General features: G+C 61.5%; 44 protein-coding genes, 2 pseudogenes and 1 riboswitch (1 of these 47 running past the window's edge). Of the genes and pseudogenes, 33 read left to right on the top strand and 13 right to left on the bottom strand.

Features of this window, described 5'->3' with window-relative positions; genetic code table 11:
- From xylA to PQR40_RS28175, 10 genes are all read left to right on the top strand, one after another.
- On the top strand, nt 1-281 hold the 3' end of the coding sequence (xylA, locus tag PQR40_RS28220) for a xylose isomerase (protein WP_408510308.1). Its footprint begins 1042 nt before the window's first position; the window shows 281 of its 1323 coding nt (coding positions 1043-1323); the start codon falls outside the window, past its left edge; the stop codon is at nt 279-281.
- A 175-nt stretch (nt 282-456) separates the two neighbouring features.
- On the top strand, nt 457-1485 hold the full coding sequence (gene xylF, locus PQR40_RS28215) for a D-xylose ABC transporter substrate-binding protein (protein ID WP_408510307.1): 1029 nt from the start codon (nt 457-459) through the stop codon (nt 1483-1485).
- An 88-nt stretch (nt 1486-1573) separates the two neighbouring features.
- Nucleotides 1574-3133, top strand: a complete 1560-nt coding sequence (gene xylG, locus PQR40_RS28210; RefSeq protein WP_408510306.1) for a D-xylose ABC transporter ATP-binding protein — start codon at nt 1574-1576, stop codon at nt 3131-3133.
- Nucleotides 3130-4329, top strand: coding sequence for a sugar ABC transporter permease (locus PQR40_RS28205; RefSeq protein WP_408238617.1), 1200 nt, complete (start codon nt 3130-3132; stop codon nt 4327-4329). Before xylG ends, PQR40_RS28205 begins: the two co-directional genes overlap by 4 nt.
- 386 nt (nt 4330-4715) lie before the next feature.
- Nucleotides 4716-6986: a xanthine dehydrogenase family protein molybdopterin-binding subunit gene (locus PQR40_RS28200; RefSeq protein ID WP_408510305.1), complete on the top strand. Its 2271-nt coding sequence runs from the start codon at nt 4716-4718 to the stop codon at nt 6984-6986.
- A 26-nt stretch (nt 6987-7012) separates the two neighbouring features.
- Nucleotides 7013-7474, top strand: a complete 462-nt coding sequence (locus tag PQR40_RS28195; protein WP_408393186.1) for a (2Fe-2S)-binding protein — start codon at nt 7013-7015, stop codon at nt 7472-7474.
- A gap of 416 nt (nt 7475-7890) precedes the next feature.
- Nucleotides 7891-8730: a transporter substrate-binding domain-containing protein gene (locus PQR40_RS28190; protein WP_408238608.1), complete on the top strand. Its 840-nt coding sequence runs from the start codon at nt 7891-7893 to the stop codon at nt 8728-8730.
- Between the two features lie 68 nt (nt 8731-8798).
- Nucleotides 8799-10082, top strand: coding sequence for an NAD(P)/FAD-dependent oxidoreductase (locus PQR40_RS28185; protein ID WP_408510304.1), 1284 nt, complete (start codon nt 8799-8801; stop codon nt 10080-10082).
- A 29-nt stretch (nt 10083-10111) separates the two neighbouring features.
- Complete coding sequence (locus tag PQR40_RS28180; protein ID WP_408510303.1) at nt 10112-11080, top strand: amino acid ABC transporter permease; 969 nt, start codon at nt 10112-10114, stop codon at nt 11078-11080.
- Between the two features lie 32 nt (nt 11081-11112).
- A complete protein-coding gene (locus PQR40_RS28175) occupies nt 11113-11895 on the top strand; it encodes an amino acid ABC transporter ATP-binding protein (RefSeq protein ID WP_408510328.1) in 783 nt (260 codons plus the stop codon).
- Here the strand turns inward: PQR40_RS28175 and PQR40_RS28170 are convergent.
- From PQR40_RS28170 to PQR40_RS28145, 6 genes are all read right to left on the bottom strand, one after another.
- Nucleotides 11892-13385 (bottom strand): efflux transporter outer membrane subunit, encoded by a 1494-nt coding sequence (locus PQR40_RS28170; protein WP_408510302.1) that lies wholly within the window; start codon nt 13383-13385, stop codon nt 11892-11894. The genes PQR40_RS28175 and PQR40_RS28170 overlap by 4 nt on opposite strands.
- Nucleotides 13382-14413, bottom strand: coding sequence for an efflux RND transporter periplasmic adaptor subunit (locus tag PQR40_RS28165; protein ID WP_408238596.1), 1032 nt, complete (start codon nt 14411-14413; stop codon nt 13382-13384). Before PQR40_RS28165 ends, PQR40_RS28170 begins: the two co-directional genes overlap by 4 nt.
- Nucleotides 14410-14619, bottom strand: coding sequence for a DUF1656 domain-containing protein (locus PQR40_RS28160; RefSeq protein ID WP_007176114.1), 210 nt, complete (start codon nt 14617-14619; stop codon nt 14410-14412). The genes PQR40_RS28165 and PQR40_RS28160 overlap by 4 nt, the downstream gene beginning before the upstream one ends.
- Nucleotides 14620-14664: 45 nt before the next feature.
- On the bottom strand, nt 14665-16764 hold the full coding sequence (locus PQR40_RS28155) for an FUSC family protein (protein WP_408510301.1): 2100 nt from the start codon (nt 16762-16764) through the stop codon (nt 14665-14667).
- Nucleotides 16765-16770: 6 nt separating this feature from the next.
- Entirely contained in the window at nt 16771-17229 is a 459-nt protein-coding gene (locus PQR40_RS28150) for a MarR family winged helix-turn-helix transcriptional regulator (RefSeq protein ID WP_408510300.1), read from the bottom strand.
- Between the two features lie 101 nt (nt 17230-17330).
- Complete coding sequence (locus PQR40_RS28145) at nt 17331-18239, bottom strand: LysR family transcriptional regulator (protein ID WP_408339811.1); 909 nt, start codon at nt 18237-18239, stop codon at nt 17331-17333.
- A gap of 201 nt (nt 18240-18440) precedes the next feature.
- Between PQR40_RS28145 and PQR40_RS28140 the strand changes: the two genes are divergently transcribed.
- The 5 genes from PQR40_RS28140 (at nt 18441) to PQR40_RS28120 (ending at nt 23651) form a co-directional block, all read left to right on the top strand.
- Entirely contained in the window at nt 18441-19496 is a 1056-nt protein-coding gene (locus tag PQR40_RS28140) for a porin (RefSeq protein ID WP_408510299.1), read from the top strand.
- Between the two features lie 76 nt (nt 19497-19572).
- Nucleotides 19573-20649: an alpha/beta hydrolase gene (locus tag PQR40_RS28135; RefSeq protein ID WP_408393180.1), complete on the top strand. Its 1077-nt coding sequence runs from the start codon at nt 19573-19575 to the stop codon at nt 20647-20649.
- On the top strand, nt 20646-22004 hold the full coding sequence (locus PQR40_RS28130) for an MFS transporter (RefSeq protein WP_408393178.1): 1359 nt from the start codon (nt 20646-20648) through the stop codon (nt 22002-22004). The genes PQR40_RS28135 and PQR40_RS28130 overlap by 4 nt, the downstream gene beginning before the upstream one ends.
- A 42-nt stretch (nt 22005-22046) precedes the next feature.
- Nucleotides 22047-23057, top strand: coding sequence for an alpha/beta fold hydrolase (locus PQR40_RS28125; protein WP_408510298.1), 1011 nt, complete (start codon nt 22047-22049; stop codon nt 23055-23057).
- A 153-nt stretch (nt 23058-23210) separates the two neighbouring features.
- Complete coding sequence (locus PQR40_RS28120; protein WP_408238572.1) at nt 23211-23651, top strand: hypothetical protein; 441 nt, start codon at nt 23211-23213, stop codon at nt 23649-23651.
- A gap of 56 nt (nt 23652-23707) precedes the next feature.
- On the opposite strand, the gene PQR40_RS28115 is transcribed toward PQR40_RS28120, so the two are convergent.
- The gene (locus PQR40_RS28115; protein WP_408510297.1) at nt 23708-24295 is read right to left on the bottom strand and encodes a histidine phosphatase family protein; all 588 of its coding nucleotides are present in this window, start codon (nt 24293-24295) and stop codon (nt 23708-23710) included.
- Nucleotides 24296-24391: 96 nt separating this feature from the next.
- A riboswitch (adenosylcobalamin (AdoCbl) riboswitch) is annotated at nt 24392-24479 on the top strand.
- Between the two features lie 52 nt (nt 24480-24531).
- On the opposite strand from PQR40_RS28115, the gene PQR40_RS28110 reads away from it, so the two are divergent.
- From PQR40_RS28110 to PQR40_RS28095, 4 genes are all read left to right on the top strand, one after another.
- Nucleotides 24532-24753 carry a CbtB domain-containing protein gene (locus PQR40_RS28110; RefSeq protein ID WP_408339803.1) on the top strand — a complete coding sequence of 74 codons (222 nt, stop codon included), beginning with the start codon at nt 24532-24534 and terminating at the stop codon, nt 24751-24753.
- A gap of 11 nt (nt 24754-24764) precedes the next feature.
- Nucleotides 24765-25511: a CbtA family protein gene (locus PQR40_RS28105; protein WP_408510296.1), complete on the top strand. Its 747-nt coding sequence runs from the start codon at nt 24765-24767 to the stop codon at nt 25509-25511.
- 228 nt (nt 25512-25739) lie between these two features.
- Complete coding sequence (locus tag PQR40_RS28100) at nt 25740-26927, top strand: ABC transporter substrate-binding protein (RefSeq protein WP_408510295.1); 1188 nt, start codon at nt 25740-25742, stop codon at nt 26925-26927.
- A 48-nt stretch (nt 26928-26975) separates the two neighbouring features.
- Nucleotides 26976-27791 carry a VOC family protein gene (locus tag PQR40_RS28095; RefSeq protein ID WP_408510294.1) on the top strand — a complete coding sequence of 272 codons (816 nt, stop codon included), beginning with the start codon at nt 26976-26978 and terminating at the stop codon, nt 27789-27791.
- Nucleotides 27792-27958: 167 nt separating this feature from the next.
- On the opposite strand, the gene PQR40_RS28090 is transcribed toward PQR40_RS28095, so the two are convergent.
- Nucleotides 27959-29878 carry an FUSC family protein gene (locus PQR40_RS28090; RefSeq protein WP_408510293.1) on the bottom strand — a complete coding sequence of 640 codons (1920 nt, stop codon included), beginning with the start codon at nt 29876-29878 and terminating at the stop codon, nt 27959-27961.
- A 415-nt stretch (nt 29879-30293) separates the two neighbouring features.
- Nucleotides 30294-31118, bottom strand: a complete 825-nt coding sequence (locus PQR40_RS28085) for a 2OG-Fe(II) oxygenase (RefSeq protein WP_408510292.1) — start codon at nt 31116-31118, stop codon at nt 30294-30296.
- A 252-nt stretch (nt 31119-31370) separates the two neighbouring features.
- Between PQR40_RS28085 and PQR40_RS28080 the strand changes: the two genes are divergently transcribed.
- Nucleotides 31371-32213 (top strand): HTD2 family dehydratase, encoded by an 843-nt coding sequence (locus PQR40_RS28080; RefSeq protein WP_408510291.1) that lies wholly within the window; start codon nt 31371-31373, stop codon nt 32211-32213.
- A 20-nt stretch (nt 32214-32233) separates the two neighbouring features.
- Complete coding sequence (locus PQR40_RS28075; protein ID WP_408510290.1) at nt 32234-32398, top strand: hypothetical protein; 165 nt, start codon at nt 32234-32236, stop codon at nt 32396-32398.
- On the opposite strand, the gene tssJ is transcribed toward PQR40_RS28075, so the two are convergent.
- The 3 genes and pseudogenes from tssJ to tssF all read right to left on the bottom strand — a co-directional run.
- Nucleotides 32395-33006 carry a type VI secretion system lipoprotein TssJ gene (gene tssJ, locus PQR40_RS28070; protein ID WP_408510327.1) on the bottom strand — a complete coding sequence of 204 codons (612 nt, stop codon included), beginning with the start codon at nt 33004-33006 and terminating at the stop codon, nt 32395-32397. The two genes, PQR40_RS28075 and tssJ, sit on opposite strands and share 4 nt — an antisense overlap.
- Before the next feature lie 44 nt (nt 33007-33050).
- Nucleotides 33051-34055: a type VI secretion system baseplate subunit TssG gene (tssG, locus tag PQR40_RS28065; RefSeq protein WP_408510326.1), complete on the bottom strand. Its 1005-nt coding sequence runs from the start codon at nt 34053-34055 to the stop codon at nt 33051-33053.
- A 101-nt stretch (nt 34056-34156) separates the two neighbouring features.
- Nucleotides 34157-35206: pseudogene (tssF, locus tag PQR40_RS28060) on the bottom strand (type VI secretion system baseplate subunit TssF); the annotation flags it as partial.
- On the opposite strand from tssF, the pseudogene tssD reads away from it, so the two are divergent.
- From tssD to PQR40_RS28000, 12 genes and pseudogenes are all read left to right on the top strand, one after another.
- Nucleotides 35193-35480: pseudogene (gene tssD, locus PQR40_RS28055) on the top strand (type VI secretion system tube protein TssD); the annotation flags it as partial. The pseudogenes tssF and tssD sit on opposite strands and share 14 nt — an antisense overlap.
- Before the next feature lie 118 nt (nt 35481-35598).
- Nucleotides 35599-38367, top strand: coding sequence for a type VI secretion system ATPase TssH (gene tssH, locus PQR40_RS28050; RefSeq protein ID WP_408510289.1), 2769 nt, complete (start codon nt 35599-35601; stop codon nt 38365-38367).
- On the top strand, nt 38364-38798 hold the full coding sequence (tssE, locus tag PQR40_RS28045; RefSeq protein ID WP_408238543.1) for a type VI secretion system baseplate subunit TssE: 435 nt from the start codon (nt 38364-38366) through the stop codon (nt 38796-38798). Before tssH ends, tssE begins: the two co-directional genes overlap by 4 nt.
- A 298-nt stretch (nt 38799-39096) precedes the next feature.
- Nucleotides 39097-40596, top strand: a complete 1500-nt coding sequence (gene amaB, locus PQR40_RS28040) for an L-piperidine-6-carboxylate dehydrogenase (protein ID WP_408238540.1) — start codon at nt 39097-39099, stop codon at nt 40594-40596.
- Nucleotides 40597-40751: 155 nt separating this feature from the next.
- Nucleotides 40752-41924 (top strand): NAD(P)/FAD-dependent oxidoreductase, encoded by a 1173-nt coding sequence (locus tag PQR40_RS28035; RefSeq protein ID WP_408238537.1) that lies wholly within the window; start codon nt 40752-40754, stop codon nt 41922-41924.
- Between the two features lie 123 nt (nt 41925-42047).
- Nucleotides 42048-43244, top strand: coding sequence for an aminotransferase-like domain-containing protein (locus tag PQR40_RS28030; RefSeq protein ID WP_408393142.1), 1197 nt, complete (start codon nt 42048-42050; stop codon nt 43242-43244).
- 490 nt (nt 43245-43734) lie between these two features.
- The gene (locus tag PQR40_RS28025; protein WP_408393139.1) at nt 43735-45525 is read left to right on the top strand and encodes a DUF2138 domain-containing protein; all 1791 of its coding nucleotides are present in this window, start codon (nt 43735-43737) and stop codon (nt 45523-45525) included.
- The gene (locus tag PQR40_RS28020; protein WP_408339783.1) at nt 45526-46245 is read left to right on the top strand and encodes a DUF1175 domain-containing protein; all 720 of its coding nucleotides are present in this window, start codon (nt 45526-45528) and stop codon (nt 46243-46245) included.
- Entirely contained in the window at nt 46242-51035 is a 4794-nt protein-coding gene (locus PQR40_RS28015) for an alpha-2-macroglobulin family protein (RefSeq protein WP_408510288.1), read from the top strand. Before PQR40_RS28020 ends, PQR40_RS28015 begins: the two co-directional genes overlap by 4 nt.
- An 11-nt stretch (nt 51036-51046) precedes the next feature.
- Nucleotides 51047-52903: a DUF2300 domain-containing protein gene (locus PQR40_RS28010; RefSeq protein ID WP_408510287.1), complete on the top strand. Its 1857-nt coding sequence runs from the start codon at nt 51047-51049 to the stop codon at nt 52901-52903.
- A gap of 197 nt (nt 52904-53100) precedes the next feature.
- On the top strand, nt 53101-53886 hold the full coding sequence (locus PQR40_RS28005) for a YfaP family protein (protein ID WP_408238704.1): 786 nt from the start codon (nt 53101-53103) through the stop codon (nt 53884-53886).
- A 22-nt stretch (nt 53887-53908) separates the two neighbouring features.
- The gene (locus PQR40_RS28000) at nt 53909-54706 is read left to right on the top strand and encodes a YfaP family protein (RefSeq protein WP_408238519.1); all 798 of its coding nucleotides are present in this window, start codon (nt 53909-53911) and stop codon (nt 54704-54706) included.
- Nucleotides 54707-55168: 462 nt separating this feature from the next.
- Here the strand turns inward: PQR40_RS28000 and rpoD are convergent, their stop codons facing one another.
- A complete protein-coding gene (gene rpoD, locus PQR40_RS27995; protein WP_408339777.1) occupies nt 55169-57172 on the bottom strand; it encodes an RNA polymerase sigma factor RpoD in 2004 nt (667 codons plus the stop codon).
- Nucleotides 57173-57671 lie beyond the last annotated feature (499 nt).

The following is a 57671-nucleotide window of genomic DNA, read 5'->3' as shown; positions in this document are numbered from 1 at the left end:
CGGACGATCTGTTTTTCGGCCACATCGGTGCAATTGATAACCTCGCGCTCGCTGTCGAACGTGCAGCGACGCTGATCGAAAATGACCGGCTCGAACAGTTCAAACGTCAGCGTTACGCGGGCTGGGAGTCGGAGTTCGGCCGCAAGATTCTGACAGGCGACTATTCGCTCTCAACGCTGGCCACGGATGCATTGACGCGCGGCCTGAATCCACAGCATGCGAGCGGCCGGCAGGAGCAACTTGAAAACGTCGTGAATCAGGCGATTTATAGCAGGCGCTAAAAGAGCACCGCGAAGTAAAACCCGCAGAAAAGCGGGCAGCAATACATAAAAAATCGCGCGGCCACGCTGACCGCGCGAATCAGAAAAAGCTTTGGGTTGTCGCTTGTCCGGTTCTGTGGCTCGCAGCGCAGACCGTCCAATCCGGTATTCCGGCTATCAGAACAAGGAGTGAGACATGAAATTTGCAACGCGTCGTACTGTGCTGAGTTCGTTCGTGTGTGGAGCGGTGCTCGCCAGCCTGTCACTTGTGGCGCCGCTCGCGCACGCAAGCAAGGACCACCCGGAAATCGGGTTCTGTATCGACGATCTGCGTGTCGAACGCTGGTCGCGCGATCGTGACTATTTCGTCGCAGCAGCAGAAAAGCTCGGCGCCAAGGTATCGGTGCAATCCGCCGATGCGAGTGAAGAGCGACAGATCGCACAAATCGAAAACCTGATCTCGCGTGGCGTGGACGTGATCGTGATCGTACCGTTCAATTCGAAGACACTCGGCAACGTGGTTGCCGAAGCCAAGAAGGCGGGCATCAAGGTCGTCTCGTATGACCGGCTGATTCTCGACGCCGATGTCGATGCCTATATCTCGTTCGACAACGAGAAGGTCGGAGAACTTCAGGCGCAAGGTGTCTACAACGCTCAACCGAAGGGCAACTATTTCCTCCTCGGTGGTGCGCCAACCGACAACAACGCGAAGATGCTGCGCGAAGGCCAGCTAAAAGTGTTGAAGCCGGCAATGGACAAGGGCGATATCAAGGTCGTCGGTCAGCAGTGGGTGCCGGAGTGGAGCGCATCGACGGCGCTGCGCATCGTTGAAGATACACTCACGGCGAACAACAACAAGATCGACGCAATCGTTGCCTCGAACGATGGCACCGCGGGTGGCGCGATCCAGGCGCTCGCCGCACAACACATGGCTGGCAAAGTACCGGTGTCGGGGCAAGATGCCGATCTGGCGGCAGTGAAACGCGTGATCGCCGGCACGCAGACAATGACCGTGTACAAACCGCTGAAACTGATCGCAGGCGAAGCGGCGAAACTCTCTGTTGCGCTTGCGAGAGGCGAGAGGCCGGCCTTTAATGCGCAATACGACAACGGCAAGAAGAAGGTCGACACGGTGCTCCTGCAACCCACGTTGCTCACCAAGAGCAACGTCGACGTGGTCGTCAAGGACGGTTTCTATACCCAGGCCCAGCTCGCGAGCCAATGAGCGTAACGTGTGTGCGGTAAAAGCCGACGTGCCTGATATGCATCAGGCACGTCGGCTTCACTTCGCACCTTGCAGCGAGGCATAGCGAATGACGCAACCATTACTGACGATGCGCGGCATCGTCAAAGCGTTTTCCGGCGTGAAGGCGCTCGACGGCATCGACCTGACGGTGGCGCCCGGCGAGTGCGTGGGCTTGTGCGGCGAGAACGGCGCGGGCAAATCGACGCTGATGAAAGTACTGTCCGGCGTCTATCCTCACGGCACCTGGGACGGCGAAATCATCTGGGAAGGCGAACCACTGAAAGCGGCGAGCATTAGGGACACCGAACGCGCCGGCATCATCATCATCCACCAGGAGCTGATGCTGGTGCCGGAACTCTCGGTTGCGGAGAATATCTTTCTCGGCAACGAAATCACGTTGCCCGGCGGCCGGATGAACTACGCCGCCATGTACCAGCGCGCGGATGAACTGCTGCGCGAACTCGGCATAAGCGGAATCAATTCGGCGCAACCGGTGATGAACTACGGGGGCGGCCACCAGCAGCTGATCGAGATCGCGAAAGCCCTGAATAAGCGCGCGAAACTGTTGATCCTCGATGAACCGTCGTCGTCGCTGACCGCAACCGAGATACATATTCTGCTGGACATTGTGCGCGATCTGAAGCGGCGGGGTGTCGCCTGTGTGTACATCTCGCACAAACTCGACGAAGTAGCGGCCGTGTGCGACACGATCAGCGTGATTCGCGACGGCCGCCACGTCGCGACCGAGCCCATGCGCGCGCTGACCACCGACCGCATCATCTCCCTGATGGTGGGCCGCGAGATCAAGAACCTGTTTCCGAGGGCGTCGCATCCGATCGGCGACGTGATCTTCGAAGCGCGTCACGTGACCTGTTTCGATGTCACCAATCCGCGCCGCAAGCGGGTGAACGACGTGTCGTTTGCATTGCGACGCGGTGAGATTCTCGGCGTTGCCGGTTTGGTCGGCGCTGGGCGTACGGAGCTGATGCAGGCGATTTTCGGCGCGTATCCCGGTGTGAGCGAGGCAACCGTGGTGATGGAAGGCAAGCCGTTGAAAATTCGCGCGCCAGTCGATGCGATTCGCGCCGGTATCGGCATGGTGCCGGAAGACCGCAAGCGCCACGGCATCGTGCCAGGTCTGAGCGTCGGTCACAACATCACGCTCGCTGTACTGCAACGCTTCGCGAAGGGTGGCCGGATCGATTCCGCTGCAGAACTCGACGCGATTCACACGGAGATGAAACGCCTTTCAGTGCGCGCTGCGCATCCGATGCTCTCGATTGCGAGCCTGTCGGGCGGCAATCAGCAGAAGGCCGTGCTGACGCGTATGCTGTTGACCGACCCGAAGGTGCTGATCCTCGACGAACCGACTCGAGGGGTGGACGTCGGTGCGAAATACGAAATCTACAAACTGATTTTTCAACTGGCACAGCGTGGCATGTCGATCGTGATGGTGTCGTCCGAATTGCCCGAAGTGCTTGGCATCAGCGATCGCGTGCTGGTAATCGGCGAGGGAGAATTGCGAGGCGATTTCGTCAACGACGGCCTCACACAGGAGGATATTCTCAGCGCTGCAATCCGTCCCGTGCAACGATCCCAGAACCCAACCGCAGCGAGTGCCGCATGACTCCCGACGTCACTTCCCAACCCGCCGAAGGTGCTGCGCCACGCGGCGCATTCGGTGGCCCGCAGCGTATTCAGCAATTGTTCGCGCGCTACAAGATTCTAGCGTTGCTGATCGCCGTGGCCGCGATCTGGATTTTCTTTTCCTTTCTGACGCACGGTGCGTTTGTGACACCGCGCAATCTGTCGAATCTGCTGCGGCAGATGTCGATTACCGGCATGCTCGCGTGCGGTATGGTGTTTGTGATCATTGCGGGTGAGATCGATCTGTCGGTCGGATCGTTGCTTGGCTTGCTCGGTGGCGTGGCGGCGATTCTCGACGTAAACCGGCATTGGCCGATCGGCGTCACCGTGCCCGTGGTGATGCTGCTCGGCATACTCGTCGGTATGTTCAACGGATGGTGGTCGACGTACCGGCGTGTGCCTTCGTTCATTGTCGGCCTCGGCGGTATGCTCGCGTATCGCGGCATTCTGCTCGGTGTCACTGGTGGATCGACGATTGCGCCGGTGTCCGACAGTTTCGTGTTTGTCGGCCAAGGGTATCTGCCACGCCTCGCGGGCGATACGCTTGCTGTGGTGTTGTTTGTCGTGCTGGCCTTCCTGACTGTGCGACAACGAAGCAATCGCGAGCGTTATAAGTTGAGAGTGGTGCCGATCTGGCAGGACGTCGTGAAGGTGGTCGGGGCGGGCGCAATTCTGGCCGCGTTTGTCGCGACACTTGATCGTTATGGCGGGATTCCGGTGCCGGTTCTGCTGCTGCTCGCGCTGCTGGGCATTTTCACGTGGATCGCGACACAGACCGTTTTCGGGCGGCGAATCTATGCAGTGGGTTCCAACCTGGAAGCGACGCGGCTCTCCGGTGTGAATACCAACCGTGTGAAGCTGGCTATCTTCGCGCTGATGGGACTGATGTGCGCGTTCGCCGGGATCGTCAATACGGCGCGGCTCGCAGCCGGCTCACCGTCGGCAGGATCGATGGGGGAACTCGACGCGATTGCCGCGTGCTTTATCGGTGGGACTTCGATGCGCGGTGGTTCTGGCACGGTGTACGGGGCGCTGATCGGCGCACTGGTGATGGCGAGCCTGGATAACGGTATGTCGATGCTCGACGTCGACGCGTACTGGCAGATGATCGTGAAGGGCAGCATTCTTGTGCTGGCTGTGTGGATCGATGTCGTGTCGGGGTCGAACCGGCGGTGATGAAGCAAAGGTGGGTCAAGCGAATGCTGACGTACCGCCTGTGGCACGCGCGGCTATACGTGGCGATCAATCGTCCCGCTCGTGAATAGCTGCGCCCAGGGCCTCCATTAGCAAAAATCCGCCACCTCCGCCATTTTTCCGCCGTTCAAGCCAGTTGCACTGCAGCGTGCCGCCACGCGCCGAATAACATTTAATAAACTGACACACAGCACGTGGTTGTCCTTTCCGCCAAGGGCCTCCGCTAGCGCCGCGCGTAGTGGCTGAACCCCTGGCTTTCAGTCCCCCACCCACTCTTCCGTCTTACTACTGTCCGACGAAACAAATCTCAGCGCTCGCCCGCGCTTTTACAGCTTCCCCGCCACTGTGCAAGCTGATCGAGTCAAACGATGTTAAAGCGCAGAACCTTCCTGCTAGGTGGCGCCGGCGCGCTCGGTGTGTTGCTGGTCGGCTGGTCGGTGTTGCCGCCGGGTCAGCGCCTGACCGCCTCCACGCCGCTGCCGGCTGAAGGCAGTCAGGTCGCGCTCAACGGTTGGGTCAAAATCGCCGCCGACAACAGCGTCACGATCATGATGTGCAAAGCGGAAATGGGACAGGGTATCCACACCGGTCTCGCCATGCTGCTGGCCGAAGAACTCGACGCCGACTGGTCGCAGGTTCGCGTCGAAAACTCGCCGATCGACAAGATCTACAACAGCGTGCAGAACATCGTGGACGATTTGCCGTTTCGTCCGGACGACGACAGTGCGGTCAAGCGCGCCACAGTCTGGATGACCCGCAAGCTGGTGCGCGACGCGGGCACGATGATGACAGGCGGTTCATCGAGCATGAACGATCTATGGACGCCAATGCGTGAAGCCGGCGCCTCGGCGCGCGCGATGTTGATCGGCGCGGCGGCCGGGCAATGGAAGGTGCCACCGGGCGAATGTCGTACGGAAGGCGGCCACGTACTGCACGCTTCAGGCCATAAAGCGAGCTTCGGCGAACTCTCTACGATGGCCGCACAGCAACCGTTGCCGCGCAAGGTCATGCTGAAAGATCCTGCGGACTTCAAACTGATCGGCAAACCGATGCGACGCATCGAAGCCGCATCGAAAATCAACGGTACGGCGCGCTTCGGCATTGATGCGCTACCCGACGGTCTCATCTACGCGAGCGTGGTGATGTGCCCCACGTTAGGCGGTACCGTGGCGCATTTCGACGCCTCGCCTGCTGCAAACATGCCGGGGTTCATCAAGGCCTTCGCGTTGGCGCCATACGCCGGTGGCAGCGGTGCCGTCGCAGTCATCGCGGACAACCCCTTCCGCGCGATGAACGCGGTCAGTGCTATCAATGTGGTCTGGAATGACGGCGCCGCAGCCACGCTGTCGAGCGCGAGCGTGGACGCCAACCTCGCGAAAGCACTGGACGACAGCGACGGCCACGCCTATTACCATCGCGGCGATGTCGATGCTGCATTGAGCGGCGCGACGCGAACCCTCACTGCCGAATACCATGCGCCGTACCTCGCGCATGGCGCGGTCGAGCCGGTGAATTGCACGGTGCAGGTCGCGGACGGCGCGGCCACCGTTTGGGTCTCAACGCAAATGCCCGCCCTGGCGCGGCAGCACGTCGCGAAAGTGCTGGATATCGATGCCGACAAAGTCGACGTGCAGGCACAACTGCTTGGCGGTGCTTTCGGGCGCCGTCTCGAACTCGATTTCATTGCACAAGCCGCGGCGATTGCGCACGAGGGCGGCGGCCGTCCGGTGCAAACAATCTGGTCGCGTGCGCAGGACTTCACCCACGATTTCTACCGTCCGGCGTGCGTGTCGCGACTGCAGGCCGGTTTCGACAAAGACAATAAGCTGGTCGCGTGGCATGCCACTTCAGCGAGTCAGGCGATCGTGCCGGAATCGCTCGTGCGCTACTACGGCATGCCGCGCATTCCCATCGACAAGACCACCTGCGAGGGCGCATTCGATCAGCCCTACGAATGGCCCACTGCGCGGGTGGCACACAAGATCGTCGAATTGCCGGTGCCGGTTGGATTCTGGCGATCGGTCGGCCATTCACATCAGGCGTTTTTCACGGAGGGTTTTACAGACGAACTCGCCGTAGCTATCACTCAGGATCCGATTACGTTTCGCGCGGCGCTGCTCGTACAGCATCCGCGTCATCTGGCGGTGTTGAGGCGCGTTGCGGCGTTATCGGATTGGGGGCATCCCATAGCGCGTGCCGCAGACGGCACCAAGCGGGCACGTGGCGTCGCGCTGCACGAGGCGTTCGGCAGTGTCGTCGCGCAGGTGGTGGAGGTATCGGTCGGTCCCAACAAACAGATCCGCGTGCATCGCGTGGTCTGCGTGATCGACTGTGGATTGCCGGTGAATCCAAACCTGATTCGTCAGCAGATGGAGAGCGGCATCGTCTTTGGCCTCTCGACAGCATTGCAGGACGAAATCACCATCAACGGCGGACAGGTGACGCAGAAGAACTTCGTCGATTTCCCCGTCGTGCGGATGAACGATTGTCCGGTGATCGAAACCGACATCATGCCGAGCCAGATGCACCCGCAGGGCGTCGGCGAACTGGGCGTGCCGCCGGTCGCGCCGGCGGTGGCCAACGCAGTGTTCGCGCTGACCGGCCAGCGCTTGCGCGCGTTGCCGTTGAGGCTCGCATGAAACGCGTCGGACTGACGGAGAAAAGTATGGGATCGCTGAACATCAACGGCCGGGCGGTGGCCGTGCAAGCCGAACCGGATATGCCGCTCCTGTGGGTGCTGCGCTGCGATCTCGGCATGACCGGCACCAAGTTCGGCTGCGGCGTGGGCATTTGCGGCGCGTGCACGATCCATCTGGACGGCAAGGCGGGCCTAGCCTGCCAGACACCTATGTCGAGCTTGCACTCGCAGAAGATCACGACGATAGAAGGCGTGCAGGGCGCCGAAGCGCAGGCGCTAAAGGCCGCGTGGATCGATCTTGACGTGGTGCAGTGCGGCTATTGCCAGAGCGCGCAGCTAATGGCGGCCTGCGCATTGCTCAAGCAGAAACCCAATCCCACCGATGCCGACATCGACTCGGCGATGTCCAACATCGTGTGCCGTTGCGGCACGTATCCAAGGGTGCGGGCCGCGATTCACCAGGCGGCCGCGAAACGGCGGCCCGCGTAGGGACGCTTAAGGCCGTCGCCGCACGTGTATAAGCCGCGCTCAGTTCGCCAGCATCTCCACGACTGCGACCACTACTGTGAAAACGCCGATGCAGCCGCCCAACGTGGCTGCGCCTTGCATGAAGTTCGACATACGTGCTCCCTAGCGTGTAGTTGAAGGCTCGTATTTAACCCGAATTGAAAGGTAAAAGAAAGCTTTTCAAAAATAACTTTGAGCGCAGTGGGCGTCGTACCCCTGCCCAGGATCTGTTGACATTCAATCTAGCCGGACTTGATGCGATTGCGGAACGACCTGATGCTTTTATATTGGTAGCTAGTCTTCTTTGCGCGCCGTAGAGTTCGCGCCAGCATGGACGGAACGACCAGGGGTCTTTCAGGCTACCCGTGCGGCAGAACAATAAACAGGAGACATGCAGCATGGTTAAGACAATTCTAAGCAGACTGCTAGGGTTAACGATCGGCGCGACCGTTGCCCTTACCGCGATCAATGCCCAGGCAGGCGCGACACTGGACCGGGTCATGAAGAACGGCAACATGGTGGTGGCGACGAGCGGCAAATGGCCTCCGCAGGCGTTCCTGAACGACAAACACGAATTCGACGGCTTCGATATCGACGTCGCGAAGGAAATCGCCCGCCGCCTTGGGGTCAAGGTGTCGTTCGATACGCCGCAGTTCAGTCTGATGACCGGCGGACATTGGCACGGCCGCTGGGACCTCTCAGTGCTTTCCGTGACGCCGACCAAACCGCGCGCCCAACTGCTTGATTTTCCCGCTGTCTATTACTACAGCCCCTACGTGTTCGTTGTAAATAAAGACTCGAAAGCCACGACACGTGCGGATCTGAACAACAAGATCATCGGCGTGGAAGCGGGTACCACTTCGGAAGACTACGTGCAGGGTCACCTTGAAATTGCAGGTCCCGATGTGCCCGCGTTCAAGTACATGTCGCAGAAACCGAAGGAAATAAAGACGTACACGGACTCGATGCTCCCTTATGACGACCTGCGTCTCGGCGACGGCAAGCGTCTGGATGCCATCATCACGCCGGAGCAGACCGCGCTCGCGGCGATCAAGAGCGGCTATCCCGTGAAGATCGTTCCGGGTGACTACGCGTATCGTGAGCCCCTCGCCATCGTTGCCGACAAGGGCGACGCGGAATGGGACAAGAAGGTCGGCGACGTGGTCCATCAGATGAAACAGGACGGCACGTTGACGAAAATAAGCATGAAGTGGTTCGGTCGCGATTACACACAATGAACGGTAGCGGCGGCTTGCGCCGCCGCACCGCCTGACCGACAGGAACAACAACGGGTGCGGCTCACAAGATGGCTTCTTATCTGGACACGTATTACACGCGAACCCTTCGAACCTTTGAGTCAAGACCGCCGCTAAGCGGAGCTAAAGAGGCCGGCGTCTGCATCGTTGGCGCCGGTCTGGCAGGCATTACCGCTGCATTGGAATTGCTCCGGCGTGGCCGCTCGGTCATTCTGCTGGAGGCGCAACGCGTATCGTGGGGAGCGTCGGGGCGCAACGGTGGCGTCGTCAGCCCCGGGTATTCAACGAGCTTTGCTCGAATCGCCCAGCGCGCGGGCATCGACGATGCCAAATCCATCTACCGCATGTCGATAGAGGGCGTCGACATCGTGGCAAGCAATATTGCGCAACTCGATATCCGCGACGCACAGCAGGTTCACGGTGTGCTACGCGTGTCCCGTCATGAGAACGCCGCTGAAATGCGCGCCCATCAATCGTGGATGGCGCAAGAGTTTCAGTACGACCTTGCGTTCAAATCACATGAAGAAGTGCGCGAATCGCTCGTGTCGAGCAAATACCGTCAGGCGCTATACGACGGGCGCGCTTTCCACTTTCATCCGCTGAACTACGCGCGTGCGCTGGTTGCGGAGATCGATCGCCTGGGTGGGCAGGTATTCGAAGACTCGGAAGTCGTATCGTTCGACTCCACTTCAACCATCAAACGGCTGAAGACCGCAGGCGGCACCGTTAGCGCCCGTGACGTCGTCTTTACCTGCGGCGGCTATACCGGTGGCCTGGTTCCTGAACTGGCTCGCAGTTATCTGCCCATCTCGACCTATATGCTTTTGACCGAGCCGGCCAAAGAACAGATCGCCACAGCGATTCGCACGACGGCATCCGTGGGGGATAGCCGTCGAGCCAGCGATTATTACCGACTGGTGGACGGCGGCGAGCGCATTCTGTGGGGCGGCATGATCACAACGCGCACGTCGGAGCCGGATCGTCTGGCCGAAATCCTGCGCAAGCGAATGGCCGACACCTATCCACAGTTGAGCGATCTGAACGTGGCGATCGCATGGTCCGGACGGATGTCGTATGCAAGACATCTGATGCCGCTTATCGGCCAATTACAAACGGGCGTGTGGTACTGCATGGGCTTCGGCGGCCACGGGATGAATACGACGGCAATTGGTGGGCGGCTGATAGCGCAAGGCATTACGGGTGAGACAGATCGATACAGGATGTTCGCGCCTTTTGGCTTGCAATGGAACGGTGGCCCAGCCGGCACCGCAGCCGTTCAGCTTACATACTGGTATTACCAGCTAATGGATTTCATGCGAGAACGCGCAACATAAAAAGTGCGTCAGCTTCTCTGGAGACAGACATGTTTGCGGAAGACGTTGCAGGAGTCCCCAAGCGAAATTCGGGTGTCGTTCTCGCCTTGCTTGGCTTGTTACTGATCGTTGGCTATTACGCGGTGCACGTCGCGCCGGACTGGATTGCCGGTGCGACGCGCGGCTTTCCAGCGGTCGGCATGGATGCAGATCTGCTCAGGAAGGTGATAGGCGGCGCCATGGCTGTTGCGGCGTTTGTCGCGAATTGTTATTTGCTGTTGCGTCTGTCGGTGCGGCTGCAGATCATCGTCGTGTGGATTGAACTGGCGCTGCTGGTGGTGCTGTTTTTCTCCACATTCAACCTGAGCTTCGAGTTCATCGAGCGAAAAATCGGCTATCTGCTGATGCAGGGCGCGACGACGACGCTATACATCTCCGCAATCTCGATTGCGATTGCGTTTGTGCTGGCATTGATCGGTGCGCTTGCCAAACTGTCGTCGAATGGCATCGCGATTGGCATTGCGACGTTCTATACGTCGTTGTTTCGCGGCTTGCCCTTGCTGATGCAGATCTTCATTTTGTATCTGGGCTTGCCGCAGTTGGGTTACATCGTCAACCCGATACCCGCCGGCGTTGCTGCGTTGTCGCTCTGCTACGGCGCTTACATGACCGAGATTTTCCGGGCCGGCATTCAAAGCATTCCGAAAGGGCAATGGGACGCAGCCCGTGCGCTCGGCCTGAGTCACGGCATGATGATGCGGCTGGTCATTCTGCCTCAGGCCTTGCGGATCATCATCCCGCCGACCGGGAATCAGTTTATCGCGATGCTTAAGGACAGTTCGCTGGTTTCTGTCGTCGGCGTATGGGAGTTGACGTACGTGGCGACTACCGAGGGGCAGCGTGAATTCCGACATATGGAAATGCTGATTACCGCAGCGCTGGTGTACTGGTTGCTGTCCATGATGCTGGAGGTGATCCAGTCCCGTATTGAACGCAGATACAGGAAATCTACGCGATGACGCTCGCTGCCGATCTTTCTCAAGGAAGCGGAATGGACGTTGCCCTGCACATCGAAAAGCCGGAATTCGTGCCTGGGTCACCGACGATTGAACTAGACCAGGTGAACAAATGGTATGGCGCGATGCATGTGCTGCGCGATGTCAGCATGACCGTGGCGGAGGGCGAGCGTGTCGTTATCTGCGGCCCCTCGGGGTCGGGCAAGTCGACGTTGATTCGTTGCATAAACCGTTTGGAGCGGCATCAGCAAGGCCGAATACTTGTCGACAAGGTTGAGCTTACGGATGACGTGCGCACGCTTGGCGGGATCCGCCGCAAGGTCGGGATGGTGTTTCAGTCATTCAACCTGTTTCCGCATCTGACTGTGCTTGAGAACTGCGCTTTGGCGTCAATCCATGTCAAAAGGATGCCCAAAGCCGATGCTGAAGCTCTGGCGATGCATTATCTCGAGCGGGTGAGGATACCCGAGCAGGCTCGCAAGTATCCTGGGCAGTTATCCGGCGGTCAGCAGCAGCGTGTGGCCATTGCGCGGGCGCTTTGCATGGAGCCGAAGATTATGTTGTTTGATGAGCCTACGTCGGCCCTTGATCCGGAAATGATAAAAGAGGTTCTTGAAACCATGATTGGTTTGGCGGGTTCCGGCATGACTATGGTTTGCGTTACCCACGAGATGGGGTTCGCACGGCAAGTTGCCGATCGGGTTGTCTTCATGGACCACGGAGAGATAATCGAAAGCGGCAGCCCACAGGAAGTTTTTGACCATCCTCGCACGGAGAGGTTGAAGCAGTTTCTTTGCCAGGTGTTGCGGACCGACTAGGGGCTGTTGGCATTCAAAACGTTGCCGCTCGCGGGCACCGCAGCCCCCGGCGCCGTCTGTGCATCCGTCTCCCATCCACCGCCAAGTGCGAGGAACAGGTTGACCTGATCGATCGCCACCTGGCCCTCCGCAGCCGCTACTTGAGACTTCGTTGAAGTCAGCGTGCGGGTCGCATCCAGATCCGAAATGAACGACTCGCGTCCGGCGCGATACAGCCGATGCGTTTCATCCGCCGACTCGGTGGCCGACTTCAACGCAGCACGCAACGCGTCGGCGCGGGCATAGTCGGACGCATAGGTCGCGAGGCTGGTTTCGGTTTCGCGCAACGCGGTCAGCACGACGCCGTCGAATTTCGCCAGCGCCACATTGCTCGACGCTTCCGCCTCGCGTACACGGCCTCGTGCGCCATTGGTGGGGAAGGTCCAGCTGATCAGTGGACCGAAGGCCCAGCGCGCCGTCGGCGACGTGCCGAGGTCTTCCAGAATCCCCGTCAAACCCGCCGATGCACCGATGCTCACAGTCGGATACAACGCGCCCGTCGCGACGCCGATACGCGCTGTCGAAGCCGCCAGTTGACGCTCGGCTTCGCGCACGTCCGGACGGCGCTTGAGTAGCCCGGCGCCGTCGCCGACCGGAATCGGCTGACGGATCTGAGGCAGCGTGCTGCAAGCCAGCACCGCCGGCGGCAAATCGGACGGTGCGCGTGCGAGCAGCGCCGCTAGCCGGTATTGCGCGATCTGGCGACGCGCCGTGTAGCGCGGAATATCCGCCGCCAAAGTATCGACCTGGGTCTGCCCGCGTGTCACGTCAGGCTGATTGCCACGACCCGCGTCGCGTAACCGGCGCGACACGTCCACCCGCTGCTTCTGCAATGCCAGCGACTGCTGCGCGATCCTGAGTTCCTCGGCGGCAGAGCATTGGTCGACATAAGAACGCACGACATCCGCGACCACTGTGATTCGCGCGAGATCGCCGGCCGCCTGCACGGATTCCGTATCCGCCGCCGCCGCTTCGACACCACGCCGCAGCTTGCCGAACAGATCGATTTCGTACGAGATGCTGATACCGATGTCGCCTTCGTTAGCGACCGGCAGTTTGTTGAAAAGCAGATACTGCTCGGCCGATTCCTGCGCCCGTTCGACAGCCGCCGACGTTTTGCCGGAGAAGCCGCCCTGCGCCTGCGCAACACCCAGCGCTTCGCGCGACCGCGCGAGGTTAGCCGCTGCGACGCGCAAGTCGGTATTCGATTGCAGCGCTTCGTCGACGAGGCTGTTCAGCACCGGATCGTCATAGAGCTTCCACCAGACCGCGGGCACGTTCTGCCGCGTGGTCAGTTTGGCATCGGCGCCTTCGATCGGTGCATTGGCGAGGGGCGCGTTGACCAGCGCCTGCTTCGGCAGCGAGTAATTGGGGCCGACGTTCATGCAACCGTTGAGCGCGACGGTTAACGGTAACAGCGGCAATAAGGGCAGGGCGCGCGACAGCTTCATTGCGAGGCGCCCGAAATAACTGCAGCAGATGCCGGTTGCGTAGCAGAAGCAGCCGAGGCAGCGGGAACGGCAGACGTAGCGGAAGCCGTAGCCGCCGTCGAAGCCGCTGACGCATCCACAACACCCGAAGCACCCGCAGCCGGATGCTTCTTGCCGTTCGGCGACAGATCGCGTACCGACACCGTCGCGGTGCGTCCGGCGATCATGCGGAAGTCGGAGGGGACCTCGTCGAGCGCCACCCGCACCGGAATCCGTTGCGCGAGCCGCACCCAGCTGAACGCCGGGTTCACATTCGGCAGCAGATTCGACCCTTGCGTGCGGTCGCGGTCTTCAATCCCCGCGACGATGCTTTGCACGTGCCCGCGCAGTATGTTCGGCTCGCCCATCACCTGGATATCGACCGCCTGGCCGATGTCGATGCCACGCATCTTGGTTTCTTCGAAATAACCGTCGACGCGGAACGAATGCATATCCACCACCGCCACCACCGCGCGGCCCGCGGAGACGAATTCGCCGGTGCGCGGTGCGCGGTCGTTCAGATAACCGTCGACCGGGCTCACGATCGTGGTGCGTTGCAAATTCAGTTTGGCGGTATCGATTGCAACGTTCGCATCGGCGAGCGCGGCTTCCGCCGTTTCGACACGCGAGCGGCTTTCTTCGGCAACTTCCGCCGCGACGAGGTTGCCGAGCTGACGATTACGCGCGTCTTCGCGGCGCGCCTGATCGAGGGTGGCGCGGCGCTGCAGCGCGGTGGCCTGGGCCTGGCGCAATGCGAGGGCATAGCGGGCCTGATCGATCACGAACAGCACCTGGCCTTGTTTGACCTGCTGGTTGTCCACCACCTCGACGGATGAAATCAGCCCCGAGATATCCGGCGCCACCTGGATCACATCGGCGCGCACGTGCCCGTCGCGGGTCCATGGCGCGAACATGTAATAGGCGACCAGTTTCCACAGCACGAAGGCTGCAACCACGACGACGATCAGGGTCAGCAGAATTTGACCGACGGAGAACCAGGTTTTTTTCACGTTATTAGTCTGTGCGAAACGACGACGACAAGGCCCAGCACCAGCACATAGATGCCGAGATCGAAGATGGAACGGTGCCAGACGAAGCGGTAAAAGCCGACGCGTGCGAGCACCGTGCGGATGGCCAGGTTGATCAGATAGGCGATCAACATCAGCACGAGCACGGCCGGCACGAACACGCCGAAGATATCGATTTCACCGATCATCGCGGGAACTGGCAAATGGGGGGATTGGGTTGCGAAACGGGCGCATCAGGCAGCGGCCTCCGGTTCGGGCGGCGTGGGTGTGACTAGCGTGGCCGGAAACAGCGAAAGACGCAAGCCGACCAGCGCGTGCAGCGCCTCGCGCAATCGGCGTGCCGAAGTTTGCGAAGTCGCGCTTGGCGCGTCGGCATTGGCCAGTCCTTGTGCCGTGACGCGTGCCACGGCTGCGTCGATGGACGACATCAGGCTTTCAGGCACCGGCTGGCGCGCGCTCCGGTCGACGCAGGTTTCGAAGTATTGGCGCACGTCTTCGAGGACCTGGTCGATGGAAGCCGGTGCTTCGCCGCCGAGCTTGCGCGTCAGGCGGCGCAGATCGAGCGCGTTGAAGGCGATGCGCAGATCGCGAAAGCTTTCGATCGACGGATGGCGATGGTCGTCTGTTGCGGCAAGGCGGGGGATCAATTGCATCAGGCGGTCGAGCATTCGCGCGGCAAGATTGCGCGGGTCTTCGATTGTCCGTGTGGACGCGGTCAGCGCCACGTCGGCCCAGCTCGAGCGCAGCAGCCGCGAGGCCGCGAGTTCAGCGCCGAACGGACGCGTCACGCGGGTCCACAGGTAGGCATAGAGCAAGCCTGCGAGGCCGGCGAGATTGCTGTTCAGGAAGATCAGGAAATCAGCCGAGTAAGCATCCTGAATGCTGATGAAGGTGGCGGTATTGACGGCCACCAGCACCGTCGCCATGTTGAACTGCGGACGCGGGATCAGCGTGCCGACAAGGATGAACGGCGCGGCGAACAGGACGACCAGCATCGGGAAATCATGCACATGCGGCAGCACGGCGAACAGATAGATGCCGGCGGCCACCACGCTGATCGCCGTGGCAATAAAGAACTTGAACACCATGGGCGCGGGTTCGTCGAGCGCGGCGAAGAAGCAGCAGGCGACCGCCGCCAGCGTCACTGCACTGGCGCCGTCCGCCCAGCCCGAGCTGATCCACAGACTGCACGCGATGATGACCGCGGCGCCCGCGGAGACCGTCGAAAACAGCATGATGCCGCGGTCGAAGAACCGCTCGGTGCCGCCCAGCCGCCAATGGCGAAAGCGTGGCCGCCATGAGCCCTCTTCGCGCGTGATGATGCGTAGCGAGCGGCAGTCCTGCCAGACGTCGATCACCTGTTTCATGCGCCACAGCGCGTTCGAAAGCAGCGCGCTGTCCCATTTCGCCAGCGCGGCCGGCGGCGGCTGCATGGCAGCGATGCGCGCGCGCAGGGCGTCGGCGACGAGGTCGGGGTGATAGCCCTCGCTGGCCGGGGGAAGCGGCGCATTGAACCATTTGATGACGTCGTTGAGCAACGCTTCGAGACCCTCTGGCCATGTCTGCCGGCCGCTGTTGTAGAGGGCGACGAGCGGATCGGCCAGCGCCGACATCATCGGCAGCAGCAACTGCATGCGCCCGCGCAACTCGTGAGCACGGGCCAGGATGTCCAGCCGGGTGTGGTCGTAGGCAAGCTGGCTCAGCAGCAGTTCCAGCCCGTTGATCGTGGCTGCGATCCGCTGGCGAGCCCCCGAGATCGCCGCGCCCGCAATGCGCCCGGACAGCGTCTCAGTTGCGTAGAACGCGGCGTCGCGAAACCACGCGTCGGTTCGCTCGATGATGGTGGGCGCGAGTCGGCTAGGAAACAGCGAACTGCCGACGATGCTCGCGCACACGATGCCGAGCGTGATCTCCTCGGTGCGGCTGATCGCCAGATCGAACACGCCGCCTGGATTCGTCACTGAAGGCAGGGCGATGATCGGCATGGTGTAGGCCGCCAGCATGAAGACATAGCTGCGCGCGGTACGGTCAGCCACTGCCAGATACAGCAGCGTGCCGGTCCACAACGCGACGACCACGCTGAACAGATAGGGCGATTCGACGAACGGCGGCACCAGCAGTACAGCGGCCGACGCACCCAGCGCGGTGCCGAGCGCACGATAAAGCGCCTTGGAGCGGGTCGCGCCGACGAACGGATTCGACACGATGTAGACAGTGGCCATCGCCCAGTACGGCCGCGGCAACTCGAGCGAGAGACCGATGTAGAGCGCGATCATCGCCGCGGCAAACGTCTTGACGGAGAACAGCCAGTCGCGGATGGAGGGATAGACCATAAACCGTTACTCGGAATCCCCGGCGTTATGCGACGCTGCCTCGGCCGTGAAAGCGGCCAGCACCCGCAAGGTCGCTTCGAGATCGCTGCGCGAAATACCTTTCAAAGCTTGCGCACGCAGCGTAACGAGCTCTTCTTCCATTCTAGCGGTAACGGCGCGGCCCTCATCAGTGAGCACCACGGTCTTGGCGCGCCGGTCTTCGGGATCTTCGTCGCGGCGCATCAGACCGGCCGCGCACAGTTGATCGAGCAGCCGCACGAGCGAGGGCCCTTCAATACCGACGTGATCGGCCAGCGTGACCTGCCGCACCGCTTCGCCGAGCCGGCTGGCGGTGAGGAGCGGCGTGGCGCACGCTTCGGAAACGTTAAAGGCCGCGAGCACACCATGGCTCGTGCGCCGCCATTTTCTGGCAGCGACGACCAGGGTGCTGCTGACGGTGCGGCGCAAGGCATCGAGATTCGACATGGGCGGTATTGTATTTCTAAAATATTCGTTAGCAAACTATTGAATTGGAATTTTTTGTGAAGCATGCCTTCGCGGTTGAATGTCGCAAAAGCCTGCGGCATTCAACCGCGAGCGCGCTCCTTCACCAGTTCGATAAAGCGGGTCGCCGCGTTATTGCGCAGTCCCGCAGGGTAAGCAAGATGTAGCGGCGCACTCAACTTCGAGGGACCCGTCAATGTGCAATACACGGTCCCCACCTGGTCGTAGCGTTGCATCGACGCCGGCACGAGCGTCACCCCCAACCCGGCTGCGACCAGATTAATCCCCGACACCATGCGCGGCACCTCGCGCGCAATCCGTGGTACGAAACCCGCCTGTCTGCAGGCGGCCAGAATATCCGCATACATACCGGGCGCCCCCGGTCGGCGCACCAGAATGAAATCTTCCTGCGCCAGCGCTTTCAACGACACCTGCGGTCGCTTCTTGCCTGCTCCTTTCAGCAACGCATGTCCGACCGGCAGCACTACCACCATCGGTTCGTCGAGCAGTAACTCGAACGCCACGCCTTCGCGCACATCGACCGGCTTGCGGAGAAACGCCGCCTGAATCTGTCCCGCCGCCAAACGCTCGATAATTTCCGCCGCGTTGAGCTCGGCAAGCTCCACGGCAACCTCGGGACATACCGCGCGAAAGGCCCGGATCGCCTCCGTCGTGAAGGGATGGAACGCCGCCGAACTGGTGAGGCCGATCGAGATCGTGCCGAGCTCGCCGCGCGCAATCCGGTGTGCCTTGTCCACCGACTGCTGCAGGTCCTGCAGCAAGCGTTGCGCGTCTTCCGCAAAGGACTGCCCGGCGGGCGTCAACGTAACGCCGCGCGGCATGCGGACAAACAGCTCGAAGCCGATCTCTTCTTCCAGCGTTCGAATTTGCTGCGAGAGCGGCGGCTGTTGCATTGCCAGCCGCTCGGCCGCACGTGTGAATTGGCCTTCCTCGGCAACGGCCAGGAAGTAGCGTAAGTGACGAAGCTCCATCGTGTTCTGTCTCCTTGACCGTGCTCGGTGTTCTGCTCACTGCCATATTCTATAAATATATATGGTACCTAAAACAGGTATTTTACATTTACCACGCCCGATCCTACGATCTCGTCCATCGCATCGACCGAGGCCCGCGTTGCTCACGGCAAGCAGGCTCGAGTGCATGGCGACATAAAACAACATCGACAGGAGACGGCAATGAAAAAACAATATGTGGTGGCCGCATTGGCCTTGGTGGGTAGCGCGGGTGCGCATGCGCAGGCATCGGTCACGCTGTACGGTTTGATCGACACGAACATCGAATTCCTTAACCACGCGGGCGCAAGTGGCGGCTCTCTGGTCCGGGAAAATTCCGGTGGACTGAGCAACTCGCGCTTTGGCTTTCGTGGTACAGAAGACCTTGGTAGCGGCAATAAGGCGTTTTTCATTCTCGAAGCGGGCTTCAACGGCAACGACGGTACCAACGCAACCGCCGGCGTGCTGTTCAATCGGACTGCGGCCGTCGGGGTGTCGAATGATGCGTTCGGCGCGTTGTCGGCGGGCTTGCAGTACACGGCGATGTACGACACGTTGATCAAATACGATCCGATGGTGTTCGGCCAGCAGTACACATGGATGCCGACCACCGGTTCCGTGGACGGTTTTTCGTTCAAGGCGCGCGTGAACAACTCGGTCAAGTATGTGGGCCGCTTCGGCGGATTGACGGCGACGGCGGATTACAGTTTCGGCGGCACGGCCGACTCGTTTCAAAGCAGCGCGGCATACGGCGGCGCGCTTGATTACGATGCCGGCAGCTTTGCTGCGGCGGTGGCCTACGACTATCGCAACGGCGCCATCAATTCGACCGGCTTGTGGACCAAGTCGCGTAACTGGAGCGCCTCGGCGCGCCAGCAGATCGGCGACGTAACCATCATGGGCGGCTACGAGCACTATCTGTACAACCCAACCAAGGGCAAGACGGTGTCGTCGGCATTGTGGTTCGGCGGCGTCCGCTATCTTGTCCTGCCGTATTTCCGCGTGACCGCCGCCGCGTATTACCAGAGCAACAAGGCGGATAACGTGTCGAACTCGTTGATGGGCGTGCTCGGTGCAGACTATATTCTCTCGAAGCGAACCGATGTGTACGCAACCGTTGCCTATGCCGCTTCCACGCGCTATGCCAACGGCCAGTACACGCCAGTCGGCTTGACGAGCGACACCGCATTCGGTCCGAACCAGACGGGCGTGACGCTCGGCATCCGGCATCGGTTCTGAGTTTTTGAGCTTTTAAACGACGGATTTGACGATGCGCCGCGTTCAAGACAGTGCACGGCTATCAGGAGCAAGCTGCATGACATTCAAACTTTCACGACGTTTGGCGATGGGGTGCGCGGCAGCGGGCGCCGCCGTGCTGGCATTGCTCACTCAACCGGCATTCGCGGTGCGTGCCTACGAGTCCCATCTGAAACCGGTGGCGGCGATCTCGGATACACGGTTCACGATCGACACGCCGCAAGGGCAAGCTGAATTTCCGCTGTACCTGTCAAAAGATTGGAACGTCGCACAACCGCAGGTGACGCGTGCGGTGATCGTGATTCACGGCAAGCTGCGCAACGCGGACGTGTACTTCCGCACCGCGCAGAATGCACGTGATGCCGCTCACGCGGACGCCGACAGCACGCTCCTGATCGCGCCGCAATTCCTCGCCACGCTCGACTTGCGCGTGCATGACGAACCGGCCGATCTCCTGCGCTGGACGGGCGACGCATGGATGGGCGGTGAAGCGGCGCGGGCGCCGTCGCCCATCAGTTCGTACACGGTGCTGGACGCGATTGTTACGCGTCTCGCGGATCGCAAGCTGTTTCCGAATCTGCGGCACGTGGTGTTTGCCGGACATTCGGGTGGCGGACAGGTTGTGCAGCGTTACGCTGTGGCGGCACGTAACATCGACGTGCTGACTCAGGAAGGTATCGACGTGCGCTATGTGGTGGCGAGCCCATCGACCTATGCGTATTTCGACGCGCAACGGCCGAATGGACAAGGTGTGGCGACGCCGTTCGACGCCGCTCAATGCGCCGACTTCAATCAATGGAAATACGGCATGGACAATCGGCCGCCGTACCTCGACGATCGCTCGCCGGCGCAACTCGAAGCGACTTATGCGTCGCGCCGCATTGACTATCTGGTCGGCGGGGCGGATGACGATCCGCAGCAAAGCGCGCTCGATAAAAGCTGTGCGGCCGAAGCGCAAGGTCCGCAGCGTGTTGCGCGTGCAGAAGCGTATTACCGGTACATCCAGTCGCGTCATCCGGAAGGCCTGAAGCAGAGCTTTCATATCGTGCCGGGCGTTGGCCACAACGGCGCGCGCATGCTGACGTCGGTTTGCGCATTGTCGGCGATGTTCGATACCAAAGGATGTGAGCAATGAGCGAGGCGAGCCTGAATCAGCGTGACGGTGCCGCGTCCGCCACGGAGGCATCGAACGGCTTGAGCCCGTCGATGGTGCGGCGCGCGATCTTCGCCTCGGTACTCGGCAACGGACTCGAGTGGTTCGATTTTCTGATCTACGGCTACTTCGCAAAGATCATCGCGCAGGTATTCTTTCCCGGCGGTGGTGGCTTCGTGTCGATCATGCTGACGCTCGCCACGTTCGCTGTCGGCTTTATCGTGCGTCCGATCGGCGGCATTCTGCTCGGCATCTATGCGGACCGGGCAGGGCGGCGCAAAGCGCTCTCGCTGCTCATCATCTCGATGGCGGCGAGCACGCTGTTGATGGGCCTCACACCGGGTTACGCCAGCATTGGCATCGCGGCGCCTTTGCTGGTGGTGTTCGCGCGGCTGTTGCAAGGGCTCTCGGTGGGCGGGCAGTTCGCGACAGCTTCGGCGATGCTGGTCGAGTACGCACCGCCGCACAAGAAGATGTTTTATGGCAGCTTCAACATGTCGGCGCAGGCGTTCGCGCTGCTGCTTTCTTCCGGTGTCGGTTATCTGCTGACCACGCAACTCACGCACGAGCAACTGGTGGCGTGGGGCTGGCGTCTACCGTTTCTGTTCGGCGCGCTGGCGGGACCGTTCGGCTTCTACATCCGGCATCGCGTGGCTGAGTCGCCGGAGTTCGAGCGTTTGCTCGATCAGAAGGACAAGCCGCCGCGCGTGACGGTGCGTCAATTCTTCCGCGATAACGGCGACGCAGCGATCTGTGCGATGGGCGTGATCATTATCGGTGCGGCGACCAACTATGTGTGGCACTCGTATCTGTCGGTGTATGTCGAGCGGCAATTGCATTTGCCGCTGTCCACCGCGCTGCTCGGGGCATTCGTATCGGGCGTGCTGAATCTGTTCCTGTTTCCGCTATCCGGCAAGCTTGCCGATCGTTATGGCGCATACCGCCTGTTCTATCCAATCGTGATCGCGTGGATGGTGTGCGTGTATCCGCTCTATCACTTCGTGGTGACGAATCCGACACCGGGGCATCTGTTCATCGCGCAGATGGTCGCGACGGTGTTCCTTGCCGCCATGTCCGGTTCACATCCCGGCATGCTCGCGACGCTATTTCCGGTGCGTAGCCGTTCGGCGGGCGTGGCGCTGTCGTACAACATCGCGGTGACGCTGTTCGGCGGCATGGCGCCGCTCACCATCACCGGTTTGACGCACCTGACCGGCAGCAGTTTGACGCCGGCCTTCTATCTGATTTTTGCCGGTTTCGTGTCGCTTGCGATGGTGTATTTCACGCGCTCGGGACGCGAACCGGGCAGCGCAACGGCGCAGTTCGTCACGCGTTAGACGCATCTCGCCAGACTTATTAGATTAACCAGAGCTTATTGCATGACCCAGCCTTTGATTACAGACGACGAACGCGCCCCGAATGAACGTCCGGTCGCCGTCGTCGCCAGCCGGCATCTGAGTGTCGAGACGCGTGCGGGCAGCGGCACCGTGCCGGTGTTCGCGAACGGCAACTGGCTTGCGCCGACGTGTGACGTCAAGCGCGCGGTGATCCTGATTCATGGACGCTTGCGCAATGCGGATTCGTACTTCGATCTGGCGGAGCGCGCGTGCGCGCTGGCGGGCGGCGGCGCCGATACGCTGCTGATCGTGCCGCAGTTTCTCGCGAGTGCCGACCTCAGCGCGCATGCGCTGCCACCGTCCACGCTGCATTGGGAATGGACTAGCTGGATGGGCGGCGAAAACGCCGAAGGTCCGGCGCCGATCAGTTCATTCGATGTACTCGACGCCATTCTGCAGACACTGGCGTCGCGCGAGCAGTTTGCGTCGCTGAGCGAGGTGGTGATCGCCGGGCATTCGGGCGGTGGCCAGGTGGTGCAGCGTTATGCCGTGGTGGCGCAGGGTGAGGCGCCGCTCGTCGCGCGCGGAATCGCACTGCGCTATGTGGTCGCGAATCCTTCCTCGTATGTGTACTTCGATGCAATGCGGCCGTCCGCGTCGGGCGAGTTCGAGCCTTTCGATGCGACGGCGTGTCCGTCGTTTAATCGCTGGAAGTATGGGCTCGAGGATTTGCCGGCCTATGCGTCGAGTAGAGAGGGCGCTGGTTCTGCTGACACGCTCGAATCGCGCTATGCGCATCGCGAAGTCACCGTGCTGCTCGGCGGCGCGGATTGCGATCCGCAGCATCCGGCACTCGACCGTTCATGTGCTGCGCAGGCCCAGGGCGAGCATCGGCTGGCGCGCGGCCTGGCTTATGCGCGCTATATGGCGTCCAGGCATCCGGAAGGATCGGCGAAGCATCGGACGTTTGTGATCGACGGCGTCGGGCACGATGCGAAGGGGATTTTTGGGTCGGCGGCTGGGCTGGCCGCGTTGTTTGGTGTAGGTGGTTAACGTGAGTTCTTGAAGCGCCCATCGATGCATGTGGCGCGCGGCTATGCGGGAGGATGGACTTCGCTCACGAGGGTGCGCCCGGCACGCACGGGCACGAAGCGTGCTACTGCGCTAGTGTCATCCGTGAGCCACCTTTCGAAGGACTGCGCCGACATGAACAAAACCAGAATCCTCGCCGCCGCGATCGCCACTGTATCGCTGAGCGCCTTGCTGCCATGCAGCGCGAATGCCGACGATGCGCCTAGCCCGTGTGCGTCGCTCAAACGGATCGTCGCGGCGGCGCCGGACGGTTTGGCCTCGCTGACGCCGGACGACGGCAAGGGCGTTGCGCAACCCTACGGCGATGACGCGCAATGTTTGGCGAGCCGTGGCAGCTATCAATGCACGTGGACGCCGCACCATGACGCCGGTTCGAGCGCGGATGCGCTGCAGGCCGTCGCGGCGGACATCGCTTCGTGTCTGCCAGACGCCACGCACGACCAGAATTCGCCTGGACGTCAGCACTTTTATCTCGGCACACGCGCCAGGCGGACCGATATCACGTTGACGCGAGCCGGTTCGAACAAGCTGAGGTTGGTCGTCTCAGACAAGTGAGCGGGCACATGAGTTTTGAGCCGACTGTCTGCGCGCGGCAGACGTCCCGGCCGCCGTTACTGTGACGCCGGCCACCATGTCCAGCCGCGTCGCGAGCGTCGCAACTCGACTGTCGAGAGCGGCGCGATCTCGATGCGCGAAAACACGGCGGGCGATGCCCCGAGCGCATAAACGAGGGCGGCCCGGATCACTGGCGCATGCGTGATGGCGATCACATTTTGCGTATTGCATGGTTCTTCGCTCGACGCATTGTCTAGCGCATCGAGCCACAGTCCTACCCGTTTCACGAGTTGACTGAATGACTCGCCGCCATGCGCGGCGGCGTCGGGATCGTGCGTCCATGCGCCGAGGTCCTGTGGCGCTTCGACGGCGAGATCAGCGAGGCGGCGGCCATGCCATAGGCCGTAGTCCATATCCGCCAGTCCCTTGTGGACTGCGGCGCTGAAACCCAGGGCCGACGCCGTATCGCGCGCGCAAACGGCAGGGCTGACAAAAACCGTCGCGTCGTCCGGAATCGACAGGCGCGCCCGCGCGGCGCCTGCTTCGGCGAGGCCGCGTGCATCGAGCGGATCGTCGGCGGGAAAGCGTGCCGCGCGCATCGCGGCGGTCGATGCGTGGCTGATCAGTAACAGCCGTATGTCCATTCAGTTCATTCCCATAAAGGCCAGCCCAAGGCGGGACGAATGCAGCGATGCTTTGCGTTGCCGGGAGGCAAAGTTTAGCGCGTAGAATAGCGGCACTGCGAAGCACGGAAGCCGGTGAGAGCCCGGCGCGGTCGCGCCACTGTAATCGGCATTCACGAGCCGAAAGCCAGACCTGAGCTTCGCACCATCCTTTTCGATCGACTATCGGGGCGCGTTACCCCCAGGAGATGTCCATTATGACCCACGCTGTTTTTGATCCCGCGGCTCAGCCTGTCGCTCAACCCACACCAGTTCCGCTGCGTGAATTGCTGCCTTGGGTCGTGTTCGGCGGCTTGCTGCTATTGCTTGCGCTGTATTTCGTTGGTGCGGAACAAGGTGCCACCTCGTTGGTGCCTGGCATGTACGTGCATGAATTTGTGCACGACGGCCGCCATCTGCTCGGCTTTCCCTGCCACTAACGGAGTCGAACATGGTTGGTAAATTGTTGGTACGCGGGATGCTTGCAGGCATCGCCGCGGGATTGCTCACGTTCGGCTTCGCCAGATTGGTGGGCGAGCCGCAAGTCGATCAGGCGATCTCCTTCGAGGAAAAGGCCGATGCCGCCAAAGGCGAAGCGCCGGAACCCGAACTGGTGAGCCGCGATACGCAAGCGGGGCTGGGGCTGCTGACGGGTGTGGTGACGTATGGCGCAGCGTTCGGTGGGCTGTTCTCGCTGGTGTTCGCGTATGCGTACGGCCGCGTCGGCGCATTGAGTGCGCGCGCGTTGTCCGCATGGCTGGCGCTTGGCGCGTTTATCGCGTTGGTGATCGTCCCGAACATCAAATATCCGGCGAATCCACCCTCGGTGGGCGACCCCGAGACGATCGGGGCGCGCACCGGTTTGTTCTTCCTGATGATCGCGATCTCGCTAGTCGCACTGGTGTTCTCGCTGAAGGTGCGGCGCCGTGCGGCGCTGAAGCTGGGCGCGTGGAATGGCTCGATCGTGGCTGGCGTGGTGTTTGTCGTGATCATTGCTGCCGTGCAACTGTCGATGCCGACGATCAACGAAGTGCCGGCAGCTTTCCCGGCGGTGCTGTTGTGGAAATTCCGCGTCGCGGCAATCGGGATGCAGGTGATTATGTGGACGACCATTGGGCTGCTGTTCGGCGCCCTGATTGAGCGGAGCAAACTGTTGGCTCCCGCGACCGGTAGCGCGACGAAGTCCGCTTACCTTTGATGGCATAACACGGGCGCAACCGTCGTGACGGTTGCGCCGACGTGCAGCGCGCAAGAATATAAATACATCAAGCACTTGGCGCGTTTGGCAGGATGTTATCCACAGGCTTGCGAACATTTTCTGTGGACAAGTTCTCCGGTGGCATAACGATATGCGAATCGCTTGGTTGCCCGAAGCCGGGGCACATCCGACACTCACTCCAATCTCAAGCAAACCGAGCCTGGAGCCATGTCGACCCTATCAAGCCCGCGCCCATCATGGGCCACTCACTTCACGGCACTTCTGCTGCTCGCCGTATCGTCAATAACGACGGTCACCACGGCCATAGCAGCGCCACCTTCGGGCGATCCAATTCTGATCGGTGTGAGCGGTCCACTGACTGGCCAGAACGCTCAGTACGGCGCGCAATGGAAGGCTGGCTTCGATCTTGCATTGGATGAGATCAACAGCCATAACGGCATCAACGGCCGCCCGCTGAATTACGTCTTCGAGGACAGCCAGAGCGACCCACGCCAATCCATCACGATCGCGCAGAAATTCGTCAACGATCCGCGCATCCTGATCGAACTCGGTGACTTCTCCAGCCCGGCTTCCATGGCCGCCTCGCCGATTTATCAGCATGCCGGCCTTGTGCAGCTCGGCTTCACCAACTCGCATCCTGACTTCACCAAAGGTGGCGATTACATCTGGAGCCCGTCGGTCAGTCAGGCCGACGCGCAGCCGCTGCTCGCCGACCTCGCCGTGAAAACGCTCGGCCTCAAGCGCATTGCCGTGCTCTATCTGAACACCGATTGGGGGCGCACCAGCAAAGACGTCTTCGTCAAAGCCGCCAATGAACGTGGCGCGCAAGTCGTTGCGGCCGAGGGCTATCAGTCGGCCGAGAAAGATTTCCGCGCGACGCTGGTGCGGGTGAGCGCGGCGAATCCGGACGGCATCGTGCTGATTTCGTACTACTCCGACGGCGCGCAGATCGCCCGTCAGGCGAGGACGAGCGGCATCAACCTGCCGATCGCCGCGGCCAGTTCCGTGTATTCGCCCAAATTCCTCGAACTCGGTGGTGAGGCCGTCAATGGCGTGGCGACCAATACCAGTTTCTTTCCCGGTGAATCCGGGCCTGAAGTGCAGAGCTTCGTCAAACGCTTCGAAGCGAAATACCATCGCGAGCCGGACGCGTTCAACGCCTATGCGTACGACGCCGTCATCATTGCCGCCTACGCGCTGCGTGCCGGTGAACCTGATCGCAAAGCCGTGCGTGATGCGCTGCCGAAGCTGCATGATATTCCGAGCGTCGTGTTCGGCAAGGCTAATTTTGATCCGGCGACGCGCCGTGTGATCGGCGTGAAAAACATCAACGTGGTGGTGAAGAACGACAAGTGGGTCTTGCTTGAGAGCAAGGCAACGGTGGCGCAGAAATAGACATCCCGTCGTCCGTCGAACTATCCGATCATTCACGACATTTGCGCCATGAGCCTTTTACTCGATCACATCGTTATTCGCGTCCATGACCTGACGCAGACCATTGAAGATTTCACTGCACTCGGTTTTACCGTGCAGCAAGGCGGCACCCATGCCGATGGCGTGACACACAACGCGTTAATTGGTTTCGCCGATGGCAGTTACATCGAACTGATCGCTTTCTTGCAGGCGGCGCCGCAGCGTCGCTGGTGGGATGTGGGGCAGCGTCACGGCGATGGTTTTGTCGATTACGCGTTGTTGCCGTCGAGCGTGGGCGCCGTGATCGACGCCGCGCAAGGGCGTGGTTTGCAATACGACGGTCCGCAGGCGGGTGGGCGTGTGCGTCCGGATGGCGCGCGGCTCGAGTGGCAGACCGGCCGGCCGCGGACCAGTGATTTGCCATTCCTGTGCGGGGATATCACGCCGCGTGATCTGCGTGTGGCTGAAGGCGCGGTGCGTGAGCATACGAACGGCGTGCGAGGGGTGGCGAGTCTGACGGTCGCCGTGGAGGATCTGGGGGCGAGCTTGCAGCGGTATGGGGCGTTGCTCGGTGTGAGTGAGCGGGAAACGCGGGCGGTGGCTTTGCCGGGGCTGGGAGCGGTGTCGGCGACAGTGTCGGTTGGTGATGCGTCGATCGTGTTGTTGAGTCCCGTGCATGTTGATGCCGCGAACGTCACCACAGAGGGCGCGGCGTTGCGCCGGCAACTCGCCACGCGGGGGGAAGGGGTGTTTGGTGTTGCGCTGCGCGCCGCCGGTCACGCGGAGTCGCGGGTGCTTGACCGTAATCGCACGCATGGCGCTTGGTTCGAGATTGCTGCGGGGTGACGGAGGTGTTGTTCGGTGCGCAGTGTGAAGGAATGTATTCGCATCAATGGCTTGGGGAGGTTGTGGGGGTGTTATCCACAGCCTTGCGAACATTTTCTGTGGACAAGTTCACAAGCGCAACAATCCCCCGACCGCTATAGGCAAACAAAATCAAAACCCATCGCCGCCTAAGCGCTCCTACCCCGGAGCGCCCAATTGAATACCCGCCGCGTTTCCGCGGCCGGCTGCGTCAACCGATCAAACAACTGAACGACGGCGCCATCTAGCTGAGCCAGTGCCGGTGCCATCGCCGGATCGACATCAACGGCAGCAGTCGCCGACATACGCTCATCCAGCTCGCCAGGTGCAGAGCCCTCCGCCCCACGGCTATACCGCGCGATCAACGAATCCAGCCGTGCCACAATCGATTCCACATGCGCCGCACCGACATCCACCACATTGAGCGCCACATCTCCCGATGACGCGCCGCACCGCGAAGCATCACTCAACACCCGCGCCCAGTGCAAACAACACAGCAGCGAACCGGTGGCAAGTTCGACGCCGGGATTCCACACCACCACTCGCTGCGTCTGCAGCGGTTTCAGCGCGATCCGCAGATCATGCCAGGTGCGATCGAGTTTGCGCATGGCCGGGGCCGTCCCGGGCGTTTGAGCAGCGGAGCCTGCTTGTCGCACTACCTCGCGCAGTGCGACAAGCACAGCCCCAAGCCTTGCCTCAACATGCCGGGTCGCCGCAAGCGGCATCATCAAAATCGCGACCGCAAACGACACGAGACAACCGACCAGCACTTCTTCGATCCGCAACTCAACCAGCGGTCCCATCGCGAAGCCTAACTCGCCATACACGAGCCCAACGAGCACGGTAATGAAAAACACACCGGGGGCATACGCACTCAGGATGTAGTAAGCCCAACCGAACACGCACAGCACCATCGCAGCCACGAGCAGCAGGGGCGAGTTGTGCAGCGGGGCAACCAGCAGCACGCTGACTAGCGCGCCCGCCAGCGTCCCGGCGAGGCGTTGCGCGCCGCGATAAATCGTGTCAGCACGTGACCGTGTACCGAGAAACACCACGAACGTGGTGATGACTGCCCAGAACCAGCGCTCAGGAGACAGCGAGTGGCCAATCAGCATCGCGAGAAAAGCCGCGGTCGTGGCGCGCGTGGCGGGCAGCCAGCAGAGCTTTGCGCGCAAATCGGCAAACCGTTGCGCCAAGGAAATTGCGCTCGCATCGTCAGCTAGCAACGGCGAAGCGCGCTGCCCATGGCCGCGATGCGCAATCTCCTTGAGCCGGGCAATCGCGTGACGCAGCACGTCGGCACTTGCTTGCGGCGCGCCGCTATGTGCTGGCGCGGAAGCAAACGCATGCTGCCCAGCCGCGACTTCCACTTCGACAATTCGCTCGCGAATCGTCTCGGCATCCGGCGGATTCAGCAACGCCAGTTGTTCTTCAAGCGAGAGCGCGGCTTCGTTCAACGCTGAAAGATTCACTGCGCCCGGTGCGGCAAGTACACGCGATGCGCGCAACGTCACCGTGTGAATGGCGAGCCGGAAACTGACAGCCGCCCGCATCGGCACGATCACGCGGCCGACCAGCGCGACCATCAGCGGGCCGGATACGGACAGCAAGAGCGATTGCGCAAGATGGAAGGACGAAGGATGCAGGTACAGCCCAAGGTAGAAACACACCACGCCCAGCATCGCGCAACCTAGCGCGCGCGGACCGCATGCCTGGACCAGCATGCCGACGAACATCACGATCAGAAAACCCGCATCGCCAGCGAGCGGATAACGGCTCAGAACGGCAGCGACAGCGAAGCACGCGCAGGCGCAGAGATAAAGACAGAACAGTGTGCCGAACCACGCCGGCCGCCGCGCATCGCGCACGAACAGGGGCGCCACCATCGCAAAGAGGATGCCGGGTGCGGCGAGGGTAACCGGTTGGTGATGAAAGACGGTCCACGCGATGCTGGCAATGCCGGTTAGCAGGCAGGCAAGCGCAACGCGCAGCGCGGTATGGAGACGCACGAGTCCCGGATCCGTAACCAGCAGGCGGTCGGCGACGCGCGAAAACGCGGCAGCAATCATGATCGATGATATCCAGGCTAAATGGCCGCCACCGGCTTTTGGCCGATTGCGACAAGGCGGGCATGCGAGCCCGCCAGCTTCGTATCGTCGGAAGGGGCCGCCATGCCGGGATCACCGGTTGAAAGCCCCGTCCGACGACGGGCGATAACACTCGAACAGCCACGCTGGACGCGCTGCAAAGGGTGGCGCAGCGTGTCCAGCGGGTTCGGGTTTTCCCGAATGATACCGATTCAAAATTACCGTTGTCGAATTTTTGCGGCGGCGCAGCAGCGGCGCGGACGGGAGCGTGTGGCGTGTGGCGTGCGGCGTCCAACGGTCAGGCGTGCTGCACCGGTAAGGATGAAAGCCGCGCAGGATCCGTCCGTGGCTTGGCGGCGCGTCCCTCGAGGCCCGGCTGGCGCCGCGTCGAACTGAATCAAGTCGCGTCGTGAAATATCACTCCGAGCGTGTGCCGGTGGCCCGACCGCAGGCGGCTCACGCCATGTCGCAGATTCACGCGATACACGCCGCGCGTGCCTTGCACCGGCCGGTGATGAACCGCAAACACCACCGCGTCGCCCTTGCCGAGCGGCACGACTTCCGTGCGTGACTGCATCCGCGGACGCTGCTCCGTCATGACGAACTCGCCGCCGGTGAAATCCTCGCCCGGCTCGGACAGCAGAATCGCGACCTGAAGCGGGAAGACGTGCTCGCCGTATAGGTCCTGATGCAGGCAGTTGAAATCGTCCTTGGCGTATTGAAGAAGCAAGGGCGTCGGACGCAACTGACCGGCGGCGTGGCAGCGCTCGACGAATTCGCGGTGCGTGGCTGGATAACGGACATCGATATTCATCGCTTCATTCCAGCGATTCGCGACTGGCGCGAGGCGCGGGTAAAGCTCCATGCGCAATTGCGCAACCAGCTGCGGCAGCGGATAAGCAAAGTACTTGTATTCACCGCGGCCAAAACCATGCCGCGCCATCACGACGCGGCTGCGATACAGGTCTTCGCGTGGATAGAGTGCGGACAGCGCGTCGCATTCCTGCGCACGGAGCAGATTGGGCAGCATCATGCAGCCGTAGCTGTTCAGTTCTTCTTCGACATCGAACCAGTCGATTGCGCCGACACGTCGCGTAAGCGAGCCGGTGACGGTGCCCGAGTCTGCCTCCGATACCTCGCCGTGCTTCAGTTTGGGCGTGAATCCCAGTTCCAGTTCCAACTCCGTCGAGTGCGAGTGCCTATCCTTCGCGACCGTATTCATGAGTATTCTCCGTCAGGCGATTCATCGAACGATGACTGAGTGTAAGCACGCGCCGAAGGCCACGCACTCCGACTCTTGCTCTTCAATTCCCGCATCGTTATGGCCGCGTCGCTCGCACCCGCCGCGCGGGCGTCCTGGGCGTCTTAAGCAAAAGAAAGCGCCTGATTCGAAAATGCAAACTTCGCGGAACGCCCCGCGAGGTTCATAGTAGTGCCCTATTTAGCCCCATAGACGCATTCGGAGATTTTGCCCATGTTTGCCTCCGCAGAGAAACTCGACGACTGGCTCAACAAAGAAACGGTGACCGAAGATGACATCACCGCTTTTCCGCTGACGGCAATGGCCGCCACCCTGGACCGGGAAGAACGTGGCGATACGGTGCCACCGCTCTGGCACTGGCTGTACTTTCTGCCGATTGGGCCGCTGTCCGATGCCGGTCCGGACGGTCATCCGAAGCGCGGTGACTTTCTGCCGCCGGTGCCGCTACCGCGCCGCATGTGGGCCGGTGGCCGCCTGACGTTCCACACGCCGCTCAAAGTCGGCGAGCATGCGAAACGCACGTCGACCATCGCCAATATCGAAGACAAGACCGGCCGCTCGGGCCGTCTCGTGTTCGTGACGGTACAGCACACGATCGAAGCTGGCGGTGAACTGAAGCTCGAAGAAGAGCACGACATTGTCTACCGCGACGCGCCGCAAGAGGGTGGCCGCCCGCCGCAATCGGCGCCAGCGCCGGAGGGCGAAACGTGGCGCCGCACCGTCGATGCGGATGCCGTGATGTTGTTCCGCTACTCCGCGTTGACCTTCAACAGTCATCGCATCCATTACGACTACCCGTACGTGACCGAGGTGGAAGGCTATCCCGGTTTGATCGTGCACGGCCCGTTGATCGCGACGCTTCTGGTTGATCTGGTGCGCCGTGAGCAACCGGATGCAACGCTGCAAAGCTTCGCGTTCAAGGCAGTGCGGCCGACTTTCGCGGGGCAGCCTTTCACGGTATGTGGCAAACCTTCTGCCGACGGGAAGACCATCGACCTGTGGGCCAAAGACCACGAAGGTTATCTGACCATGCGTGGTACGGCGGCGCTCGGCTGAGCTTCAGGAGATTTGATTATGTGAATCACGCGGCAGATTCGTTTCAGGATATTCGCGAAGTGGCGCGCGATCCATGCCAGCACTTTTTCGGCGAGTATTTTCGCGAGATCGACGAAACCCGCGGCTGTCCAAAAGAATTCGTCGATGCACTTCCCAAAGCCGGCTGGTATCTCACCGGAGGTTAACCCGATTGCTTCCCATACTCCGTCATCGTAGCTGGCTTTGCCTTCGGCGGATTCGGGAGGCTCTGCTGTGGCGCGTTCTGCCTGGTCGCTTCTGCCGTCGCGTCAACCAGTTGCAATGCGCTGCCCTGCACCTCGATCTTCACTGGATCAGTCTTCTTCCATAGCTTTTTGGGAACGACCAGCTTCCAGGTCGAATCCATGTCAGCGCTCCGGAAAAACGCGACGACGCCGACATACTCCGCGTCGCTGTTCATCGGTTCGCTGATGCTTGCGCTGGCGTCTGGGCGTAGCACTACGTCCGTTGTTGCCAGCAGGTCTGCCTTAAGCGCCTCGACGTCATTCGTTTGCAGTTGCATATAGCCAAGTTGCTTGAATGTTTGCGGCGTTTTCAGTTGATAGATCCGCACCACGGTCGACAACGATTGCCCGGCGCCGTTTGGGTTTAATGACGACCGGCTGACAAGATCGACATTCATCATCTTGACCTGCGTCGTGAACGCCCATTTCGCTGCATCCACCGTGCTGTCTTTCATAGCCTGTCCTACTCCGCAACCTGCGACGGCAAAGATGGCCAACGCCGCGGTGCCGATTCGAAGTACTCGCATCATTCTGTTGATCCTTTTTCGTGTTCCGCGATTCGTAAATCGCTGTATCAGTGCGTTCGGTGCTGTTGAGCAGGACATCGGGCGCTGCCTCCTGCCCACACGCCCAGTTGCACTCGTGTAACCGGGCAAGGCTGCTCCGGAATGCGAGGCTGTGGTAGTTGGGTCGTGTAACCGAGGCTGACCTGATCCGAATTCAGCGCCTGTGCGGGCATCAATTCGGGACTCACATGCATTTCGAGTTGTGCCCGCGCTTCGTAACCCAGGTAAAAACGAAGCAACGCCATTACCTCACTATGATTTTCCCGACCCGGCATCAACCCGAGTACCGACTCGCGTGTTTGTGGTCTGATGACGATCCGCACCGCGTTGGCGCAGTCGTAAAAGCCATGGCCAAGCAGGCATGCCTCACCGAGCGGAGTCTGCGGGTAACCTGCCGCGCTGATCCACACCGGGTAGAACTCCTCCACGGTAATTCGTGCATCGGGCACCGCGTGTTGCAACACGCCAATCAGACCTTCGGCAGTGCGCGTCTTCTGGCTTGCGAGTCCCAGCATCGACAGCAGCTTGCGCGTGCCCACGACAGCAGGAAGTTCCTGCAGAACGACCCCGGCGAGTTCAGGTGAAGTGATGCCGAGGCCGACGAAGCTCAGCAGATAGCGCGAAATTTCATCTGCTCCGCTTTTCCTGAAGCCAGCGGGATACCGATACTTGCGCCACACACGGTAATACTGCGTGAGCACCCGATGATGGAAGATGTCGAGGAATGCCGACATCGATTCAGCCCCCTCGCGATTTTGCGCAATCTCGTCGACAAAGTACGACGGCATACGGGCGTCGACACCGTACAGTCCAAGAAAAGTCGTGCGTATGTCGGGAGGTATCCCGGGATTATCAAGGTCGTATTCAACCGCATCGATTTCGCGGTTTGGAAAACCGAGTCGAGCACGCGAGCGAAAGCGAACCGGCTCAGACCCCGGCGAATCGGTCGTGCCGATGGGCGGCTGATCGGGTGCGGCAAGTTCGATCAGCTCGCAGAAGCGGAAGAAATTCATTTGCGTCGCGTCGGCGAGCAGTGCAGGCAGCAGCGGCCGGTCGGCGTAGTTAGTCAATTCCAACGCGAGCGCTTGCTTCGCTCCCCTGCGTTGCGGGCCGTTCAAAACGGTGCCCCTTCGCCTTTCGTATCAGGCCATTCGATTCTGCGGCCAGTTGGCTGTGACACGACCACCAGCTTCGTGAACAGGTTCAAAGTCGCGTACAGCGCAAGAAAGCGGTTCAGCATCCCGCTGAACAGTTCGATATCGCCGTCGCCGGCGAATGCGGCGCTGTCCAGTGTCACCTCGATCTCGACGCCACGTTGCAACCCGCCCTTGACAAGTTTTTGAAGCAGTCGGTGTTGTACGTCGGTGATTGCGTCAATTCTGCGCTTGTTCAGTTCACCGTCGGTCCAGTCATACAGGGCAAGACTCCCGCGCAAGATTTCCGCGTTTAGCAGCGACAGGTAGTTCGGCGCCAGATGTGACAGCACGCGCCATTGGAAACGGTCGCCGGTTGGTGGATACACGGGCAGAGTCGGCGCAGTCAGGTTGCGCACCGCGCCGATATTGGTGAAGCCGCCGCGCATACGGTTGATGCCTGCGTCGCGCAAGCCTTTTCGCGGCAACATGCCATTCGTGCCGGTGACGGATAGCGATAGCGTTTCCTGCGGTAGCGTGTCCTGGTGTTCCCACGCGTGGCCGCCCAGGACGATCCAGGTGTCGAAGCGGCCGGATGGGCCGCGTCGCGTACGCGTATGGAAATACCGTTCCGGCATTTCATGGCGCAGCATGCCGCCGCGATGACGGAACGCGGCGAATGGCGCATATTCGAAGCGCTGGCCAGTATCCGCCTCGAAACCTCGCACGTTATCGACCGAATACACGTCGACGTGATCGCCCCGTTGTTCAAGCGCGTGTACACGATATTCCGTCTCATGCTGCGATGCCGTAATCGGATCCGCTTCGAGCGCGAAGAGATTGATGATCGGTGTGCAGTAGAGGCGCACGTTGTCGGCGGAGAAGCGCATGTCGTCCGGATATGGTTTCGCCAGTACCACTTCGACGTCGAAGTATTCAGCGGCCTGAGGGATCATCTGCATGTCGAGACCGAGGAGGTCTACGAACATGAATTTTTCCGGGAAGGTGAAATATTCAAGCAGCAGTTGGTACCTTTACAAGGCGGTGACAAGTGGTCAGACGCTCAAGTCAATCGAGATCAAGTGGTACAAGATTGATGACGCGGGTAAGGAAAAAGAATACTTCAACACGAAGCTCGACAACGTGAAGGTCGTAGCGGTCAAGCCGAAGATGCTGGATATCAAGAACCCGGCCTACGAAAAGCACAATCATCTGGAAGACGTCGAACTGCGCTACGAGAAAATCACGTGGTCGTATAAGGACGGCAACATCATCCACGCCGATAGCTGGAACGAACGTTCGTAGAAGGGACGAGTCACGGTGCCTCTTCACTTCTCCCGCGGGGGCACCGTCTTTAACGCACGTACCGTCCTCAATCCGGTTCGTGCGATTTTTATCTATATCGCTCCTGCTATCCATTGCCATGACTGTCCGAGACCCTTCTCAATTTCTGCGCCGCCTCAACGATCATTGCACCCGCTCGCTTGCCGAGGCGGCCAGCCTGTGCGAAATGCGCGCTCATCGCGATATTGAAATTGAACACTGGTTGATCAAGCTGCTGGAGTTGGGCGAAGGCGACCTCGTGGCGATCGTGCGCCGTTATGAACTCGACGCGGACGGCATCTGGAACGGCTTGCTCAGCGCGATCGACCGGCTTCCGGGCGAGTTGCGCGGCAAACCAGGTCTCTCCCGTCGGCTCGGACAATTGCTGGAAGCGGCGTGGATGTACGCCTCGCTTGATGCTCGTGCCACCTCGATCCGCTCGGCGCACCTGCTGGCCGCGCTCGCTGACGCTCCCCATCTGTTACGCGCGCCGGACGCGTGGCCGTTGCTCTCCGTGTCGGCTGCGCAGATCGGACGCTTGATGCCTGCACTCGACAGGATGTCGGTGGAAGCAGCGGGCGCATCTATACAGCCAGACGGCGATGCCGATACTGCGTCTGAGCGCCCGAGTAGAGCGCCTGATAATGCCGCGGTCGGCTGCGCCACGGACGAAACCGCATTTCACGCCGACTTCAGCGATCAACCCTCATTGCCGGTAGCCAGGTCGCGCGCACCCTTTCCCGGGCAGCCGGGATCTGACGCGCTGCAACGCTTCACCGTCGACATCACTCAGAAAGCGCGCGACGGCAGAATCGATCCGGTTTTCGGCCGGGATGTGGAAATCCGGCAGATGGTCGATATTCTTGCACGGCGCCGTAAGAACAATCCGATCCTCGTCGGCGAACCGGGTGTCGGCAAGACTGCGCTGGTCGAAGGGCTCGCGCTGAAGATCGCTGAAGGTGACGTGCCGGCGGTGATCCGCGAAGTCAGCGTGCTAACGCTCGACCTCGGTCTGCTGCAGGCTGGCGCCGGCGTCAAAGGCGAATTCGAGCAGCGGCTGAGGAATGTGATCGACGCTATACAACGGTCGCCAACACCGATCCTGCTGTTCATCGACGAAGCGCATACGCTGATCGGCGCGGGCAACACCGCAGGCGGCGCAGATGCTGCGAACCTGCTCAAGCCGGCGCTGGCGCGCGGCGAACTGCGCACGATTGCCGCAACCACCTGGTCCGAATACAAGCAGTACTTCGAGCGCGACGCTGCACTCGAACGGCGTTTCCAGGTGGTCAAGGTGGATGAGCCCGACGATAACAATGCATGCCTGATGCTGCGCGGCCTGAAGGAGCGTTACGCGAAGCACCACGGCGTGCACATCACCGACGCGGCGGTTTCCGCCGCGGTGCGTCTCTCGCGTCGCTATCTGACCGGCCGTCAGTTGCCGGACAAGGCTGTCGATCTGCTCGATACTGCTGCGGCGCGCGTCCGTATGAGTTCGGAAACCACGCCCATCGCGATCTCCGCCTGTCACGCCGAACAGGCTGCGCTCCAGGTCGAACGCAGTGCGTTAGTCGAGGATCATGTCGCCACGTCCGTGGATGTCGGCGAACGGCTGGTCGCGATCGACATTCGCCTCGCCAATCTCAAGGTCGAACTCGATGCGCTTGAATCCACGTTCGCCGAACAGAAAGACGCCGTTGCCACGCTGCAAAAACTGCGTGAACAATGGCACGCGGCAGCGGAAGAAAGCGCACGTTGCGACTTGCAACAATCTATTCGCGCCGCCCATGAAGTACTGGCCAGACACGGCGCCGACGCGTTGATTCAAGCGGAAGTGGACGAAGCGGCCGTTGCCCGCGTGATCGCCGATTGGACCGGCGTGCCGGTCGGCAGTTTGCTGGAAGACGAACTCGCGACGCTGCTCGAGATCGAGACGCGCCTCGGCCGTGTCGTAGTTGGTCAGGATGGCGCTCTCGCCGCGCTTGGCAAGAGTCTGCGTGCCGCCAAAACTGGCCTCACGTCTGACGAAGCGCCGCTTGGCGTGTTTTTGCTGGTTGGTCCGTCTGGCGTGGGCAAGACGGAAACGGCCCGCGTGCTGGCCGACCTGATGTTCGGCGGGGAACGTGCGCTGATCACAATCAACCTGTCCGAATACAAGGAAGCACACACGGTCTCGCAATTGAAGGGCTCTCCGCCGGGTTATGTCGGATACGGAGTGGGGGGCGTATTGACGGAAGCCGTGCGCCAGCGCCCGTACAGCGTGGTTCTGCTGGACGAGGTCGAAAAGGCGCACCGTGACGTGCTGAACCTGTTCTATCAGTTGTTCGACCGTGGCTTGATGCGCGATGGTGAAGGCCGCGTGATCGACTTCCGCAATACGGTGATTCTGATGACGTCGAACCTTGGCAGCGAACAGATCATGGCCGCGACGGAGGCTGTCGCGGAGGCCGGCGACATTACTACTTCGATGCTGATGGAAACGATTCGGCCGCTCCTGATCGAGCACTTCCAGCCGGCGCTGCTCGCGCGTTTCCAGACCGTCGTGTACCGGCCGCTTTCAGCCGGGGCGCTGGCGTCGATCGTGCGAATGAAACTCGACAAGGTGGCACATCGCATCGAGCGCCGGTTTGGCGTACCGCTCGTATGTGATGACTCGCTGGTACGCGAACTTGTGCGCGCGTGCCAATTACCTGACTCCGGCGCGCGCAATATTGACAGTCTGCTCGATCAGCAGATTCTGCCGGTCCTGTCGCGCGAATTGCTCATACGCGTGGCCGCGCGGCAATTGCCATGCGAAATTACGCTGTCGTTCACCGAGGAAGGTGGCATTGCGGTGAACTTTGACAGCACGACTGAGGCAGCGGTATGACCCGCGGTGGGCCGGGTCTCTTCGAGGCGGTGACGGGTCATTTTGCCAACGGCGCTGCCGTCGCTGATTTCGATGCCGCGACTCAGACCTTCCTGTCCGTGCAGGACAATATCCAACGTATCCTGAACAGCCGTCGCAACGGGCTCGCGCACCTTCCCGATTACGGACTCGACGACTTATCGGAAATCTATCGCCATTTGCCGTCGTCTGCGCACAAGCTCAGAGGTGCGATCGAGGCGACGCTACTGAAGTACGAGCCACGCCTGGAATCGATCGACATCGATATCGAAGACACCGAACCGGGCATGTTGCTGAGTTTCACGATGGAGTGTCATCTGCGTCAGGCAGGGCTGGTTCGCTTCGGCACGCACTTCACGCCCGATGGGCAGACGCGACTCAAGATGCTGCAGGCCGATCATGACCGCGACTAACGGGGCGGCGTGTCCGGATTGCGTCGGCCTTCGGCGAACTGCTACCCAAGCCCAAGCTGGCACCAATAATTTCCAATAAGAAACGAACGCACAAGCTACACTGCGTTGCCCCGCCATCAGCAGCAGCCGCCCACGGCACCGCCCAACGCCACGCCACTCCTGCCTTGCATCAAGCTCACAAGCCCATCCAGCCCGGTCCGCCGCCCGGCCCCGGGCAAATACCCTTGCCGCCACAAAATCCCGCGTGTATAGTTTCCGAACTTACTCTTGTTTCGTATCGGAAATTAAAGGGATTCTCATGGACGCTTCCACCATCCTCGCCGACCTCGGCATCGCCCACGCGGCGCAAGCCGGCGACATCGCGGTTCATTCACCGATTACCGGCGAACTCATCGGCCGCGTGGCCAGCAACACGGTGGCGGAAGTCGACGTGGCCCTCGGCAATGCGAAAGAGGCGTACACGGCATGGCGCAACGTCCCGGCGCCGCGCCGCGGCGAACTGGTGCGCCTGCTCGGCAATCGTCTGCGTGAAAAGAAGCAGGCGCTTGGCAGCATCATCACGCTTGAAACCGGCAAGATCCTGCAGGAAGGCATGGGCGAAGTGCAGGAAATGATCGACATCTGCGACTTCGCGGTCGGTCTGTCGCGCCAGTTGTATGGCCTAACGATCGCTTCGGAACGCCCGGGCCATCGTATGGCTGAAACGTGGCATCCGATGGGTACGTGCGTCGTGATCTCGGCGTTCAACTTCCCGGCGGCGGTGTGGTCGTGGAATGCAGCGCTGGCGCTGGTATGCGGGAACGCGGTGATCTGGAAGCCGTCGGAAAAGACGCCGTTGACCGCGCTCGCCGTCAACCAGATTCTCAGCGAGGCACTGAAAGAATTCGGCGACGCGCCGGCAGGGCTCACCGCGCTGATCAACGGTGGCCGCGACGTCGGCGCGAAGCTGGTGGCCGACCCGCGTGCATCGATCGTCAGCGCGACGGGCAGCACGGAAATGGGCCGCACGGTCGGCGTTGAAGTGGCGAAGCGCTTCGGCCGCTCGCTGCTCGAACTCGGCGGCAACAACGCGGGTATCGTCGCGCAAACCGCGGATCACGAGCTCGCGATGCGCGGCATCCTGTTCTCGGCGGTGGGTACGGCGGGGCAGCGTTGCACATCGCTGCGACGTCTGTTCGTGCACGAGAGCGTGTATGACAAGACCATCGAGCGTCTGAAGCAGTTGTACAGCAAGGTGCCGATCGGCAATCCGCTCGAAAAGGGCACACTGATGGGTCCGCTGATCGACAAGCAATCGTACGCTCGCATGCAGGAAGCGCTGCAGCAGGCCACGGCCGAAGGCGGCAAGGTGTTCGGTGGCGACCGTGTCGAGGTAAAGGGCCATGAAGGCGGGTACTACGTGCGTCCGGCCATCGTCGAAATGCCGTCGCAAACGGAGGTGGTGCTGAAGGAAACCTTCGCCCCGATTCTGTATGTGTTGCGCTATTCAGATTTCGCGGATGCGGTTGGGGCGAACAATGCGGCAGTGCACGGTTTGTCGTCGTGCGTGTTCACGACCGATCTGCGCGAAGCTGAACGCTTCCTGTCCGACTCGGGTAGCGACTGCGGTATCGCTAACGTGAACATCGGACCGAGCGGCGCGGAAATCGGCGGCGCGTTCGGCGGCGAGAAGGAAACCGGCGGCGGTCGTGAGTCGGGTTCGGATGCGTGGAAGGCCTATATGCGCCGCGCGACAAACACGGTCAATTATTCATCGGCGTTGCCGCTCGCGCAGGGCATTGATTTCAATATCGGCTGATCCGGTAAGTAGCAACACAGTAAAAAACAATAAAGCGGTAGGACACTCAGCAGAAAACAGCGGCGCGTTCATGCGCCGCTGTTCACAACCTCTCTCAGCAATCCGTTTGCGCCGCCCGCCGTTTCAGAGCGGCTGCGCTACTCGTGGAGTAAGACGTGAATTCCAAGGTCGTGATCGTCGGCGGTGGGGTGATCGGCAGCTCGATTGCGTATTTTCTGCGGCTGTCCGATCCGACGGTCAGCGTCACGGTCATCGAACGCGATCCAACTTATGCGCGTTCGTCGTCCGCATTGTCGGCGGCATCCATTCGCCAGCAATTCTCTACGCCGCTTTCAATTCAGATGTCGCTATTCGGCATCGAGTTTCTGCGCTCGATCGGCGAGCGGCTCGAAATCGACGGCGCGAAACCGTCGATCGATCTGCACGAAGGTGGCTATCTCTTTCTCGCCACACCCGCCGGTGAGGCGACGCTGCGCGAGAATCACGCACTGCAAAAGAGTCTCGGCGCCGATATCAGTTTGCTCGACAAAGGTGCGTTGCAAGCGCGCTTTCCCTGGCTCAATACGGAAGACCTCGTTGCCGGCGCTTATGGCGAAAGCGGTGAGGGCTGGTTCGACGGCTATGGTTTGGTGCAGGCGCTGCGCAAGAAAGCGCAGGCACTTGGCGCGCACTATGTTGCCGCCGACGTCGCCGCGCTGCATCGCCAAGGCAAACATGTCACGCAAGTTCAAACCGCGAATGGCGAGGTCTACGCCTGCGACGTGGTGGTGAACGCTGCGGGTGCCTGGTCGCGCAAAGTCGCGCAGATGGTCGGCATCGACATTCCGGTATTTGCACGACGGCGAAGTATCTTCAACGTCACGTCGCCCGCGCGGCTCGACCATTGTCCCTTGCTGATCGATCCGAGCGGCGTGTATTTCCGGCCCGAAGGCAAATCGTTCATCTGCGGTACGTCACCGTCAGCGGATAACGATCCCGACGATTTGCCGCTCGATGAAGTCGATCACGCACTATTCGACGACGTGATCTGGCCGACGCTCGCGCACCGCGTGCCGCAATTCGAAGCGTTGCGCGTGCAGAATTGTTGGTCAGGCTATTACGAATACAACGTGCTCGATCAGAACGCGATCATCGGTTATCACCCTAGCGTCGATAACTGCATTTTTGCCAATGGGTTTAGCGGGCACGGTCTGCAGCAGGGCCCGGCAACCGGTCGGGGCATCAGCGAATTGATTCTGCATGGCCGCTATACGACGCTTGATCTTGGTTCGCTGAGCTTCGCTCGTGTGCTCGAAAACCGGCCGATCGTGGAGAAGAACGTGGTTTAGCCGGTGCGTTGGAGGTGATGCGGAAAACGCAATATGTAGTGCATAGATATCGTTTGCCGCCCAACCCGACGATCGCCACAATCGATGCCGATCTTCCATCGACAAGATAAGCGGCCTGCCACTATGTTCACGTTCAACCCCGCATTCGAAGCGCCGGCTGGTTCGCCGATTCGAGAGCTGTTCAAGTATCTGGCGCAGCCCGGCATGATTTCGTTTGCCGGCGGCTATCCGGCAAGCGACCTGTTCGACCGCGAAGGTCTCGACGCGGCCGCGGCGCGTGCGTCGCAGCAGGCTACGCTCTGTCTGCAATATGGTCCGACGGATGGCCTGCCCGTCCTCAAGGAACAACTCGCGCACCTGATGACACGGCGCGGTACGCCCTGTACGCCGCAGGCATTGCTCGTCACGACCGGTTCGCAGCAAGGCTTCGATCTACTGCTGCGCGTGATGGTCGCGCCTGGCGACGTGGTGCTGGTCGAGCAACCCGCTTATCCGGCGACGTTGCAGGCGCTGAAGTTGCAGGAGGCCGATGTCGTGACCGTGCCTGTCGATCAGGACGGGCTCGATGTCGCCGCGCTCGCCGCGTTGCTCGAAGCGGGCACATTAGCGCGGCCGCCGAAGCTGCTCTACACCGTACCGACCTTTGCTAATCCGACTGGCGCAACCTTGTCGCACGACCGCCGTATGGCGTTGTTGAGGCTGGCGGCGCGTCACCATTTTCTGATCGTCGAAGACGATCCCTATGGCGACCTGCGTTTCAGTGGCGCGGCGTTACCGTCGCTGCTCGCGTTGAGCGATCAGGTGCCCGGTTCACGCGACTGGGTTGTCCATTTTTCGAGTTTGTCGAAGATCGTCGCGCCGGGTTTACGGGTCGGCTGGATGGTTGCGCATGCCGAAATCTTGCGCCGTTGCGTGGTCGCCAAGCAAACGGTCGACCTGTGCAGTTCACCCTGGGCCCAGGTGATTGCCGCCGAATACCTGGCGAGCGGTGCGCTGGAGCGTCATCTGCCGCGAATCATCGACGCCTACGCTGGGAAGTGCCGCGCGCTATGCGACGCGCTCGATGAGCGTTTGGGTCGTGCCATCGCGTTTCATCGTCCTGCCGGCGGCATGTTCGTGTGGGCGCGATTGACAGGTGGACAGAACGCGTCCGATTATCTGCATGCCTGTATCGAGCGCAACGTCATGTTCGTACCGGGCGTCGCATTCTATAAAGACAATATCGATCTGACGGCACTGCGCCTGTCATTTGCCGCGCCCGGTGTAGCCGAAATCGAAACCGGTGTGCAGAGAATGAAGCAGGCGCTCGCACTCTTTTGACGACAGCTAACTCGGCTAACGCGGTATTGGTGGCAAAACTGTAAGAACAGTGCTTGAAATAACCCGGTGAGCACGAACTGCGCAACCGCGGTTTTTTATGCAGATGCTAAATCGCGGAGATTTAGGATAAACATCCCAGTCCGCTAAAGCGGCGTAAGGTCGCCGCGGCCGGACAGCGCTCGACAGCCTTCCCTGCATTGTTGGGCACGGCAGCAAGCGTACGTGCTGCTTTCTCCGTAGACCGGCGCCGTCTTCCCATGCTGTTTAACTCAAGTCGCTGCTTCGAGCCGACACGCTTTCTAATGATTTAATCCCACTCGCTCGATATTTCCGTCAAACTCCTGAAACATGGCTGATTGTTAAATGAAGAGTGTCACTGGTTTGGGGTTAAAAATATCGGTTATCATCGCTGCCTTCGGCGAAGGCTTCCGATGAGTTAATTCATCGGTCATCCACGTTAATACCGTCGCATCGAACCAGAAAAAATCAGATGAAGATGTCGCGTAAAAAGATTGCAATCCTGGTAGTCGGTCTTCTGGTCGTGGCCGGCGTGGTCATTCAGGCGGTGTGGCGTCCATTCGCGCATCGCAAAGCCGCCGAGACCGCCGAAGTCGTGCTCGATATTCATCATCCGGATGCGGTGATCGACAGCGAAGCGCTCTCGCGTTTGCCGCGCGACATCTTGCGCGTGCCGCTGTTGCACGACGTGCTGACCCAGGACTTCGTCGACTATTACGAATCGAACGACACGCGGTTATCCACAGAAGGCACGCTGCGGCGTTTCGCATTCGAACATCAACTGGACTGGCGCGATGAATTGATCCGCCGCGTATTCGACGAACCCGCGCACGTGCTGCTGTGGCGCTCGCCGGATGGCCGCCTCGGCTACTGGGTGATGTCGATGCACCGTAACGGTCTGGCGAAGCTGCTGCAAGGCTTCGGCAACGTCGCCGCCAGTGACTCGCAGTTGAGCCAGGTGGCCAGGCTCTCCGGCGACGTACCGGTTTACGCGTTGAAGCTGGCGGTTGGCCGCACGATTCTGTTCGCGACGAAAGGCGACCGCCTTGTCGTGATGTCCGCACCCGGCGTGCTGCTCGACGCGAAAGGCAGCTTGCTGGGCGAGCGGGCCGACGCCGTGTCCGAGATGCTTTCGTCAGGCCGCGACGATGCGGCGCGCGCCTATCAACTGGACGCGCCCGGCGATGCACCGAAGGGGCACCGGCTGGTGGTGTCGGCGAATTATTTGTCGTTTGGCTATCAGGCGTTTTTCTCGGGTATTGATGCGCTGCGCTTCGACTTTTCGTCGAATGGCAATGCCGCGGCGAACTGGCAGACCTCCGCGCTGATTGAGCCGGGCAAGTTGCCTCAGGAGTGGAACAGTGCCGACTTGTGGCGCGCGTTGCCGGCCAATCCGGCGGCGTGCACGAGCCTGCCGGCCGACTGGAAAGAGGCATCGGGTCTGTTGGGCAAGGTCACGGATGTGGGCGCGGATGGCGCCGCTGCGATCGGCGATCAGCTCGCCGGCCCCGCGGCCGTCTGCTGGTATGCGAAGTCCACTTTGGTCGCGCCGGTCTTCGTCGCTCGCGTGAAGACGCAGGACGTGGCGAACCTCGCTGTGCTGAAGACCGCACTCGGTAAAACCTTTGGCGACGTGATCGGCGCGTACGAGGCGAAGGCCGCCAAATCCGGCGAAGCTGACGCGGGCTATCGTCGCTTGCCGGTCACGAAGCACGACCAGGGCGCCAGCGTCACCGTGTGGCAACGACCGGTCAGTGCGCGCTCTGGCACTGCCGTGTCGAGCAAGGCGTCGTTCGCATCGCAACTGTCGGCGGAGCGCTATTTCCCGGTGACGCTCGCACTGGCGCACGGTTATCTGATTTTCTCTCCTGATTCGCGTCTCGTCGACGATACGCTCGCTGTGCTCGACAAGCGCTATCCGGCGCTCGCCGACACGCTCGCGCCGCAGCGTCTGCCGCACACGATTCTCACGCTGACGCCTTCGTCCGCGGCTGCGTTGATCGAACGCGAAGCGGGCGCGGCGTTGCCGGCGGATCAGGAAGCGGTGTTCCGCAATGCCTCGCGTACTCATCTCGTGCCGAAGCTGCATGCGCTCGCACATTACCCGCCGGTTTCGTTGACGCTGCCGCAGAACTTGCCCGGCTCCACAGGTTGGGTGCCGGTGGAGTGGTGGTTTGATCGTGCGAAGGCGGGCGGAGGTGCCGATGCCACCACGGGCGCGGCCGATGCGCCTGCGGATCAGCCCGGCACCGAGGGCGATTGAGTGCGCCGCGTTCACGTCTCCGGCGCGGCGCCGGTGATCACGCGCCGCGCCTGGCTCGCGCGTGCGGCTTCCGCGTTCATGATGGCCGGCCTCGCGCCCTGTGCAAACGCGCTCACGAGCACCGCCGCGTCGCCCGACCCCGACGCGCTCTCACCGCAGCAATCCGCCGCGTTTCGCGCCTGGTTCGTGCGCATCGTCGACCAGCAAATGCGCCGCGGCCCGACGCCGCGTTGGACGCAACGCGATTGCGCGGGTCTCGTGCGCTTTGCCGTCGGCGAAACGCTCAAGCCGCATGACAGCAAATGGTTGCGCGCCAACGGCATGACCAGTCTCGCGGACACCAGCAGCATGCCGCCCGAACTGCAACTGTCCGCATCGCAACGCGGAATCGCGAACCGCTGGACCCAGCTCGACGGTTCCAGCGGCGCATACGCCTCGGCGATCGCACTGATTCAACGCAATAGCCGTTTTGTTTCGAAGGACGTCAACCAGGCGCTGCCTGGCGACCTGCTGTTCTTCGACCAGGGCGACGACCAGCATCTGATGATCTGGCTGGATCGCTACATCGCTTATCACACAGGCACCGTTACGCCGACCGATACCGGTCTGCGCGCCGTGGCCGTCTCCGACCTGATGCAATGGAAAGATTCCCGCTGGCAGCCGCTCGACGGCAATCCGAATTTCGTTGGCGTGTTTCGTTTGGACTTTCTGACACCATGACCCGAATGAACTTCGTCACTGCGTCGCGCGCCTGGCTCGGCAACTTGCATCGTCGCGCGGGCTTCGCTGCGGTCGCGCTTCTCGCGGCCATGACGCTCGTCATCGCACCGGCGGCCCATGCCGACGACGACGCTTCGAGCACCGCCGCCGACACCAACATCGCCGCGAACCCGACCTTGCAACCGGCGCCGTCGAGCAATTTCGCTTCGCAGAAGGTCGACGGTCAACCGTTCTTTCTGCTCTCGGACGCGAGCTTCGGCAGCGATCAGTTGGCGCAGGTGCGGCTGGAAGCGCCCGGCCGCGACTTCAAGGATGCACTGCAAGCGTATGGCGGCGCGGACATCGTCGTGTATCGCGTGCCAAAGCCGTTGGATTTTTTGAAGGCGCAGAAGAATCTGCATCGCCTGAATGTCGCGCCGAACTATCAGGGCGAAGGGCTGGCGAATACGCTGGCTTATCTGTGGGACCGCTGGTTCACCGAAGCACGCCGCGCCTGGCAACGCGTGCTGTCGTTCGCGACACGCAGCAAGGCGACTGAAGCCGAACCGCAATTCAAGCTCGGCGAGCAGGCCGGCAAGCAGACGCAATTCCAGCAAAACTCCCAATTCGCGCCGCTGAAAGGCTATGACATGGTCGCGCGCTTTCGCTATCCGATCTGGGACGCGAAGGTGATTGCGCCGCCGAAGGGGGTGAACCTCGAGGGCAGCAGCAGTAACTTTATTGAAGCGAGTTCGGGCAACGTAATGATTCCGGTCGGCAAACTGCCGCCGGGGCTGTATATCGTCGAGGCGGTGATCGGCAACTATCGCGCGCATACCTTGCTGTTCGTATCGGACACGGTCGCGGTCGTGAAAGCGGCGTCGAGCGGCATGCTGGTGTGGACCGCGCGGCGCGATAACGGCAAGCCGGTGCCGAATACCGACGTGAGCTGGACCGACGGCGTAGGCGTGCTGCAAAGTGGCGCCACCGGCAGTGACGGTGCGCTGGTGCTGCAACACGTGAGCCCCGAGCGTAGTTACGTGCTCGGCACCGATCCGCAAGGCGGCGTGTTCGTCTCGGAGAATTTCTATTACGACAGCGAGATCTACAACACCAAGATCTACGCGGTGACCGACCGTCCGATGTACCGTGCCGGCGATGCGGTGCATGTGAAGTTCATCGGTCGTACGTTCCAGAACGCGACGCAATCTACCGCGCCTGCCGACGCCGATATCAAGCTAGACGTACTCGATCCGAACGGTTCGCCGGTCGCGACCAGCAAGGTGCATTTTGCTTCCGATACGGGCGCGGAGTTGTCTTTCACGCTGCCTGCCGATGCCACCGCCGGCGGCTACACGCTGCACTTCGATTACAACGGCGATGTATACGGCAGCGCATTTCGCGTCGCCGAATACGTGAAGCCGCATTTCGACGTCAATCTGTCGATGGATAAAGCCGACTATGCGACAGGCGAGCAACTGAAGGGCAAGATCCAGTTGCGCTATCCGGACGGCAAGCCGGTGCACGACAGCAAGGTTTCGGTCACGCTGCGAGCGCAGAAAGTGACGATCGTCGATGGTGAACTGCGCTATGCCGGGCTGTTTCCGGTCAAACTGGAACAGCAGGAACTCACAACCGACAGCGACGGCAACGCGAGCCTCACGCTGCCCGCAGCCAAAGAACCGAGCCGTTATGCGTTGACGCTGTTCGCGCAGGACGGCGCGGCCTACAAGGTGCGTGTGACGCGTGAGGTGCTGATTGCACGCGGCGCGACGCCTTATCGCCTGTCGACAGCCAAGTCGTTTTCGCAACCTAAGGAAGCGGTCAATTTCGATCTGCAAGCGCTCGGTACGATCGATCCGTCTTCACATGCGCCGGCCAAGTGGGAATGGACGCGGCTCGAATCGCAGACGCACGGCGAAGGCACGCTCAAAGGCGCAACGGCAGGCGGCAAGCTGTCGTTCCCGGTGCAATTCGACGAACCGGGTTCGTACATGCTGTCGGTCAAGGACGACACAGGTAATCTGCTCGCCGCTGCGAGTCATTGGGTTGCGGGCGATGGCCTGAAGGCGATTCCGGGTAGCGTCGAGATCGTGTTCGATCGCGACAAATACAAGATCGGCGATACCGCCGAGGCGCTGATCACGTTCCCCATGCCGGTCGACGATGCCTTGTTGACGCTGGAGCGCGACAACGTTGAACACCGTGCCTTGCTGACAGCCGGCGGCGACTGGCTGCAACTGCAACGCGTGGCGCCGTCGCAGTGGAAAGCGCGCATTAAGGTCGGCGAAGAATTCGCGCCGAACATGGTGTTCTCGGTGTTGTACGTGCACGCCGGCGAGTACGTGTTCCAGAACGCCGGCATCGTGGTCGCGCAACCGCAGATCGAACTGAATGTGAAGAGCGACAAGCCGGTGTACGGTCCGGGTGATACGGTCACGCTGAACTTCGACAGCACGCTGAATGGCAAGCCGGAAGCGGCGAATCTGACGGTGAGTGTGGTCGATGAAATGGTCTACGTGTTGCAACCGGAAATCGCGCCGGATATCGTCGACTTTTTCTATCACCCGCGCCGTAATAATGTGCGGACGTCGTCGAGTCTGTCGTTCATTACGTACGACCTGGCGCGCTCGCCGTTGAAGGGCGCGCCAGGCGGCCCGCAACGCGCGAACTACAACGAGCGCGGCGTGAAAGTGCTCGAACGGCCGCGTCGTGACGATCAGGACACGGCCGCGTGGGAAGGCACGTTGAAGACGGACGCGAACGGTCACGCCACCATGACGTTCAAGATGCCGGACTCGCTGGCCCGCTGGCGTGTCACCGTGCGCGCGGCGGCGGCGGACGGCATGGTCGGCCAACGCACGGCCTACGTGCGTTCGGACAAGGCGCTGTATCTCAAGTGGAGCGGGCCTGCGCATTTCCGCGTCAACGATCAGCCAGCCGTCGACATGATCGCCTTCAATCAGACCGACGCGGATATGGACGCCGAGTGGGTGGTCGACGGCGGCGGCCTCTCGTTGAACCAGAAGGTCACGCTTAAGCGCGGCGCCAACTATTTGCGTCTGCCGACTGGCGCGTTGAAGGCGGGTGTGATCAACGCGACCTTGCGTCGTGCGGGTAAGGATGTGGATCGCGTGCAGACCACCATCCATCTCGATGCGAGCGGCTGGCTCGATCTGCATCAGAACACGGTGACGCTCGACGGCTCGAACAAGCCGCTCAATCTGCCGCAAGATGCGCAGGACGTCAGCGTGCGTTTCATCGGCAGTGCAGCGAGCCAATTCGCGCGCGTCGCCGACGATCTGATCAATTACCCGTACGGTTGCGCCGAGCAGACGTCGAGTCGTCTGATTCCTTTGGCGCTTGCTCACGACGCCATCGGCCGTGGTGACAACGCCAGTTCGACGCAAGGACTCGAAGCGCTGTTGCGTAATCAGCGGCAACGTCTGGCGATGCTGGCGGGTGTCGGCGGCACGTTCGGCTGGTGGGGCGATACGACCGGCGGTAGTTCGCTGATTACCGCCTACGCGTACTACGCGGACTGGCTCGCGAGCCGCAGCCTCGGCATTACGCTGCCTGCCGACAACTGGCAGCATGCGATGGACGTCTATCGCGATGCGGGGGCGAAAGAGCCGCTGCTGCATCGTGCGCTGGCGCTCTGGTTCATGCAGCAGATGGGCTTGCCGGTCGCAACGCCGGTGTCGGGCGTCGCGGCGGACTTGATGAGCGATGCAGCGGCTACGGGCAATGCTTCGACCCCTGCGCGCAACGGCACGTATGGCGCGTCGGACAGCATCGTGTTCGCGCAAGCCGATTCGCCGCGCGGCAAGCAAATGGCGACGCTGCTGGTCGCCAACATGGCGCGCAGTACGAGTGCTCAACTGCCGGATGGCTTCGATGCCACGATGAGCGCCGCGCGTACGGCATTGGCTAACGATCCCGCACCGCTTGTGCAGAGCCTGCTTTATATGACGGGTGGCGACGGTGGCGCGGCGGTCGATGCATCGGCCTTGCTCGCGAAGAGCAGCGCCGACTATCCGACACTCGATCGCGCGCTCACGTTGCTGTGGGTGCGCAAAGCGCTCGGAGGCGACGCGGCGCCGGCTTCGCTGCCGTCGCTGCAAGGAGCGGGCTGGACGCGCGCTTCGACGCCGACCGGCACGCCGCTGTGGAAATGGACCGGCGTGGCACTTCCGACCACGCTCGATGCAGGCGGCGCGCGCACCGACGTGAACGCACTGGTCTCATTCCGCAGCCATACGAGCGAGGACAGTCGTCTGAACATCACCGTCGAACGTCGTTTCTACAAGCTGGAGCCGCTTGAAGTGAAAGCCGATCCGAAGAAGGCGGGTGATGCCGAAAGCCAACTGGGCCGCTCGGCGTTCACCGCACGTCGGGTAAAGCCAGGCGATGCGATCGACAGCAATGCGTTGTACATCGACGAAGTCACGCTCACGCCGCGCTCCGGCAACGCCTACCACTACGGTTTGCTCGACGTGCCGCTGCCACCGGGCGGCGATGTCGAGGCGACTAGCTGGGGTGTGTCGATCGACGGTTTGCCGGGCGAGAAGGAAGGGGTCAGCGGTCCACAGCCGTTCGCGCGTGCCGCTTCGTATGAGATGGGCGAGTTGGCCTATCACCAGCCGGTGCCCTTGCTCGATCGTCCGGTGACGCTGCGGCAACTGGTGCGCTTTGCTTTGCCGGGCACGTTCGCGTTGCCGCCCGCCCGCTACTTCCGCATGTATCAGCCGGACGCCAAGGCGTTCGAAGGCGGTAAGAGCGATCGCATGACGACCCTGCGTATTCAGTAAGTGAGATCGCCATGTTCTTCGCTCTTCGGCACTCGCGCGATCGTCTGGCAGCTATGCTGCGGATCGCGCTCGCCGTGGGGGCGGGGTGTGTTTTTGGTGGAACAGGTGCGGCAGCGGCTGCGGTGATGGCATCGTCGAGTGCGTCACTAGCTGCGGGGGCGAGCTCGTTGCCGATTGCGTCGTCAAGCTCATCGCGAGGCTCAACGTCGAACTCGTCGTTCGCCGCGTCCTCGTCGCAAACGCTGCACTTCGCCTGGTTGCGCGACGGCCAATCGCAGCTTTGGCAGTTCAACGCCCGTGGCGCCGCGGACGATCTCGTGCCGCAGTCCGCGCGTCCGTTGCCGACGACCCTGGAGACGCCGCTCGGCAGCGTGTGGAAGCTGTTCGTTTACGGTTATCTGGTCGATCGCAATATCGCCACGCCGGATTACACCTGCAGCGGCGGCGATCCTGAAGAAGTGTATTGCTGCATGACGGGTGGTCACATCGACCGTGAACATGCGCTGGTGCAGTCGTGCGGACGTTTTTTCGAGCCTGCACGCCTTCAACTCGATCCCGCCGATTGGCGCAAGTATTGGACGGCCGCGCATGCGCCCGTCTGGCTGCGCGATCTGCACGCGATGACGCCCACGCGCCGCGTGCCGGTGACCGACCTGCTCGCCGCATTGCAGGCGATGCCGGCACGGCCACGCGAAGCGGCGGCGAGTACGCTGGTGTCGGTGCTGACGAGCGGACGCGGTGAGGGCACCGTATCGCTGTATGGCAGCGTGCTGCGCGCCAAAACGTGGACGATGCCGGACCCGGCGCGGCCTGGCGCCTCGATTGGCGGCGCGGCAGGCTGGCTCGCTGACGGCACGCCGGTGTGGTTGGGCGGCCCCGGCGGCAGCGTGCGCGTACTGGCCGCCGCGGCGCCGCGCATCGCGCCCTTGCTCAAGCAAATCACCGTACCGGACGACAACGCGTGCGTACTGGTCGATTTCTTCAGCCGCTATCCGATTCGTCAGGTGCTCGGCGACAAGGGGCCTGCGGCGGCGCCCGATGGCCCGCTGCGTGGCGATTTCCGGATCGGTTTCGTCAACGGCAACTGGGCGCGTGTGGAAAGCCGCGGCGAACTGCGGCTCGATCGCGACGCCGCAGGTGCGCCACAAGTGGTCGGCCGCTTCGGCATGAATGACTACGTCGCACGAGTGGTCGAGCGCGAAGGCGACACGAGCCAGCCGGAAGCGGCGAAAGCGCTGGCGGTGGCGGCGCGGTCCTACGTCGTGCAGCACGGCAATCACGACCACGGCTGTTTCCGTATTGACGATAGCAGCAGCACGCAGCGCGTCCTGCCGCGCGTGCCGACTGCTGCGGCGCGCCGTGCGGCTGATATGACTGACGCACTGGTGCTCACCGGTGTGCCGGTTCAGTATCACCACGACAAGGCCGCGCCCGGTCAGATGAGCTGGCTTGCCGCGAAGGCGCTCGCGCAAACCGGTCTCACTTTCGACGCCATCCTCTCGCGCACCTGGCCGCAGGCGACCCTGACGTCGTTCGAGAGCCCGTTGTCCGGCGATTGCATCGAGGTGGCCGGCGCGCAGCAATGGCTGCAGCGCAACGCGCCGTTGTGGGCGCGGCGCATGGACGGTGCGGCTGGCTATGAAACGCCCGATCTGCCGGCCGTGTGCGCGGTGCGTGAGGGGCGGCCCTATGCGGACGCGCAGCGCAATCGCGTGTACGTGTATCGCCTGCAAACTGAAGAAGATCGCATCGCGTTGGCGCATGAATATATTCACCTCGCGTTCCAGCATCATCCGCGTGGCCTCGATGAAGCGTTCGTCGAACGTACCGCGCGCACGCTGATTCGTACCGACAATCCGATCCAATGAATACCGTCTCGCGCTCGCTTTCCGCCATGTTCCGCGCGCTCCCTGTGATGCGCCGCGTTCGAATTCTTGCGGCCGTTGCTTTGGCGCCTCTTATGCGGTGCGTTCGAGTTCGCGTGGCAGTTACCTTGCCACCTCATACGCGCGGTGTTCGAGTTTGCACGGCAATTGCCGTGGCCTCGGCTGCGCTGGCGGCGAGTATTGCGACGAATGTACAAGCTGCCGGCGCAAATGATGGCGGCGGTGGCGGCGCGCTCGCCGATCTCACCGGCGCGTTCGGTGGCTGGCGTCACAGCGGACTGACGAACGAAGGCGAGCACTTCGTCGCGGCATATCCCCGGCCGCCGGTCGATCGTGGCGCGCAGCGCTATCGCACGCTGATTGAAGGACGCCTGAAGCACATCGACAAACACGCCCGCAAGCCGCCGACGCTGGTCGTCAACGGCAATCCGACGCCGCTCTATACCGACGACGAAGGTGCATTCGCGCGTCCGTGGGCGTTCGGCGCGGGTTCGAACAGTATCGAATTGATTTCCGCCGACGGCAAACAACGCCAGCGCATGCAGTTCTACGAAGCCGACCGCAGCAAGCCACAAGCGAAGCTGCGCGCGATCGTCACGTGGGATGATCCGAAAGCGCAGGTGGATCTGCATGTGATCACGCCGGACGGTCTGCACGCGTTCTTCGCCAACCCGACGCTCGAAGACGGCAGCGGTTTCGACGTCGATTCGGTGGACGGTGCGGGGCCGGGGATATTTTCGTCGGCGGCGCCCGAGCACGGTACGTGGCTGTTCTTTCTGAATTACTGGGGCAACTTCGATTCGACCGGCTACAACTTCGACGCCGCCGCGCACGAGCGCGACGTGATTACCGCGACGTTGACGCTGGTGTTCAATGAAAACACGCCGAACGAGCGGCGTGAAACGATGGTCGTGCCGCTGCGCAAGATCGGCGACCTGCTACTCGTGAAAAGCGAACGACTCTGACAGCGGGATGGGAGCAGTGACGATGAAGGTCAAGACGACGGGTTGGGTGAAGGCTGGCTGGATGGTGCTCGTCGTCGCCTGTTTGCAGGCTGCGACGGTGGCGTACGCGAGCGATATCGACTTCGGCGCGCCGCTGAACGGCTGGCGCAACACCAGCGGCGACAGCGAGCGCTATACGCAGGATGTGCATTACCCGGCGGTGTCGGTCACGACGCCGGAGGGGCAGTCGAAGTTCGCGCTGATCGAGGGGCAAATCCGCAACGCGCCGAAGAAAAAGGGCACGTCGGTGGGCACGCTGGTGGTCGACGGTACGCCGTTGCCTCAGCGGGTGGAAGAGGACGGCAAATTTTCGCGGCCTTACGCCTTTCCGTCCGGCAGCAACAGCGTTGAACTGCGGGCGCCGGATGGTTCGCGCAAGCGCGTCCAGTTTTACGACGCGTACAGCGGCAAGACCCAGCCGAAGTTGCGCGTGGTGCTCGCGTGGGACACCGACGGAACCGATCTGGATTTGCACGTGGTCTCGCCGGACGGAGTGCATACCTGGTATGGGGACCGCGTGGCGCCAAACGGCGGCGCGCTCGACGTGGATGTGACGACCGGCTACGGGCCGGAGATTTACTCGTCGGCGGCGCCGTTGAAGGGTACGTATCTGGTGTACGTAAATTATTACGGCAACGGAAACAGCGGCAGCGATATCACCGTCGCGCAGGTAACGATCATCACGAACGAAAATACGCCGGACGAGAAGAGCGAAACGATTCGCGTGCCGATGCGTAAGCCCGGCGAACTGACGCTCGTGAAGACGTTTGTGATGCCCTAAGCCTAAGGCAATGCATTTTGCCCGCGGAGCCGCACGCTCCGCTGCTTGGGACCCGGTGCGAGCAGAGGGTGAAATCTCAACATGCTCAACGACTTGTGTGAGTCTTGCGCAGGATACGCTCGGCCTCGAGCGACCGGATCAGCCTCAGGAAACGCGCAATGCGTTTTACACTGCGGGGCGTTGGCTGGCAGCGGGTATTACTATCGGCGGGAACATTTCTTTGCTTGCTTGAGGCGTCGCCGTCGAACCGGTCGACGCGCTACGCATTCCGGCGATGGCCATGTACACGTCACGCGGGATCGAATGGCTCGACGACAGCCTTCCCGATCTGGCCGAGGGGCATCAAGGAACTAAACATATGACGTGGTAATGCTCACCGCGGTGTGGATGAGACTGGATGCGCAGCAACGTGTGCGGCGTGCGCTTGCCGTGCGTGACGCACGACAAGCGCAACCCGTTTGCTTAACGGTCGAGGAACGACTTCAGGCGATCTGCGCGGCTCGGATGCATCAGCTTACGCATTGCCTTGCTTTCGATCTGACGAATCCGCTCGCGCGTGACGTCGAACTGCTTGCCGACTTCTTCAAGCGTGTGGTCCGACTTCGTGTTGATGCCGTAGCGCATACGCAGCACCTTTGCTTCGCGCGGCGACAGCGAGTCGAGCGCGTCGTCGATGGCGGCGCGTAAGTCGGCCTGCATCGCTGCATCAGCCGGCGAGGACGCGGCCGAATCTTCGATCATGTCGCCGAGCGTGGCGTCGCCGTCGTCGCCGACTGGCGTCTCCATCGACACCGGCTGCTTGGCGATCTTCAGAATGCCGCGCACCTTCTCTTCCGACAGTTCCATGCGTTCGGCGAGCACCGACGGATGGGCTTCCTGACCGGTCTGCTGCAAGATCTCGCGCGAAATGCGGTTGAGCTTGTTGATCGTTTCGATCATGTGCACCGGCACGCGAATCGTGCGCGCCTGATCGGCGAGCGAGCGCGTCACGGCCTGGCGAACCCACCACGTTGCATACGTCGAAAACTTCCAGCCGCGGCGGTATTCGAACTTGTCCACCGCCTTCATCAAACCGATGTTGCCTTCCTGGATCAGGTCGAGGAACAGCATGCCGCGGTTCACGTATTTCTTCGCGATCGAGATCACGAGACGCAGATTCGCCTCGATCATCTCGCTCTTGGCCTTGCGCATCTTCGACTCAGCCGCGACCATCTGACGATTGATCTCTTTCAGATGCTTGAGCGGCAGCGAAACGGTCGCCTCGATGTCGATCAGCTTTTGCTGCTCCGATTGGATCGCCGGCAGATGGCGTTCCAGCGCCGCGCCGAACGCCGACGCACCGCGCGCGGCACGTTCAGTCCAGCCCAGGTCGGCTTCATGACCCGAAAACGACTCGATGAACTGCTCGCGCGGCATGCCGCTCTTCGTCACGACGATTTGCAGAATGCGACGCTCGATCGCGCGAACCTGCGCGACCTGATGTTGCACGTCGCCACACAAACGGTCGATGGTGCGTGCCGTGAAGCGGATCTTGGCAAGGTGCTGCTGGGTCTCCTGGCGGGCACGCAGGTAGGCCTTCGAGCTGACGTCGCCGCGCGTGTGCGAGGCGTTCATCTGGTCGGACAGGATGCCGACCTGGGCGAAGATTTCGAGGCAGTCGTTCGTGAGCTGCTTCAGACGTGCTTCGTCCGCTGCCGAGGAATCGGCCGGGCCGGCGTCGTCGTCTTCTTCGCTATCGCTGTCGTCATCGTCGGTCGCGTCGGTGTCAACGTCCGCCGCGGCGTCCGTGCTCGCGCTGGCGTCTTCCGCAGCGACCGTGTCCTCATTCAGACCGTCGACCAGCTCGTCGATGCGCAATTCGCCGTCCGCGACCTGTTGGGCGCTCGCCAGAATGGCGGAGATCGCGAGCGGGCAAGCGGCAATCGCCTGCACCATTTCGTGAAGACCGTCTTCGATGCGCTTCGCAATCGCGATTTCGCCCGCGCGGGTCAGCAACTCGGTTGCGCCCATTTCGCGCATGTACATGCGCACGGGGTCGGTCGTACGGCCAAACTCGGAATCGACGGTGGACAACGCGACTTCGGTTTCCTCGTCTGCCTGATCGTCCGACACCACGGCGGGGGCGTTCGAGTTGAGCAGCAGGGTTTCCGCATCCGGAGCCTGCTCGTAGACCGCCACGCCCATGTCATTGAAGGCGCTGACGATGCTGTCGATAGCCGCCGTTTGCGCGAAGTTGTCGGGCAGGTGGTCGTTGATCTGCGCGTGGGTCAGGTAGCCTTGCTCCTTGCCCAGCTGGATCAGCGCGCGCATCTGGCGCTGGCGTTCTTCGGCTTGTTGCGGCGCAAGTTCAGCCGCTACGGGGATCGCTTTGCCGCCGCCTTTGCCCTTGGCTGTGCGGCCAGCGGGCGCCTTGGCGGTGTAGCCGGCAGTTTCGTGTTGCGAATCTTCGCGATCAAAAGGGTTCACGTATTCTCCTCTAGAGGCTTCGCTATGAGACGCAAGACGCGACCGTCAGGCGTTTCGAGCATGGCTCAACATCACCTGAGTGACTCAACGCGGTTGTTTGGCTGTGCTCTGGGGAGCAAAAAAGATGAGCCCGCGTGAAGCGGGCCGATAGAAAAGTGCGAAATTCGCGCGGCTCGCATTATATACGACCTTGCGCCTTCGCGCTCATTGTGAGCACACCATTTTGTCGTGCACTCCTGTCGCAGACTCCCTCGCGCCCCGCTGGTCATGGGCGGGTGCTCGTTACGAACGGCGTGCCGGCCATTCGTCGCGCCTAACGACAAGCCTCCTACTATAGATGAACTCACGCGTCCTCACACGGCGTGCTCACATTTTGCCGCCTCACTATATATAGGGGCGCTATAGCTGGACGCAAGTTCTGGCGTTGATTCGCTTTTGCCCCAAAGAAAATTCACAAAAGGGGGTTGACGACGTGCCGACCGTTCTTCATAATCTCGTC

Source organism: Paraburkholderia sediminicola, assembly GCF_046026855.1.
Classification (GTDB): Bacteria; Pseudomonadota; Gammaproteobacteria; order Burkholderiales; family Burkholderiaceae; genus Paraburkholderia; species Paraburkholderia sediminicola_A.
This window is presented reverse-complemented; position numbering and strand designations above follow the sequence as displayed.

Coding starts and splice junctions, on each gene's coding strand:
- PQR40_RS28190 (WP_408238608.1), top strand. CDS start 7,891: ATGGTTAAGACAATTCTAAGCAGACTGCTAGGGTTAACGATCGGCGCG.
- PQR40_RS28025 (WP_408393139.1), top strand. CDS start 43,735: ATGAAGATGTCGCGTAAAAAGATTGCAATCCTGGTAGTCGGTCTTCTG.
- PQR40_RS28010 (WP_408510287.1), top strand. CDS start 51,047: ATGTTCTTCGCTCTTCGGCACTCGCGCGATCGTCTGGCAGCTATGCTG.
- xylF (WP_408510307.1), top strand. CDS start 457: ATGAAATTTGCAACGCGTCGTACTGTGCTGAGTTCGTTCGTGTGTGGA.
- tssJ (WP_408510327.1), bottom strand. CDS start 33,006: ATGATGCGAGTACTTCGAATCGGCACCGCGGCGTTGGCCATCTTTGCC.
- PQR40_RS28110 (WP_408339803.1), top strand. CDS start 24,532: ATGACCCACGCTGTTTTTGATCCCGCGGCTCAGCCTGTCGCTCAACCC.
- PQR40_RS28130 (WP_408393178.1), top strand. CDS start 20,646: ATGAGCGAGGCGAGCCTGAATCAGCGTGACGGTGCCGCGTCCGCCACG.
- PQR40_RS28115 (WP_408510297.1), bottom strand. CDS start 24,295: ATGGACATACGGCTGTTACTGATCAGCCACGCATCGACCGCCGCGATG.
- PQR40_RS28085 (WP_408510292.1), bottom strand. CDS start 31,118: ATGAATACGGTCGCGAAGGATAGGCACTCGCACTCGACGGAGTTGGAA.
- PQR40_RS28105 (WP_408510296.1), top strand. CDS start 24,765: ATGGTTGGTAAATTGTTGGTACGCGGGATGCTTGCAGGCATCGCCGCG.
- PQR40_RS28155 (WP_408510301.1), bottom strand. CDS start 16,764: ATGGTCTATCCCTCCATCCGCGACTGGCTGTTCTCCGTCAAGACGTTT.
- PQR40_RS28175 (WP_408510328.1), top strand. CDS start 11,113: ATGGACGTTGCCCTGCACATCGAAAAGCCGGAATTCGTGCCTGGGTCA.
- tssE (WP_408238543.1), top strand. CDS start 38,364: ATGACCCGCGGTGGGCCGGGTCTCTTCGAGGCGGTGACGGGTCATTTT.
- PQR40_RS28125 (WP_408510298.1), top strand. CDS start 22,047: ATGACCCAGCCTTTGATTACAGACGACGAACGCGCCCCGAATGAACGT.
- PQR40_RS28080 (WP_408510291.1), top strand. CDS start 31,371: ATGTTTGCCTCCGCAGAGAAACTCGACGACTGGCTCAACAAAGAAACG.
- tssH (WP_408510289.1), top strand. CDS start 35,599: ATGACTGTCCGAGACCCTTCTCAATTTCTGCGCCGCCTCAACGATCAT.
- PQR40_RS28030 (WP_408393142.1), top strand. CDS start 42,048: ATGTTCACGTTCAACCCCGCATTCGAAGCGCCGGCTGGTTCGCCGATT.
- PQR40_RS28200 (WP_408510305.1), top strand. CDS start 4,716: ATGTTAAAGCGCAGAACCTTCCTGCTAGGTGGCGCCGGCGCGCTCGGT.
- PQR40_RS28180 (WP_408510303.1), top strand. CDS start 10,112: ATGTTTGCGGAAGACGTTGCAGGAGTCCCCAAGCGAAATTCGGGTGTC.
- tssG (WP_408510326.1), bottom strand. CDS start 34,055: ATGAATTTCTTCCGCTTCTGCGAGCTGATCGAACTTGCCGCACCCGAT.
- PQR40_RS28195 (WP_408393186.1), top strand. CDS start 7,013: ATGGGATCGCTGAACATCAACGGCCGGGCGGTGGCCGTGCAAGCCGAA.
- PQR40_RS28160 (WP_007176114.1), bottom strand. CDS start 14,619: ATGATCGGTGAAATCGATATCTTCGGCGTGTTCGTGCCGGCCGTGCTC.
- PQR40_RS28135 (WP_408393180.1), top strand. CDS start 19,573: ATGACATTCAAACTTTCACGACGTTTGGCGATGGGGTGCGCGGCAGCG.
- PQR40_RS28100 (WP_408510295.1), top strand. CDS start 25,740: ATGTCGACCCTATCAAGCCCGCGCCCATCATGGGCCACTCACTTCACG.
- PQR40_RS28170 (WP_408510302.1), bottom strand. CDS start 13,385: ATGAAGCTGTCGCGCGCCCTGCCCTTATTGCCGCTGTTACCGTTAACC.
- PQR40_RS28090 (WP_408510293.1), bottom strand. CDS start 29,878: ATGATTGCTGCCGCGTTTTCGCGCGTCGCCGACCGCCTGCTGGTTACG.
- PQR40_RS28095 (WP_408510294.1), top strand. CDS start 26,976: ATGAGCCTTTTACTCGATCACATCGTTATTCGCGTCCATGACCTGACG.
- PQR40_RS28150 (WP_408510300.1), bottom strand. CDS start 17,229: ATGTCGAATCTCGATGCCTTGCGCCGCACCGTCAGCAGCACCCTGGTC.
- PQR40_RS28120 (WP_408238572.1), top strand. CDS start 23,211: ATGAACAAAACCAGAATCCTCGCCGCCGCGATCGCCACTGTATCGCTG.
- PQR40_RS28185 (WP_408510304.1), top strand. CDS start 8,799: ATGGCTTCTTATCTGGACACGTATTACACGCGAACCCTTCGAACCTTT.
- amaB (WP_408238540.1), top strand. CDS start 39,097: ATGGACGCTTCCACCATCCTCGCCGACCTCGGCATCGCCCACGCGGCG.
- PQR40_RS28000 (WP_408238519.1), top strand. CDS start 53,909: ATGAAGGTCAAGACGACGGGTTGGGTGAAGGCTGGCTGGATGGTGCTC.
- PQR40_RS28205 (WP_408238617.1), top strand. CDS start 3,130: ATGACTCCCGACGTCACTTCCCAACCCGCCGAAGGTGCTGCGCCACGC.
- xylG (WP_408510306.1), top strand. CDS start 1,574: ATGACGCAACCATTACTGACGATGCGCGGCATCGTCAAAGCGTTTTCC.
- PQR40_RS28015 (WP_408510288.1), top strand. CDS start 46,242: ATGACCCGAATGAACTTCGTCACTGCGTCGCGCGCCTGGCTCGGCAAC.
- PQR40_RS28145 (WP_408339811.1), bottom strand. CDS start 18,239: ATGGAGCTTCGTCACTTACGCTACTTCCTGGCCGTTGCCGAGGAAGGC.
- PQR40_RS28140 (WP_408510299.1), top strand. CDS start 18,441: ATGAAAAAACAATATGTGGTGGCCGCATTGGCCTTGGTGGGTAGCGCG.